This is a genomic window from Streptomyces sp. NPDC001135 (assembly GCF_053598395.1).
The window spans coordinates 27,506-84,198 of record NZ_JBSFKD010000019.1 but is presented as its reverse complement, the minus strand read 5'-3'; the positions used below and the strand labels follow the sequence as shown (position 1 = coordinate 84,198).

The following is a 56,693-nucleotide window of genomic DNA, read 5'->3' as shown; positions in this document are numbered from 1 at the left end:
GCCCGCTACGGCCTGAGGCACGCCGTCGTGGTCGAGTCCCCGGCCGAGGCCGAGGAGACCCCCGACCCCGAGAACCTCGGCGAGGTCGCCGCCGACCTGCTCGGCGAGCTCGTCAACGAGGGGGACGTGCTCGGGCTGGCCTGGGGCCGGTCCACCATTCACATGGCGGCGGCGCTCGACCGGCTGCCGCCGTGCACGGTCGTGCAGCTGACGGGCGTGTACGACGCCGGGACCTCGGAGCGGGGCTCGGTCGAGGCCGTGCGCCGCGCCGCCCAGGTGTCGGGCGGCGACGCCCACCCCATCTACGCCCCGATGCTGCTGCCGGACGCGGCCACCGCGGCGGCGCTGCGCAACCAGACCGGGATCGCCCGGGCCTACGAGTACTTCGACAAGGTCACGGTCGCCTGTGTCTCCATCGGTTCCTGGGAGCCGGGCATCTCGACGGTGCACGACATGCTCAGCGACGAGGAGCGGGCGCACTACGCCTCGCTCGGGGTCGCCGCCGAGATGGCCGCGCACCTCTTCGACGCCGAGGGGCGCCGGATCGGGCGGGACCTGGGGGAGCGGTGCATCACGGTCAAGGCCGACCAGCTGCGCCGTGTCCCGGAGGTCGTGGCGATCGCCGGCGGGCAGCGCAAGGCGGCCGCGATCGACGCGGTGCTGCGGTCCGGTCTGGTCACCAGCCTGGTCACGGACACCTCCGCCGCGGACTATCTGATGACGGCCGGGCCGACCCCGAAGCCCGCACTCAGCCGCGCGGACCCCGACGGGGCGTGACGGACGCCACGGCGGTTCAGCGGTACAGCGGGGTCACCGGGGGCTCGCGGCGAGCTGTGGCGGGCCTGGAACGGCTCGTAGCGGGCCGGGAGCGGGTTCGCTCGCCCGCGCTGGCGGGTGCCTCCCCCGAGGGGGTACCCCCAGCGCCCGCCTCGGACCCGCAGTGAGAGTGATGTCCGTGGCGCGGACAGCCGTGACAGCATCGTCGGCATGCTGCCGCGGTTCGTCCCCCACATGCTCAGACCGTCCTCCACCACGCCCCAGGAACCCGAACGCCCCCCGACACTGGCCGGTGCGCTCGCGGGCCTGCTGGCGCTCGTCCTGGCCGTCCTGCTCGCCGGATGCTCGTCCGGTGCGCACTCGGGTCCCGGGGCGAGCACGGGTGGGCGTCCCTCCGGTACCGGCGTGTCCGTCCCCGCGTGGGCGCACGGGACGGCCACGGTCAGGGAATCGCAGCTGCCGGCCGAGGCCCGTGCGACGCTCGTCCTGATCGACAAGGGCGGCCCCTTCCCCTACGCCAGGGACGGCGTCGTCTTCGGGAACTTCGAGGGCCGTCTGCCGAAGCACCAGCGCGGCTACTACCGCGAGTACACGGTCAGGACGCCCGGCTCGCGCGATCGCGGGGCCCGGCGCATCGTGACCGGGCAAGGCGGGGAGATCTACTACACCGATGATCACTACGACTCGTTCCGGGCGGTGCTGAGATGAGCGAAGACCCCACAGACCTGACAGGGCGGCTTGTCGTCACCCTGGACCTCGGCGGTGTCACCGACAAGGCCGGACTCATGGAGCGCGCCGCCCGGGCCCTGGCGCTGCCCGACTGGTTCGGCCGCAACTGGGACGCGCTCGTCGACTCCCTCTCCGACCACACCGTCTGGCCCGAGGGAGCCGTCGAACAGGGGCTGCTGGTCGTCGTCCGGGGGTGGCAGCCGTACGCCGAGGCGCAGCCGGGCGAGTGGCGGACGGCCCAGGACGTGTTCGCCGAGGCGGTGGACCGGACGCCCGCGCTCGCCGTCGTGCTGGCCCCGGGAGGATCCCCCCTTGGAGGATCCTCCTAGGTGATCGGCGCCCACCCTGGAGGTTCCGTGGGGGCGTGACCGCGGCCCCGGCATGGGAGAATGAAGTACGTGCTCTTTCCCCCTGGCGCACCCGTCCGGGGGTCACCTCTGATCGACTGGGATGTGCAGCACGTGCGTTTCCTCAATGACCTCCAGCCCGCGTACGACCTGACGTACGACGACGTGTTCATGGTGCCGAGCCGCTCCGCGGTGGGCTCGCGTCAGGGCGTGGACCTCAGCTCGCCGGACGGCACGGGCACCACCATCCCGCTCGTCGTCGCCAACATGACCGCCATCGCCGGCCGCCGCATGGCCGAGACGATGGCCCGCCGCGGCGGCCTGGTGGTCATCCCGCAGGACATCCCGATCGACGTCGTCACCGACGTCATCTCCTGGGTGAAGAGCCGCCACCTGGTGCTCGACACGCCGATCGTGCTGGCCCCGCACCAGACCGTCGCCGACGCCCTCGCCCTGCTGCCCAAGCGGGCCCACAACGCCGGCGTGGTCGTGGACGAGAACCACCGGCCGGTCGGTGTCGTCACCGACCGGGACCTGACCGGCGTCGACCGCTTCACCCAGCTCGAAGTGGTCATGTCCAAGGACCTGCTGCTGCTCGACGCGGACATCGACCCGCGCGAGGCCTTCAACACCCTGGACCAGCACAACCGCCGCTACGCCCCGGCCGTCGACAAGGACGGCAAGCTGGCCGGCATCCTGACCCGCACGGGCGCCCTGCGGGCCACGCTGTACACCCCGGCCGTGGACGCCGACGGCAAGCTGCGCATCGCCGCCGCCGTGGGCATCAACGGCGACGTGGCGGGCAAGGCCAAGCAGCTGCTCGACGCGGGCGTGGACACGCTCGTCATCGACACCGCGCACGGCCACCAGGAGTCGATGATCAACGCCATCAAGCTGGTGCGCGCCCTCGATCCGCAGGTGCCGGTCGCCGCGGGCAACATCGTCTCCGCCGAAGGCGTCAAGGACCTGATCGACGCCGGTGCGGACATCATCAAGGTCGGTGTGGGTCCCGGCGCCATGTGCACCACCCGCATGATGACCGGCGTGGGCCGGCCGCAGTTCTCCGCGGTGCTGGAGTGCGCCGCCGAGGCCAAGAAGTACGGCAAGCACGTGTGGGCCGACGGCGGTGTCCGTCACCCGCGCGACGTGGCCATGGCGCTCGCGGCCGGCGCGTCCAACGTGATGGTCGGTTCGTGGTTCGCGGGCACGTACGAGTCGCCGGGCGACCTCCAGCACGACGCCAACGGCCGTGCCTACAAGGAGTCGTTCGGCATGGCCTCCGCGCGTGCCGTGGCCAACCGCACGTCCGACGAGTCCGCGTACGACCGCGCCCGCAAGGCGCTGTTCGAGGAGGGCATCTCCACCTCCCGCATGTTCCTCGACCCGGCCCGCCCCGGCGTCGAGGACCTGATCGACTCGATCATCGCGGGCGTCCGTTCCTCCTGCACCTACGCCGGTGCCGCTTCCCTGGAGGAGTTCGCCGAGAAGGCCATAGTCGGCATCCAGAGCGCGGCCGGCTACGCCGAGGGCAAGCCGCTGCACGCCAGCTGGAGCTGACCCTTCCGCGTCCCGCACGGCCCCCGTTCCTCCCCCACCGGGAGGGGCGGGGGCCGTCGGCGTATGCGGGAGCCGGGCGTGCGGGCCGAGGGGCGGTGGGGGCGCCGTGCAACGGTCGATAGACCGCGCGCAACGATTTGGCGTTCCGGGCTGATGAACGCAATGATCATCCGGGGACGCGCAAGGTTGCTGCATTACGCCCGTGAAGGCCCGCCTCATAGGGTGCTCGTCTGTACGTGGTGTGGCGGGGACCCCGCTCGGTGGGTTTCCGCCCTCGCAGGGCTGCCACCGGTCCCCACCCGCAATGACCGCAGGATTTAAGGAGCCAGCGCGTGCTCGACCAAGGCGCACCCCCGCACGACCGCACAGCGACCGCCCCCGCAGCCCCGGGTGTCGCCGCGCGCCTCATGCGGCGCAAGCCCGTGGAACGCCTGGTCGCGGAGGGCGGCCACGGCGAGGGAGGATCGCTTCGGCGCTCCCTCGGGCTGTGGCAGCTGACCATGATCAGCATCGGTGCCACGCTCGGCACCGGCATCTTCGTCGTCCTTGGCAACGCCGTGCCCAAGGCGGGCCCGGCCGTCACCCTCTCCTTCGTGATCGCCGGTCTCACCGCGCTGTTCTCGGCCCTGTCCTACGCCGAGCTGGCCGGCACCATCCCGGTCTCCGGCTCCTCGTACTCGTACGCATACGCAACCCTGGGCGAACTGATCGCCTGGGTCTGCGGCTGGTGTCTGCTGCTGGAGTACGGCGTCTCGGTCGCCGCCGTGGCCGTCGGCTGGGGCGAGTACCTCAACGAGCTGCTGGACGGCACCATAGGCGTGACCATCCCGACGGCCCTGTCGGCGCCGCCCGGCGACGGCGGCATCTTCAACCTGCCCGCCCTGATCGTCGTGCTCCTCGCGATGGCGTTCCTGCTCGGCGGCGCCAAGGAGTCCGCGCGGGCCAACACCATCATGGTGTGCGTGAAGATCGCCGCGCTGGTCCTGTTCTGCGCGATCGGCTTCATGGGCTTCAAGTCCGGCAACTACTCCCACTTCATGCCGCTCGGCATGGCGGGCGTCAGCGGCGCCGCCGGCACGCTGTTCTTCTCGTACATCGGCTTCGACGCCGCCTCCACCGCCGGTGAGGAGGCGAAGAACGCCCAGCGCGACCTGCCCCGCGCGATCATGCTGTCGCTGGTCATCGTGACCGCCCTGTACGTCCTGGTCGCGGCCGTCGCCGTCGGTGCCAAGCCGTGGCGGCAGTTCAACGACTCCGAGGCCGCGCTCGCCCAGATCATGAAGGACGTCACCGGTCAGAGCTTCTGGGCCACCCTGCTGGCCTTCTGCGCCGTCATCGCCATCGCGAGCGTCGTCCTGACCGTGCTCTACGGCCAGACCCGCATCCTGTTCGCCATGTCCCGTGACGGCCTGGTGCCCAAGATCTTCGCCAAGGTCCACCCGAAGACCGGTTCCCCGCGCGCCAACACGGTCATCGTGTCGGTGTTCTGCGGTGTGCTCGCCGCCGCGATCCCGCTGGGCCAGCTGGCCGACGCCACCAGCATCGGCACGCTGTTCGCGTTCGCCCTCGTCAACGTGGCCGTCGTCGTGCTGCGCCGGACCCGGCCGGCCATGCGGCGCACCTTCCGCGTGCCGCTGTCGCCGCTGCTGCCCGCCCTGGGCTTCGGCTTCTGCATCTGGATGATGGGCAGCCTGTCCGCCGTCACCTGGATCGTGTTCGGTGTCTGGATGGCCGTCGGGCTCGTGTTCTACTTCGTGTACGGCTATCGCCGTTCCCGTCTCGCGACCGGTGAGGACCTCGCGGTGACGGCAGAGAAGTGACCGAACCGAAGAAGTGAACCACCCCCTGTGCTGAACGATCTCGACGAACGCATCGTGCACGCCCTCGCCGAGGACGCCCGCCGCTCCTACGCGGACATCGGGCAGATGGTCGGCCTGTCCGCGCCCGCCGTGAAGCGGCGCGTGGACAGGCTGCGGTCCACCGGAGCGATCACCGGATTCACCGTACGGGTGGATCCGGCGGCGCTCGGCTGGGAGACCGAGGGGTACATCGAGATCTACTGCCGGCGCAACACCTCCCCGGAGACCATTCAGCGTGGTCTGGAGCGCTATCAGGAGGTCGTGGCCGCGTCGACCGTCACCGGCGACGCGGACGCGATCGCGCAGGTCTTCGCGTCGGACATGCGGCACTTCGAGCGGGTGCTGGAGCGGATCGCCGGGGAGCCGTTCGTCGAGCGGACCAAGTCGGTGCTGGTGCTGTCGCCGCTGCTGCGGCGCTTCTCCTCCGGGGCGCCGGGGTAGACGGCTTCCGTCTCGGGCGCCTTCACCGTTGCCGGGTGCGCTCGTGGGCGAGAGACCACGGCGCACCCACACCCGGCAAACGGCAAGGGGCCCCGAGCCCTATTCCGCCGTCTTGCGCGCCAGCGCGTTGTTGTCCATCGAGTTGCGCACGCTGAAGCTCACCGCGTCCGAACGGTACCGGTCGTCCGACCATTCCACCGGGCGGCCCTCACGGGTCGTCGTCACGCGCCGCACCCGCAGCAGCGGACTCGTCCGGCGCACGCTCAGCAGCTCGGCGTCCCGCGCACCGGCGGCGACCGCGTCGATCACGTGCTCCCCGTACGCGAAGACCAGGCCCGTGTCCTCGTAGAGCCGTTGCGTCACCGACGGGCAGTCCGGCTCGATCGACTCGACCGCCGGGGAGATCCAGTCGGCGTACACCGTGCGCTCCAGCAGCACCGGCTCGCCGTCCAGGCCGCGTACCCGGAGCACGTGCAACACCGGTGTGCCCGCCGCCAGTTGCAGACGTACGGCATCCTCGGCCGTGGCCGGTCGGTACTCCTGGGCCACCACGTGGCCCGTGGCCTCCCGGCCCATCGCGCGGGCCCACTGGGCGAAGCTGCGCAGTTCCTCGAAGCTCTGGCTGCGGCGGCTGGCGAGCACGACGCGCCGGGCCCCCTGGCGGGAGCCGATCAGGCCCTCGGCGGTCAGGGTCGCGACGGCCTGGCGGACCGTGCCGCGCGAGACACCGTATGCCGCGGCGAGCTCCGACTCCGAGGGCAGCCGGCTGCCGACCGTGTACTCCTCGCGGTCGATCGCTCGCCGCAGCTCGTCGGCGATCTCCTCGTGTCGCGCCGTCATGCTTCCCCTCTGCTCAGGTCGCTGTGCACAGCGTGACCAGCCTAATCGAGACCTGAGCGTGATCTGCAACGGTCTGGATTGTGCAGCCGATCAGGGCCCAAAGTTTCGTTCCTGTTTACAGACAGGACACCGTGAGCGGGCGTACTGTGACGCAACTTGTTCAGACAAGTTCTCCGCAACCCTCATGCGTCCCCTGGAGAGACCGTGACCGTGTCCCTGCCGAGAAACGCCGTCCTCGGCGGCTGCATCGCCGTCGTCGCGCTTGCGCTCAGCGCCTGCGGCGCCGCCCCCGACAAGGCGTCGACCACCACCAAGGACGGCAAGAACGCCGCCACCGCCACCTCCGCGGCCGACTTCGGCGGCATGGACGCCCTGGTCAAGGCGGCCAAGAAGGAGGGCACGCTGCACATCATCGCGGTGCCCCGAGACTGGGCGAACTACGGCGCCCTGATCGACGGGTTCCAGAAGAAGTACGGCGTCAAGATCGACGACGAGAGCCCCGACGGCACCAGCCAGGACGAGATCAACGCCGTCACCTCCAGGAAGGGCCAGGACCGCGCGCCCGACGTCCTCGACCTGGGCAGTTCGTTCGCGCTGAACGCCGCACAGCAGGGCCTGCTCGCGCCGTACAAGGTGGCCTCCTTCGCCGACATCCCCGAGGCGCAGAAGGACCCGCAGGCCCGCTGGTACAACGACTACGGCGGCTACGTCTCCATCGGCTGCGACGCCAAGCGTGTCAAGCAGTGCCCGACCAGCTTCAAGGACCTCCTCAAGCCCCAGTACAAGGGCCAGGTCGCCCTCAACGGCAACCCCACCAAGTCCGGTTCGGCCTTCGGCGGCGTCTACGCGGCGGCCCTCGCGAACGGCGGCTCCTTCGACACCGTCCAGCCCGGCCTGGACTTCTTCGCCAAGCTGAAGAAGAACGGCAACTACACGCCCGTCGAGTCCACCCCGGCCACCGTCGAGAAGGGCGAGACGCCCATCTCCATCGACTGGGACTACCTGAACGCCGGCTACGCCGACGAGTTCAAGTCCAAGGGCCTCGACTGGAAGGTCGCCATCCCGAGCGACGGCCAGTACGCCCAGTACTACTCCCAGGCCATCAACAAGGACGCCCCGCACCCGGCCGCCGCCCGGCTGTGGCAGGAGTACCTCTACAGCGCCGAGGGCCAGAACCTGTGGCTCAGGGGCTACGCCCGCCCGGCCCTGATGACCGCGATGGACAAGGCCGGCACCCTCGACAAGACCGCCGCCGCCAAGCTCCCGAAGGTCACCGGTACGCCGTCGTTCCCGACCGAGGACCAGCAGAGCAAGGCCAAGACGGTCATCGCCCAGGGCTGGGGTAAGGCCGTCTCCGGATGACCGCCGCTCTCCCGCGCGCGGACGTGGCGCCCGTCGCTTCGGCGAAGCGACGGCGCCGCGCCCCCGGCTGGCTCGCCGTGCTGCCGCTGCTGGTGTTCACGGCCGTCGCCTTCGGCCTGCCGGCCGTCGCCATCGTCAACGGCGCCTTCACGGTCAAGGACGCCACCACGGGCGCCACCTCCTACACCGGCGCCAACATGACCGCCTCGCTGCAGGGCCCGTACCTCACCGCCCTGCTCGGCAGCGTCAAGCTGTCCGCGATCTCCGCCGCGCTCGGCGCCCTGCTCGGGCTGCCGCTCGCCCAGGCCGTGGTCAGTTCCCGTTCCCGCTGGCTGCGTGAGGCGGTGCTGACCGCCTCCGGCGTGCTCGCCAACTTCGGCGGGGTCCCGCTCGCCTTCGCCTTCGTCGCCACCCTCGGCAACGCGGGCGTCCTGACGGTGCACCTCGGCCTGAAGGACAGCGGCTGGGACCTCTACAGCTTCTGGGGCCTGGTCCTCGTCTACCTGTACTTCCTCATCCCGCTCATGGTCCTCACCATCACCCCGGCGCTGGACGGGCTGCGCGCCCAGTGGCGGGAGGCCGCGCTGAACAACGGCGCCACCGGTGCGCAGTACTGGCGGCACGTGGCCCTGCCCGTGCTGGCGCCCTCGCTGCTCGGCGGTCTCGTCCTGCTCTTCGGCAGTTCCTTCGCCGCCTACGCCACCGCCGCCGCCATGGTCGGCAGCGCGGTCCCGCTGGTCACCCTGCAGATCGCCGACGCCCTGTCCGGCAACGTCCTGGTCGGCCAGGAGAACGTCGCCCTCGCCCTCAGCCTCGACATGGTCCTGGTGGCGGGCCTGGTGATGGCCGTGTACCTGCCCCTTCAGCGACGGAGTGCCCGATGGCTCGACGCCTGACCCTGTGGCGGTGGGTCGTCCTCGGCCTGGCCGCCCTGTACTTCCTGGTGCCGCTGGCCGCCTCCGTGATCTTCACGGTGGACGTGCCCGGCCAGGGTGTCACCTTCGACGCCTACACCAAGATCCTCTCCACCGACGGCTTCGTCTCCAGCCTGCTGCTCTCGCTGGAGCTCGCCGTGGCCACCATCGCCGTCGTCCTGCTGCTGATGGTGCCCGCCATGGTCGCCCTGCGGCTCGGCGCGCCCCGGCTGCGGCCGGTGGTGGAGGTGGTGTGCTCGCTGCCGCTGGTCGTGCCGCCCATCGCGTTCGTCGCCGGGATCGCCACCGTCCTGAAGTGGGGCCCGGAGTATTTGTCGCGGACACCACTGTTCGAGACCTTCGTGGTGATCCAGGACGACAGTTTCCCGGTCGTGCTGGTCCTCGCGTACGTCGTGATGGCCCTGCCGTTCGTCTACCGCGCCCTGGACGCCGGACTGCGCTCCATCGACGTACGGACCCTCGTCGAGGCGGCCCGCAGTTGCGGTGCCTCCTGGCCCCAGGCCCTCGTCCGGGCCGTCCTGCCCAATCTGCGCGGGGCGCTGCTGAACGCGGCCTTCCTCACCCTCGCCCTGGTGCTCGGCGAGTTCACCGTCGCCAGCCTGCTCGGCTACCGGCCCTTCGCCGTGTGGATCTACGACGTCGGCGGCTCCCAGGCCCAGATGTCCGTCGCCGTGTCCGTGCTCAGCCTGCTCGTCACCTGGGCCCTGCTCCTCGCGCTCGCCGGTGCCGGCGGCCGCAACCGAACCGCTTCCTCCCGGGGATGACACACATGACCGCCACCCTGCCCGAGACGCTTCACAAGGCCGCCACCGTCGAATTCCGGGGGCTGCGACGCGAGTTCGGGGCCACCGTCGCCCTCGACGGACTCGACCTGACCGTCCGCCCGGGGGAGTTCCTGGCCCTCCTCGGCCCGTCCGGATGCGGCAAGACCACCGCGTTGCGCATGCTCGCCGGCTTCGAACACCCCGACTCCGGCGCGGTGCTGGTGGACGACGAGGACGTCACCCACGTCCCGGCCCACCGCCGCGACGCCGGCATGGTCTTCCAGTCGTACAGCCTCTTCCCGCATCTGAACGCCGTCGACAACGTGGCCTTCGGACTGCGGATGCGCGGCGTCCGTACCGCCGAACGGCGCGCCCGTGCCGCCGAGTTGCTGGAGCTGGTCGGCCTCGGCGACAAGGGCGAGCGCTATCCGCACCAGCTCTCCGGCGGCCAGCAGCAGCGCATCGCGCTGGCCCGCGCCCTGGCCCTGCGTCCGCGCGTGCTCCTGCTGGACGAGCCGCTGTCCGCGCTGGACGCCAAGGTCCGGCTCACCCTGCGCGAGGAGATCCGCCGGCTCCAGCAGGAACTCGGCATCACCACGCTCTTCGTCACCCACGACCAGGAGGAGGCCCTCTCGGTCGCCGACCGGGTCGCCGTCATGCGTGCCGGCCGCCTCGATCAGTGCGCCGAGCCCGCCGAGTTGTACAGCCGTCCCGCCACCGCCTTCGTCGCCGAGTTCGTCGGCACCATGAGCCGGATCCCGGGCGAGCTCGCGGACGGCACGGTCCAGGTCCTCGGACAGCGGCTGCCGGCCGACGGCGAGGTGTCCGACGGCGCGGTGGACGTGCTGGTGCGGCCCGAGGCCGTACGGGTGCGCCCGGACGAGCAGGGCGGCGCCCGGGTCGTCGCCACCGCCTTCCTCGGCGCGGTCGTCCGGGTCACCGTGCGGCTCGCCGACGGCACCGAGGTCAAGGCCGACCTGCCCGCCCACGACGCCACCGGGCTCGGCGCCGGAACCGCCGTCGGCGTGTCCCTGCCCGAGCGGCCGGTACTCGTGGCCGAACGTACCCAGAAGTGAGGAATTTCCCGACCGTGACCCCCCACACCCATCAACGCCCGCTGCAGGCCGTTCTGTTCGACATGGACGGCACGCTCGTCGACACCGAGCGACTGTGGTGGGAGGCGGTCGAGCAGGTCGCCGGACGCCCGCTGACCGACGCCGACCAGCCGGACGTGCTCGGCCGCCCGGTCGAGCACACCGCCGCCTGGCTCGCCGCGGCCACCGGCGGGCGGGCCGCCGACCTCGCGGCCGAGCTGCACCGCGAGTTCGCAGCCCGCGTCCGCACCGGCATCGTGCCCCGGCCCGGCGCGCCGGCCCTGCTGGACGAGCTGGCCGCGGCCGGCGTCCCGGCCGCCCTGGTCACCGCGTCCCCGCGCGCGATCGCCGACGTCGTCCTCGACGCCCTCGGCGCCGAGCGGTTCGCGGTCTCCGTCACCGCCGACGACACCGCCCGCACCAAGCCCGCCCCCGACCCGTACCTCGCCGCCTGCCGCGCCCTCGGCGTCGACCCCGCAGGCTGCGTGGCCGTCGAGGACACCGAGACCGGTGTGGCGTCGGCCGAGGCCGCCGGATGCGCCGTACTCGCCGTGCCGTCCCTCGCGCCGATCGGCGCGGCGCCCGGCCGGACCGTACGGGAGAGCCTCACCGGGGTCACGGTCGAGGAACTGCGGGGGATGGCCGCCCCCGGACTCCGCGTCATGAGCTGGAACCTGTGGCTGGGCGGCAGCGAGGTCGACGACCACCGCGCCAAGCAGCTCAAGGTCATCCTCGACAGCGGTGCCGACGTCGTCGGACTGCAGGAGACGGGCGGAACCGCCGCCCAGGAGCTGGCCGAGGCCCTCGGCTGGCACCACCACCGGGCCGGCGAGAACCTCGGCGTCATCAGCCGCCACCCGATCACCGCCCGCTTCGGCGACCCGGACGTCGGCTTCTACGGCGCCGCGGGCGTCCGGATCGCCCTCGCCCCCGGCCGCGAGGTCGACGTGTGGACCGCACACCTGCACTACACGCCGTACGGCCCTTACGAGTCCGTCTTCGACGGGCTGCCGGCGGCGGAGCTGATCGCCCACGAGGAGCTGCGCCTCGCACAGATGCGGGACGCGCTGCGCCGCATCGCCGAGTCCTGCGGTGAGGGCGTCCCGGTCGTCCTCGTCGGCGACTTCAACTGCCCCTCGCACCTGGACTGGCCGGATGTCGCGTGGCCGGTGACGAAGGCCGCCGAGGACGCGGGCTTCGCCGACTCCTACCGCGAGGCCCATCCGGACGCCGTCGCCGAGCCCGGCCACACCTGGTCGCCGATCCACCCGGTGCACGAGGACGGCAGCGGGCGGCCCGAGCCGCAGGACCGGATCGACTACGTCCTGCACCGGGGCCTGACGGTTCGGGAGGCACGGACCCTCGTCACCGGCAGCCCGCGGCCCTGGCCGGATGTCGCCGGCAACGACTGGCCCTCCGACCACGCCGCGGTGCTCACCACCTTCGCCGTGCCCCGGAGGTGACCCGGGGTTACCGCAGGTCACCATTGCGGTCCGGGGTGGTCGTCCCGTAGGTTGTGCCGAACTTTGTACTGACTGGTAACAGGCGGCAGGTACTTCATGCGCTGGCCTCTCGGCCGTCCCACCACCGTCCGCGCGCGGATCGTGGCGCTCGCGCTCGCCCCGGCCGTGGCGCTGATGGGGCTGTGGAGCTTCGCCATGTGGTCCATGACCGGCGAAACACGCGCGCTGATCCGGCTCCAGGGGGTGTACGAGGACTTCGGCACCCCCGTGGACACCGCGGTCGGGCAGATCCAGATCGAGCGCCGGATGTCCGCCGCCTATCTGGGGGCCCGTCTCGACACGGCCGCCGCGGGCGACCTGCTCGGGCAGCAGCGCCGCACCGACCGGGCCGTCGACGCCATGCGGCAGGCGGTGCGCGACGGCGACCGCGGCCGGCTCACGGTACGGCAGCGGCAGGCGCTGGACGCCATGGTCGCCGCCACCGGGAAGCTGGACCGCCTGCGCTCGCAGGTGCTGTCACGGCACATCACCTGGGACCGGGCCGTCGCCGAGTACAGCGCGCTCGTCGAGCCCGGTTTCGACGTGCAGTCCACCCTCACCGCCCTGCAGGCCGGACAGCTCGCCCGCGAGGCGCAGGTCGTCATCGAGCTGGTGCGGGTACGGGAGTTCGTCTCGCGGGAGGACGCGCTGGTCGCCGGGGCACGGGCGGCCGGCACGCTGACCGACCGGCAGTACGACAGTCTCACCGCGACCATCGAGGACCGGCGCGTCTTCCAGCAGACGTACGTACCGGACCTGCCCGCCGACTCGCGCGCGCTGTTCGAGCAGTTCCAGCGCGGGGACCTGTACGGCGCGCTGGCGCGCGGCGAGGACGCGCTGCTGCGGGCCGGAGCCGCCGGCGCCGGGAAGGCCGTCGCCGCGGACACCTGGCGGTCCACCACCGACCGGGCCGTGCAGCGGTACATGCAGCTGTGCACGCGGTCCGCCGAGAACTCCGCCGCACGCGGCCGAGCCTTCGCCTACCGGGAGCTGACCAAGGCGGCCGTCGTCGGAGTAATCGGACTCGGCGCCGCCGGGCTGTCCCTGTGGTTCGCGGTGCGCGGTGCCCGGCGCATCTCACGGCGCCTGGAAACCCTGCGGGACGCGGCCGACGTCCTGACGAGGGAACAGCTGCCGGACGTCATGCGCCGGTTGAGCGCGGGCGAGGAGGTGGATGCCGTGGCGGAGGCGCCTCCACTGGCCACCGACGAGGTGCGGGACGACGAGATCGGCCAGGTCGGCCGGTCCTTCAACACCGCGCGGCTCGCCGCCGTCGAGGCCGCCGTCAAGCAGGCGACCCTGCGCCGCGGCCTGTTCGCGGTGCTGCTGAACATCGCCCGCCGCAACCAGGCCCTCGTCCACCGGCAGCTGAAGCTGGTCGACACCCTGGAACGGCGCACGGACGACCCCGACGTGCTCCGCGAGCTGTTCCGCATCGACCACCTGACCACGCGGATGCGCCGGCACGCGGAGAGCCTGATCATCCTCTCCGGCGCCACGCCCGGCCGGCGCTGGCGCCGGCCCGTGCCGGTCGCGGACGTCGTCGCCTCGGCCGTCGGCGAGATCGAGGACTACGCGCGCGTGGTGGTGCCGCCGATGCCCGAGACCGGCGTCACCGCGGACGCCGTCGCGGACGTCGTCCACCTCGTCGCCGAACTCCTGGAGAACGCCGCGGTGTTCTCACCGCCGCACACCCAGGTCACCCTGCGCACCGGCCGGGTCGGAAGCGGGTTCGTGCTGGAGATCGACGACCGGGGGCTCGGCCTCGACGCCGACACCCGCGACCGGGCCCACGCCACCCTCACCGACCCCGACGCCTTCGACCCCACCCGCCACGACCGGCTCGGCCTCTATGTCGTCGGCCGCCTCGCCGCCCGGCACGGCATCGAGGTCACCCTGCGCGATTCGCCGTACGGCGGGACGACAGCGGTGGTCCTGCTGCCGGAGGGGGTGCTGGCGGAGGTGGAGCCGGTGGTGCCCGAGCCGCGGGAACAGGGAGCGGCGGTACACGAGCTGCCGGCCAGGAAGCGATCCGCCGCGCCGGCCGAGCGGCACGGCTCACCCGCGGTGGAGCCGCCGACACGCGGCCGGCTCACGTCGGTGCCGCGGTCCGGGTCCGCGCCGCAGGGGCAGCCTTCGCCTGCCCCCGCTCCGCAGGCCGTGTCCGAGTCGCCGACGGCCGCGCCCGCTCTGCCCACCCGGATCCGGCAGGCGTCTCTCGCACCGGAGCTGCGGGACGAGCCGTCGGCCGGGGAGGGCACGGCGAGGGCACCGGAGACCGACGCCGAGGAGATGCGGGCCATCTTCGGCGCGTTTCAGCGGGGCCTGGATCGCGGTCGCCGGGGTGTCCCGGCGACCAGCGGCACCCCTGCTGCGCAGCCGACGGCACCGCGGTCCCCCGGGGACGCGGGGCACCGCGCGACCAGCCCCCACGCGTCCCCACCCGACCCCGTGCCCCCACCCGACCACCCCCGCGACGCGACCACCGAAGCCGACGCCGAACCCGTGACCACCCACGCCCACGAACGGACGGACACCGACGATGCCCGGTGACGAACACAGTCAAGAGCAGCCCACCGAGCCCGGCGGAGCACCCGGTACGGACCTCGGATGGCTGCTGGACGACCTCGTGGCGCGCACCGACCACGTCCGCCAGGCCGTCCTGCTGACCGCCGACGGCCTTCCCCTCAGCAGCTCGGAGGGGATGCGCCGGCGGGACATCGAGCACCTGGCCGCCGTCTGCTCCGGCTTCCACGGCCTCGCCCGGTCCGCGGGGGAGCGGTTCGCGGCGGGCCGGGTGCGGCAGACCATGGTGATGCTCGACGACGCCTACCTCTTCATCACCCCGGCCGGACACGGCAGCCGGCTCGCCGTGCTCAGCGAGGCCCGCACCGATGTCGGCCAGCTCGCCCACGAGATGGCCCTGCTCGTCCGCCGCCTCGGCCGCCACCTGGACGCGGCCACTCGCGACCCCAGATGATCCCGCGGTGAGCGACGAGCACTGGTACGAGGACGAGACCGGGCCGATGGTGCGCCCCTACACCGTGACCCGCGGCCGCACCCGGCCCTCGGGCGCGCACGCCATCGACCTGATGTCCCGGGTGACCGCGCTGGACACCGACGGGCCGGGACCGGACGTCGACCATGCCCGGGCCGCCCTGCTCGACCTGATCCGGCGCGGCCCGCGTCCCGTCGTGGAGCTGGCCGCGGACGCCGATCTGCCGCTGACCGTCCTGCGGGTCCTGCTCGGCGATCTGGCCGAGGCGGGCCTGATCCGCATCGACGAGCCGCGCCGCCTCCCGGCCGGCGGCCCGGCCGCCGACCCGGGACTGCTGCGGGAGATCGTGCAGCGGCTGCGGGAGATCTAGGGGGGTTTCGTTTGGATCAGGTCGGACCCGGGCTGATCCAGACGAAACCCCCTGGGCGGACCGCCGTCGGTGTCCGGTGGCCGAACCTAGAGCTTCGGCTGCCAGGGCACGACGGTGAAGTCACCCGTGCCCTGCTTCACCTTCTCGAACGGCGCCGACGACACGCACGGCGGCAGGTCCTTGGTGTCCCTGGGGCTGCCGACCCCCGCCCAGCTGTAGCCCAGCCGGTCGTTCCGGCCGAGGTCGTGGACCGTGACGCCGACCCGCTTGCCCTTCGCCCCCGGCAGGTCGGACGCGGTGATCACACCGGATACGACGGCGACCTGGCCGCCGGTGACGAGACAGTCCACCTTGGCCTTGGCCCAGGCCCCCCGACCGTGCAGGTAGTGGCTGAACCCGAAGGTGCCGGTGGCCTTGCGCGGGTTCATGGTGTTCTTCCGCGCCAGATGCGCGTCGAAGGAGAAGGTGATGTCGTCCCCGGCCGATCGGTACAGCTTGGCCGTACCGGTCAGGGAGGCGGCCTCCCGCTGGGGGTGCGTCCCGCCGCCCGAGGCCAGCGCCGCCCCGGCCGTTCCGGCGGTGATCAGCAGGGCGACGGTGAGGGTGGCGGCGGCGATCTTCGTACGACGCTTCATGGCGGTCCTTTCCGCAGGTCGAGCGCGTGAACTGAACGATCACCACTCTCCCGGCGACGGGCCGCCCGCACATCGCCCCGCGGGCGGGACCCCCTCTCCGCCATCCGGCGGGGAACCCCGGCCGTGACCTGCGCCCCGGGGAGGACGGGACGCGGCCCCGAGGGCGTGCAACGAATCGCCGCCCGGCCCCGCCTCCACGCAACAAACCGCGCACAAGCGCGCAACGGCTCCTTCTTGTCCGGCCGAGCGCGCCGACCGTACCTTCTTCATGGCCCCGAAAAACCTTCCCGGCCCGCCGCCCCGGCCCCAAGAACCCGCTTCCCGGTGAGGACCCCGCATGCGCACCGCCCTGCTCCAGAGCTCCGGCCGCCCCGGCTCGATCGTCGAGAACCTCAAGGTCCTCGACGAGGCCGCGGGACGTGCCGCCGCCTCGGGCGCCGCGCTGCTCGCCGCGCCGGAGATGTTCCTGACCGGGTACGCCATCGGTGACAACATCGCCCGCCTCGCCGAGCCCGCCGACGGCGACTCCGCCGACGTGGTCGCGGAGACGGCCGCCCGGCACGGCATCGCGATCGCCTACGGCTACCCGGAGCGCGACGGCGAGACCGTCTACAACTCCGCCCAGCTGATCTCCGCCGACGGCACCCGCCTCGCGAACTACCGCAAGACCCACCTCTTCGGCTGCGCCGAGCGCGAGCACTTCACCCCGGGCGAGCAGTCGCTCGTCCAGGCCCGGCTGGGCGGCCTGACCGTCGGCATCATGATCTGCTACGACGTCGAGTTCCCGGAGAACGCGCGCGCCCACGCCCTGGCCGGCACCGACCTGCTCGTCGTGCCGACGGCGAACATGCACCCGTTCCAGTTCGTCGCCGAAGCCATGGTCCCGGTGCGTGCGTGGGAGAACCAGATGTACGTCGCGTACGTCAACCGGGTCGGCCCCGAGGGCGAGTTCGAGTTCTTCGGACTCTCCGCCCTCGCCGGGCCCGACGGCATCGCCCGCACCCGCGCCGGCCGCGGCGAGGAACTGGTGATCGCCGACGTCGACCCGGCCTTCCTGGCCGCCTCCCGTGAGGCGAACCCGTACCTGAAGGACCGCCGCCCCGGTCTGTACGGGTCCCTCGTCTGAACCCCCCAGCCTTCCCCCGAGTCACCCCCGCGCAAGGAGTCCGTACCCCATGACGTCCACGGTGCCCAACGCCGTCGAGCACACCGACGAGCAGCAGCCGCCGATCACCATGTTCGGCCCGGACTTCCCCTACGCCTACGACGACTTCCTCGCCCACCCGGCGGGCCTCGGTCAGATACCCGCGACCGAGCACGGCACCGAGGTCGCGGTCATCGGCGGCGGCCTGTCCGGCATCGTGGCCGCGTACGAGCTGATGAAGATGGGCCTCAGGCCCGTCGTCTACGAGGCCGACCAGATCGGCGGCCGGCTGCGCACGGTCGGCTTCGACGGCTGCGACGAGTCACTCACCGCCGAGATGGGCGCGATGCGCTTCCCGCCGTCCTCCACGGCGCTGCAGCACTACATCGACATGGTGGGCCTGGAGACCCGGCCCTTCCCGAACCCGCTGGCCGAGGCCACCCCCTCGACCGTCGTGGACCTCAAGGGCGAGTCGCACTACGCCGAGACCATCGACGACCTGCCCCAGGTCTACCGGGACGTCGCCGAGGCCTGGAACAAGTGCCTCGAGGACGGCGCCGACTTCTCCGACATGAACCGCGCCATGCGCGAGCGGGACGTCCCGCGCATCCGCGAGATCTGGGCCCAGCTGGTCGAGAAGCTCGACAACCAGACCTTCTACGGCTTCCTCTGCGACTCCGAGGCCTTCAAGTCCTTCCGGCACCGCGAGATCTTCGGCCAGGTCGGCTTCGGCACCGGCGGCTGGGACACCGACTTCCCGAACTCCATCCTGGAGATCCTGCGCGTCGTCTACACCGAGGCCGACGACCACCACCGCGGCATCGTCGGCGGGTCCCAGCAGCTGCCGCTGCGCCTGTGGGAGCGCGAGCCGGAGAAGATCGTCCACTGGCCGTACGGCACCTCGCTGAAGTCCCTGCACAAGGACGGCGAGCCCCGCCCGGCCGTGACCCGGCTGCACCGCACCGCGGGCAACCAGATCACCGTGACGGACGCGAACGGCGACATCCGCACCTACAAGGCGGCCATCTTCACCGCCCAGTCCTGGATGCTGCTGTCCAAGATCGCCTGCGACGACTCGCTGTTCCCGATCGACCACTGGACCGCGATCGAGCGCACCCACTACATGGAGTCCTCGAAGCTGTTCGTCCCGGTCGACCGGCCCTTCTGGCTCGACAAGGACGAGGAGACCGGCCGGGACGTCATGTCGATGACGCTCACCGACCGTATGACCCGCGGCACCTACCTGCTGGACGACGGCCCGGACAAGCCCGCGGTGATCTGCCTGTCCTACACCTGGTGCGACGACAGCCTGAAGTGGCTGCCGCTGTCCGCGAACGAGCGGATGGAGGTCATGCTGAAGTCGCTCGGCGAGATCTACCCGAAGGTCGACATCAGGAAGCACATCATCGGCAACCCGGTGACGGTCTCCTGGGAGAACGAGCCCTACTTCATGGGCGCGTTCAAGGCCAACCTGCCCGGCCACTACCGCTACCAGCGGCGCCTGTTCACGCACTTCATGCAGGACCGGCTGCCCGAGGACAAGCGGGGCATCTTCCTGGCAGGCGACGACATCTCCTGGACGGCCGGCTGGGCCGAGGGCGCGATCCAGACCGCGCTGAACGCGGTCTGGGGTGTCATGCACCACTTCGGCGGCCAGAGCGACCCGACCAACCCGGGCCCGGGTGACCTGTACGACGAGATCGCCCCCGTGGAGCTGCCCGAGGACTGACCAGAAGAGCGAGCAAGGACCAAGGCGCGGGCGGCCGGACTCAGACTCCGGCCGCCCGCGCCTTTTCAAACACCTCCGCGGCGACGTCCGCCAGCTCGCGCGCGTCCCGCGCGGTGCCCTGCAGGTCGATGAGGATCTCGTCCAGACCGATGCCGGCGTACTCCACGAGGTCCGCCACGATCTGGTCGACATCACCCTGGAAGGGCCGGCGGTCCGCGCCCTCGTACGGCCTCGCCTGCCGGCTGGTGTTCACCCGCAGCACCGTCCTGATCGGCCGCGTACGGCCCCGCTCCTCGGCCAGCTCCCGCAGCTGCCGCCACTGGGTGGCGACCTGCTCGGCGCCCATGCCCACCGGCAGCCACCCGTCGGCGTGGTCCACCAGCCGCCGCCACGCCCGCCGGTTGCCCGCCGCCAGCAGGATCGGGATCGGCCGCGCGGGCTTGGGCCCGACCACGGCGGAGGCGATCCGGGTGAGGCTTCCGTCATGGACGACCGGATCCGGGCCCCATACCTTCCGGCACACCTCGATGATCTCGTCCAGGACCGTGCCGCGCTCCTCGAAGGGCCGGACGCCCGAGGCCGCGTACTCGTCCAGGGACCAGCCGGTGCCCAGGCCCGCGACCACCCGGCCGCCACTCGCCGCGTCCAGCGTGGCCAGGGCCTTCGCGAGCTGGAAGGGAACGTGCAGCGGAGCGACCAGGACGCTGGAGCCCAGCTCCGCCCGCTCGGTGGCGGCGGCCGCCAGGGTGAGGGTGACCAGGGGGTCGGCCACGTCCCGGTACTGGTCCGGCCACGGCAGGCCCTCGATGCCGTACAGACCCTGGGTGGCGGGCTCGGGGAACAGCGCCCGCTCGAAGACCCACAGACTGTCGTAGCCGATGTCCTCCGCCGCGCGTGCCACGTCGGGGACGTCCTTGCCGATCGAGTACTGCCGCATCTGGGGAAGACCGAGACCGAGCCGGGTCGCCATACCGCCACTCCTCTGTGATCGGGTACCGCTCGCTCAACGCCCCGCAGGCGTCGGGAAGTTCCGCGGTGACAGGATCAGTCCGTGAGCGGAGTGAGCAGCATCCGCCCCGCGAACCCCACCGCCGCGTCCAGCCGTTCGGTGAACTCCTCGGTCACATCGCCGCAGTGGCGCAGCGCCCACAGGGCCCGCGCCGCCACCCAGGCCGCGTCGCGGGCCCGCTCCAGGCTCCAGGAGCCCAGCAGGTGGGTGAGCGGATCGGCGATCTGGAGCAGATCGGGACCCGGCATCAGATCCTCGCGTACGCGCTCCTCCAGCGAGACGAGGAGTTCACCCACGCGGTCGAACTCGTCCTCCAGATCGGGCGGTTCGCAGCCGAGCGTACGGCAGGCGTCCACCACGGCGAGCGCGAGGTCGTGCCCGATGTGCGCGTTGATGCCCGCAAGCGCGAACTGCAGCGGCCGTACCCCGGGATGGCGGCGGAGCTGGAACAGCGGACGCCAGCAGGCGGGTGGCCGGCGGTCCGCGGCCGCCGCGTCGACCGCCGCCAGGTACCGCTCGGCGAACCGCACGTCCAGCGCGATCGCCGCCCGTGGATCCGGGAACCCCCCGGCGTCCAGGCGCCGGTCGACCTCCTCGGTGACGGTGAGGTAGACGCGGTTGAACACGGCGACCCCGTCCCGCTCGGGCAGGGCCGCGTCCAGGGCGCGCATCCGGGAGACGACCGCGTCGACGGGAGCGGTGAGGTGTTCCAACTGCGTCATGGGGGAAGGGTCCCAGCCCTGGGCCGACGGGCGTGCCGACCGGCCCGGTGCTTCGCCGGAACGGGGGAACGGACGGCGAGCCGCGGAGGCGAGGGGGGAAACGGCACCGTGTCAGGCTTACGTACCCGGCGTCTCGCCGAGCGCCGGGCCGCCCGCAGGCGTGCCGTGCGGCGCGGGGTGATGGTCGCGGCGGCCTCGGTGGTGACCCTGGTCGGCTCGGTCACCGGGACCCTCGCGGCGCTCGACTCCGGCCACGGTTCCGGCCGGGCCCGCACCGAGGCGAGCCGCACGCCGGAACCCGTGCCGGTGGCGTCCACGCCGTCGCCGGGCGAGCCCGCCACCAGCGAGCCGCCGCCGACTCCACCGAGCACGACACCCGCCGTCACCCCGCTCCCCGCCCGCACCCCCACCCCGCTGGGGCGGAAGCAGGCGACCGGTCCCGTCACGCCGGTCCTGTACCGCCTCCCGGGCTCCCAGGTACTGGACTGGGTCCGCGCCCACCCCGGCGATCCGCGCACCGATGTCATCGCCGCCCGGATCGCCGGCCGGCCGGCCGCCGTGTGGTTCACCGACCCCGACCCGGACACGATCACCGACCGGGTGCGGGCGGTCACCGCGGACGCGGCGGCGCGGGGCCGGGTCCCGGTGCTCGTGCCGTACGCGATCCCGGACCGGGACTGCGGCGGCGCCTCCCGGGGCGGCGCGCCGGACCTCACGGCCTACGACAGCTGGATCGACGCCTTCGCGCGGGGGCTCGGCCCGGAGGAGGTGCTGATCGTCCTGGAACCGGACTCGATCGCCCAGTCCGACTGCCTGCCGGAGGCCGGCCGCGCGGCCAGGTTCGCCTCGCTGGCCCGTGCCGGGCGGGTGCTGAAGGCCGCCGATCCGAAGGCGCGGGTCTACTACGACGCGGGCCACTCCGGCTGGCACCCGCCGGCCGAGCAGGCCGCCCTGCTGCGCCGGGCGGGAGCGGCCGACGCGGACGGCGTCTTCAGCAACGTCTCCAACTTCCGCACCACGGCCGACGAGATCGCCTACGACCGCCAGGTCCTCGACGCGCTCGGCGGCCCGGCGAGCCTCGGCGCGGTGATCGACACCAGCCGCAACGGCAACGGCGCCCCGCCGGACGGCCGCTGGTGCGATCCGGCCGGCCGGAAGCTCGGCCGGGCCCCGACCCTGGACACCGGCGAGGCCCGGATCGACGCCTACCTGTGGGTCAAGCTGCCGGGGGAGTCCGACGGCTGCCGGGGCGCGGCCGGGACGTTCACCCCGTCGTACGCCTACGACTTGGCGCGCGGGGCCTCCTGAGCGTCGTAGCTGGACGTGCCCTCGTCCAGCAGGGGCTCCTGCTTCTTCAGGTGGGCCGGGGCGAAGGCGCGCAGCGCGTGGTAGCCGGTGATGACGACGAGGGTGCCCAGGGCGATGCCGCTGAGCGAGAAGTTGCTGGTGAACTTCATGCTGACGTTGCCGACGCCGATGATGATGCCCGCGGCGGCCGGCACCAGGTTCAGCGGGTTGCGCAGGTCCACCTTGGCGTTGAGCCAGATCTGCGCGCCGAGCAGGCCGATCATGCCGTAGAGGATCACGGTGATGCCGCCGAGGACCCCGCCCGGGATCGCGGCGACGACCGCGCCGAACTTCGGGCAGACACCGAAGAGCAGGGCGAAGCCGGCGGCGGCCCAGTAGGCGGCGGTGGAGTAGACGCGGGTGGCGGCCATCACGCCGATGTTCTCGGAGTAGGTGGTGTTCGGCGGCCCGCCCACCGCGGTGGACAGCATCGAGGCGACGCCGTCCGCCGAGATCGCCGTACCGAGCTGGTCGTCCAGCGGGTCGCCGGTCATCTCGCCGACCGCCTTGACGTGCCCCGCGTTCTCCGCGACCAGGGCGATCACGACCGGCAGCGCGACCAGGACGGCCGACCACTGGAAGGACGGCCCGTGGAAGTGCGGCAGGCCGATCCAGTCGGCCTTGGGGACACCGGAGAGGTCGAGGCGCCAGTGGTCGGTGACCTTGCCGCTCGGGCTCATGGAGTGGATCCTGCCGAAGATCCGGTCGAAGGCCCAGGAGATGCCGTACCCGAAGACCAGTCCGAGGAAGATCGCGATCCTGGACCAGAAGCCGCGCAGGCAGACCACGGCCAGGCCCGTGAACAGCATGACCAGCAGGGCCGTCCACTGGTCCTGCGGCCAGTAGGTGGAGGCGGTCACCGGGGCGAGGTTGAAGCCGATCAGCATGACGACCGCGCCGGTGACGATCGGCGGCATGGCCGCGTGGATGATCCGCGCGCCGAAGCGCTGCACGGCGAGGCCCACCAGGAACAGCACGGCGCCGACCACGAGGACCGCGCCGGTCACGGTGGCACTCGTACCGCCCTGGGCCCGGATGACGGCGGCCACGCCCACGAACGACAGGGAGCAGCCCAGGTAGCTCGGCACCCGGCCGCGGGTGGCGAGCAGGAAGATCGCGGTCGCCACGCCCGACATCATGATGGCCAGATTCGGGTCGAGACCCATCAGCACGGGCGCCACGAAGGACGCGCCGAACATCGCGACCACGTGCTGGGCGCCCAGACCCACCGTGCGGGGCCAGGAGAGCCGTTCATCGGGGCGTACCACCGCTCCGGGCGCGGGCGTGCGCCCGTCACCGTGCAGTTTCCAGCGCACGCCGAGGTCCATGGTGGGTTTCGCTTTCTTACGTACGTGAAGGGGTTCCGCACCATTGTCACGGGTATCCCCAGGCCCTGCGCCCCCACGGCCCGGGGGTTTCTGAGCGGTCGCTTAGTATGGACCGTCGACATTCAGCCATGTTCAGGAGCCCTTCCCGTGACCGCCGAAGCCCCGATCGCCCCCGCCCTCTCCCACGGCCGGCTGATCCCCGTCACCGTCCACTTCGACGACCTCGACGCACTGGGGCTCCTGCACAACGCCCGCTACCCGCTGATGGTCGAGCGCGCCTGGACCGAGCTGTGGAACGAGCACGGCGTCCGCTTCGACGGCGACTGGCACGCGGCCGGCGACGCCTGCAACGCCGTCCGCGAGCTGCGCATCAGCTACGAGGCGCCGGTGACCAGCCCCGGCACCTACGCCGTCCACCTCTGGCTGGAGCGGCTCGGCACCACCGGCCTGACCTACGGCTTCCGCTTCTGCTCGGCCGACGGCACCCGGACCTACGCCCGGGGCACCCGGGTCCTGGTCCGGCTGGACGCCACGACCCTGCGGCCCACGGCGTGGACGGATGCCTTCAGGGCCGTGGGCCGGGAACTGCTGCGGCCCGCCGGCTGATCTCCTTCCGGCCCCCGCGCTCGGCCGTGCGCAGCACGCCCGCACACCCGGCGAGCCCGCACGCCAGGGCCGTCACCACGCAGAACGACACCACGAGGCTGGTCGCCTGGGCCACCCCGCCGATCAGGCTCGGCGCGATCAGCCCCGAGGTGTAGGTGATCGTCGCCACGCCCGCTATGGCCTGGCTCGGGTTCGGCCCGGCGTGCCCGGCCGCCGCGAAGCACAGCGGGACGACCACCGCGATGCCGAGCCCCATCAGCGCGAACCCGCCCATCGCCACGGCCGGATGCCCGGCGACGACGATCAGCAGACCGCCCAGCACGGCCAGGACGCCGCCGGCCCGGACGGTGCGGACGGCGCCGAACCGGTTCACCACCGTGTCCCCGGCGATCCGGGCCACCGCCATCGTCAGCATGAACCCGGTCGTGCAGGCCGCCGCCACACCGGCCGAGCTGTCCAGCCGGTCCCGCAGGAACACCGCCGACCAGTCCAGGCTCGCGCCCTCCGCGAACACCGCGCAGAAGCCGACCGTACCGATCAGCAGCGCCGACCGCGGCGGCAGCGCGAACCGCGGCGGCGGCTCCTCGTCCTCGGCGGGCTGCAGATCCAGCACCCAGGCGCAGGCCGTCAGGCCGAGCACGGTGAGCACGGCGGCGGCGAGCGCGAAGTGCAGCCGGGCGTCCGAGCCGAGGTGCGCGGCGAGTGTGCCGGCCGCCGAGCCGGTCAGCGCACCCGCGCTCCACATGCCGTGCAGCCCCGACATGACCGACCTGCCGAGCAGCCGCTCGACCTCGACGCCGAGGGCGTTCATCGCCACGTCGGCCATGCCCGAACTCGCGCCGTAGGTGAACATCGCCAGGCACAGGGTGGCGAGGTTCGGCGCGAGGGACGGCAGGACGAGGGAGAGCGTCCACAGCGCGAGCAGTACGCGCAGGGCCGTACGGCTGCCGAAACGATGGCTGATCCGGCCCGCCAGCGGCATCGCGCACGAGGCGCCGAACGCCGTGAAGGCCAGCGCGAACCCCAACCGGCCCGAGCTCAGCGAGGCGTGGTCCTGGATCCACGGCACACGCGTGGCGAACGTGCCGGTCACGGCGCCGTGCACGGCGAACACGGCCGCCACGGCGGCCCGGGCCCGCCTCACCTCGTCCCGTCCGCATCCCACGTCACCCATGTTCCGGCCCTCCCCGAGAGTTCCCTGCCCCGCTCCGTCGGCACGCCCCGCAGGGACGGCCCTTCCTGGCGTCCGCCGGCCGGCCGCCCTCCTGCCGGACGTGGGCCCGGTCGTCCGCCTCCGTCCCGTCAGCCGCCGAACCGCCGCCCCAGGTACTCCTCGAACGTCGTCGTCCCCACGGCCTGTTCCGGCGTCAGCAGCCCGCCCGCGCGGGCGGCGCGATAGGTCCCGCCGAACAGCGGTACCTGTGCCACCGCCCGGCGCCGGCCGGTCGCGCGGAGGTAGGCGCGGGCCAGGGAGTCCAGGGTCCGTACCTCGGGGCCGCCCATGTCCGCCACCCGCCCGGCGGGACCGGCGAGCGCCAACCCGGCCAGCCGGTCCGCGACTTCGCCCACCTCCACCGGCTGGTCCGGCACCCCGGCCGGGACCAGCAGGACGGGCGCCTTGGCCAGCCCGCCCAGGACCGAGGCCAGCAGGTCATGGAACTGGGTCGTGCGCAGGATGGTCCAGCCGAGCCCCGACTCCTCGATCTGCCGCTCCACGGCCAGCTTGGTCCGGTAGTAGCCGAGCGGCACCCGGTCGGTCCCGACGATGGAGATGTAGACCAGATGGCCCACTCCGGCCCGCCGTGCCGCCGCGATGAGGTGCTCGGCCGCCTTCTCGTCCCCGCCCCGCTGCGTGCTCGCGCAGTGCACCACGGTCTCCACCCCGGCGAGGGCGGCGTCCAGACCGCTGCCGCCGGCCCGCAGATCGACGGCGTACGGCTGTGCGTGCCGGCTCAGCACGCGCACCTCGTGCCCGTCCGTCCGCAGCCGCCGCGTCACACACCGGCCGAGGGTGCCGGTTCCGCCGGTCACCAGGATCGTGGTCATGCTGTGTCTGTCCCTCCGGACTCCGGGCACCCCCCGTCGGGGCACCCTTCCTCGGATGAGACCGCCCGGACCCCGGTGAATGTGACATGCCCCGGCTGGTCCCGCCGGGCTGACGGCAGTGGGCGGCGATCCGGCGGCGGGCAAGGGCCGTCGTCACCGCCGCCGGACCCGTCCGCACCCTAAAAGGACTAGACCAAGACGGTCAATGGGTCCGGACCCGGCCAATCGGCCCTGCTCGCCGGGCGGTTGGGCGGGGCGACTGCGCCGCGCAAGGCCGGTGACACGCACTGTGAGGGAACCCACACCGCCCACCTGTCGGGACGGCCGTCCGGCGTGGCACACTGGCCCTGTACCAGAAGCAGCGCACTCCGGGGTCGGTGAAAGTCCGAACCGGCGGTTACAGTCCGCGACCCGGTCGCTTCCAGCGGCCGGTTGACCAGGTGAAATTCCTGGACCGACGGTTAAAGTCCGGATGGGAGGCAGTGCGCGGCGGGCGGGCATGCGTTTTTCCGTGTGCGCGCCGCCGTATCTGGACGCGTCCGCATACGGACGCGTCCGTTCCGGCGACGCCCCGGTGTGTGCTCACCCGTAGATTCTGTCGTCATCGACAGGCCCCGGAGTCCGTGCCCGAAGAGGCAGGAGGACCCGGGAAGTGTTCACCGGAATCGTCGAAGAGCTGGGTGAGGTCACCGCCGTCGAGAACCTCGGCGACGCCGCCCGCTTCCGGCTCCGTGGCCCCGTCGTGACCGAGGGCGCACAGCACGGCGACTCCATCGCCGTGAACGGGGTCTGTCTCACCGTCGTGGAGCACGAGGGCGACGAGTTCACCGCCGACGTCATGGCCGAGACCCTGAACCGCTCCAGCCTCGGCGCACTCGCCGTCGGCTCCCGCGTCAACCTCGAGCGCCCCACCGCCGTCGGCACGCGCCTCGGCGGGCACATCGTGCAGGGCCATGTCGACGGCACCGGCGAGGTGCTCGCGCGCAAGCCCTCCGAGAACTGGGAGATCGTCAAGATCTCGCTCCCGGCGGACCTCTCCCGCTACGTCGTCGAGAAGGGCTCCATCACCGTCGACGGCATCAGCCTCACCGTCGTCGAGGCCGGCCCCGACCACTTCACCGTCAGCCTCATCCCGACCACCCTCGGCCTGACCACGCTCGGCGTGAAGCAGCCCGGCGACCCGGTCAACCTCGAGGTCGACGTCATCGCCAAGTACGTCGAGCGGCTCCTCGGCGACCGCGCCCAGGGAGCCACCCAGTGAACTGGCTGAACTCCGAAGCCTTCACCCTCTTCGGCCAGCACATCATCTGGTCGGACATGGTCGGCAACATCCTCGGCCTGATCACCCTCGCCCTCGGCTGGCGCCGCTCCCTGTGGACCTGGCCCGTGCAGTTCCTCTCCGGCCTGGTCCTCTTCGTCGCCTTCTACGGCCACCTGGCCGGCAGCGCCGGCAAGCAGGCCGTCGTCATGGCCGTCGCGCTGTACGGCTGGTGGCAGTGGCAGCGCAACCGGGGCCGGTCCGCGGACGGCCACATCGCCCCCCGGTTCGCCACCTGGCGCGAGCGCGCGGCGATGCTCGGCGCGGCCGCCGCCGGCACGGTCGCCGTCGCCCTGCTCTTCACGGCCTACCCGTCCCTGTCCTGGGACCCCTGGCCCGACGCCTACATCTTCGTCGGCACCATCGTCGCCATGTACGCCCAGGCCAAGGGCATGGTCGAGTTCTGGATCGCCTGGCTGCTCGTCGACCTCGTCGGCGTACCCCTCAACTTCGCCAACGGCTACGCGTTTTCCGGCTTCGTCTACGTCATCTACGGCGCACTCGTCCTGTGGGGCATGCGCGACTGGTGGCTGCGCTCCCGCAGGAGCCCGCAGCCCGTCCTGGAAGGAGCTCCGGCATGACCTCGGCACCGCTGCTGTACGACACCGCCGACTTCGAGGAGTTCACCCTCGACCCGGTCGAGCAGGCCATCGCCGACATCGCGGCCGGCCGCCCGGTCGTCGTCGTGGACGACGAGGACCGGGAGAACGAGGGCGACCTCGTCATCGCGGCCGAACACGCGACCCCCGAGATCGTCGCGTTCATGATGAGCGAGTGCCGGGGACTCATCTGCGCCCCCATGGAGCCCGAGGAACTCGACCGGCTCCGGCTCCCGCAGATGGTCGAGGACAACACCGAGTCGATGAAGACCGCGTTCACCGTCTCCGTCGACGCCTCCGCCGCCCACGGTGTGACCACCGGCATCTCGGCCGCCGACCGCGCCACCACCCTCCAGCTGCTGGCCGGCGGCACCGCCGAACCCACCGACTTCGTCCGCCCCGGCCACGTCTTCCCGCTGCGCGCCAAGCCCGGCGGCGTCCTGGTCCGCAACGGCCACACCGAGGCCGCCGTCGACCTCGCCCGGCTCGCGGGTCTGCGCCCGGCCGGCGCCATCGTGGAGATCGCCGGTGAGGACGGCCGTATGCTGCGGCTGCCCGAGCTGGTCCCGTTCGCCCGCAAGCACGGGCTGACGATCATCTCCATCGAGGACCTGATCGCCTACCGCCGCGGCAGCGAGCCCACCGTCCGCCGCGAGGCCGAGACCCGCCTGCCCACCGCGCACGGCACCTTCACCGCCTACGGCTACCGGTCCACCGTCGACGGCGTCGAGCACGTCGCCCTCGTGCACGGCGAGATCGGCACCGGCGAGGACGTCCTGGTCCGCGTCCACTCCGAATGCCTCACCGGGGACGTCTTCGCGTCCCTGCGCTGCGACTGCGGCCCCCAGCTGGACGCCGCCCTCGAACGGATCCAGGCCGAGGGCAGGGGAGTGGTGGTCTACCTGCGCGGGCACGAAGGGCGCGGCATCGGCCTGCTCTCCAAGCTGCGGGCGTACGAACTCCAGGAGCAGGGCCGCGACACCCTCGACGCCAACCTCGAACTCGGGCTGCCCGCCGACGCCCGCGACTACGGCGCCGGCGCGCAGATCCTCGCCGACCTCGGCGTGCGCGGCGTCCGCCTGATGACCAACAACCCCGAGAAGACCGACGCGCTGCTGCGCCACGGCCTCAAGGTCAGCAGCCGCGAGCCGATGCCCGTCCAGGCGGGCGAGCACAACCTCCGCTACCTGCGCACCAAGCGGGACCGGATGGGGCACGACCTGCCCTGGCTGGACACACCTGCCGTATCCACCTGCGGCAACCAGTAAGCAAGCGAGAAAGCACTTAGGAGAGACGTGAGCGGCAAGGGTGCACCGGAACTGTCCGTACGCAACGCGAGCGACCTCAGGGTCGCCGTCATCGCGGCGCAGTGGCACGAGAAGGTGATGGACGGTCTGGTGAACGGCGCCCTGCGCGCCCTGCACGAGCTCGGCATCGACGAGCCGACCCTGATCCGGGTCCCCGGGACCTTCGAGCTCCCGGTCGCCGCCAAGGTGCTGGCGGGCCGCGGCTATGACGCGGTCGTCGCCCTCGGCGTCGTCATCCGCGGCGGCACCCCTCACTTCGACTACGTGTGCCAGGGCGTCACCCAGGGCCTCACCCAGGTCGCCGTCGAGACCGGCGTCCCCGTCGGCTTCGGCGTGCTCACCTGCGACACCGAGGAACAGGCCCTGGACCGGGCCGGCATCGAGGGCTCGAACGAGGACAAGGGGCACGAGGCGGTGACGGCCGCCGTGGCGACCGCGGCCACGCTCCGCTCAGTATCTGAACCCTGGCACTGAGGTCCCGCCCGAACCACGTAGGGTGGGACCACCATGTCCAAGAAGACGTTCGAGGAGCTCTTCACCGAGCTCCAGCACAAGGCCGCCCACGGCGATCCCGCCACCTCCCGCACCGCAGAGCTGGTCGGCAAGGGTGTCCATGCCATCGGCAAGAAGGTCGTCGAAGAGGCCGCCGAGGTCTGGATGGCCGCCGAGTACGAGGGCAAGGAGGCGGCCGCCGAGGAGATCTCGCAGCTGCTGTACCACGTCCAGGTGATGATGGTCGCCCGCGGGATCTCCCTGGACGACGTCTACGCCCACCTCTGAGCCGTACCCGCACACAGCCCCGTAGAGAACGAGCAAAGGAAGCCGACCTCATGCTGCGCATCGCCGTCCCCAACAAGGGTTCACTGTCCGGCCCTGCGGCGGAGATGCTGCATGAGGCCGGCTACCAGCAGCGCCGCGAGTCCAAGGAACTGCGGATCGTCGACCCGGAGAACGAGGTCGAGTTCTTCTACCTCCGCCCCCGCGACATCGCGATCTACGTCGCCTCCGGCCGTCTCGACCTGGGCATCACCGGCCGTGACCTGCTGATCGACTCCGGCGCCGACGCCGAGGAGATCCTGCCGCTCGGCTTCGCCCGTTCCACCTTCCGCTTCGCCGCCAAGCCGGGCACCGCGAACGGCATCGAGGACCTGAAGGGCAGGACGGTCGCCACGTCGTACGAGGGGATCGTCGCGGGGCACCTCGCGGACAGCGGTGTCGACGCCTCCGTCGTCCACCTGGACGGCGCCGTGGAGACCGCCATCGAGCTGGGTGTCGCCGAGGTCATCGCCGACGTCGTGGAGACCGGCACCAGCCTGCGCAACGCGGGCCTGGAGGTCTTCGGCGAGCCGATCATGAAGTCAGAGGCGATCGTCATCTGCCGCACCGGCACCGACGGCGAGGAGCCGAAGGTCCAGCAGTTCCTGCGCCGCCTCCAGGGCGTCCTGGTCGCCCGGACGTACGTGATGATGGACTACGACTGCCGCGTCGAGCAGCTGGAGAAGGCCGTCGCCCTCACCCCCGGCCTGGAGTCCCCGACCGTCTCCCCGCTGCACAACGAGGGCTGGGTCGCGGTCCGCGCCATGGTCCCCGCCAAGGAGGCGCAGCGGATCATGGACGACCTGTACGCCATCGGCGCCCGCGCCATCCTCACCACGGCCATCCACGCCTGCCGCCTGTAAGGGGTACGCACCGCGATGTCCGATCTTCCCTCCCTTCCCGTCACCTTCCGGCCGGGCCACACCCGGGTGATCCTGCTCACCGCCGGTGTCGCGATCTTCCTGACCATCTCCGGGGTCGCCCTGCTACTGGAGCAGCTCGGCCCGGGGGAGCGGGCCAGCTTCATCGTCACCGGGGCGCTGATCTTCTGGGTGCTGGCCCAGCTGGCCCGGGTGAAGGTCGTCGCCGACGAGTCCGGCGTCACCGTGGTGAACATCGCCAGCAGGCGGCGCCTGGCCTGGGAGGAGATCCTCCAGGTGAACCTCCGTCCGGGCGATCCGTGGGTGTTCCTCGACCTCAGCGACGGCACCAGCCTGCCCGCGCTCGGCATCCAGCCGGGCCTTGCCAAGCAGCGTGCCATCGCCGACGCACAGACCCTGCGCGCGCTCGCCGAAGCCCGCTCCACGACCCACCCGGTCGAAGATCAGGGCTGACTCGGGGGCGCCCACCCTGCCCGAGTGGCCCCTGTCTTGATTAATCTGGTGGCGGAGGCCTCTTCGCTGCGCCTCCGCCCCTGCGTGCCGCCCGGTGCACAGGGGTTCCTGCTACCCGAGGAGTGACTCCCTCCAGCGATGGACGGATCGTCCTGTAGTACCTGCGCCGCCCCGACCCGACATACCGGGAAGGCGGTGGCAGCGTGACCATCCCCCTGCTGCTCCTCGGAGCGGCTTTCCTGCTGATCCTCGCCAACGGCTTCTTCGTGGCCGCGGAGTTCGGCCTGGTGACCGTCGAGTCGACGGACGCCGAGCAGGCCGCCGCCGAGGGCGACCGACGGGCCCGTAGGGTCGCGGAGTCGCTCAAGGAGCTGTCCTTCCAGCTCTCCGGCACCCAGCTCGGCATCACCATCACCTCCCTGGTCGTCGGCATGCTCGCCGAACCGGCGCTGGCCGAGCTGCTGCACGGCCCGTTCGCCGCGCTCGGCATCCCGGGCGGCGCCGTCTCCGGTGTCGCCGTGGTCGTCGGCATGCTGCTGGCCTCCGCGGTCCAGATGGTGATCGGCGAACTCGTGCCCAAGAACTGGGCGGTGTCCAAGCCACTTCAGGTCGCGCGGTTCGTGGCCGGCCCGCAGCACCACTTCTCCCGGCTGTTCCGCCCGGTGATCGCCACACTCAACACGGTCGCCAACCGGCTGGTGCGCGCGCTCGGCGTCGAGCCCGCCGACGAACTGGCCTCCGCCCGCACCCCCGGCGAACTGGTCTCCCTGGCCCGGCACTCCGCCCAGGCCGGCGCCCTGGAACAGGACACGGCCGACCTGTTCGTGCGCACCCTGTCCCTGGGCGAGCTGACCGCGCAGCACGTCATGACCCCGCGCGTGAGGGTCAGCGCCCTGCAGGACACGGCCACCGCCGAGGACGTCGTCAACCTCACCCGGGCCACCGGCCTGTCCCGCTTCCCCGTCTACCGGGAGAAGATCGACGACGTCGTCGGCATGGCCCACCTCAAGGACGCCCTCGCGGTCCCCGCGCGCGACCGGCTGCGCACCCCCGTCAGCCGTATCGCCCGCAAGGCCCTCCTCGTCCCCGAGACCCTGCCCGTCCAGCCGCTCCTGGCGCGGCTGCGCAGCGAGCAGCCGATCGCGGTCGTCGTCGACGAGTACGGCGGCACGGCCGGCGTCGTCACCCTGGAGGACATCGTCGAGGAACTCGTCGGAGAGGTCCGCGACGAGCACGACGCCAAGGACGTGCCCGAGCTGGCGCCCGCCCCGCCGGAGGACGGGCGGCCCGCCTGGGACGTCGACGGCAGCTGCCGCGTCGACATCCTGCAGCGCATAGGCCTCGACGTGCCCGAGGGGCCGTACGAGACGGTCGCCGGACTGGTCGCCGACCTGCTCGGCCGGATCCCGGCCCCCGGCGACCGGGCCGAACTGCCCGGCTGGCGGCTCTCGGTCCGCCAGGTCGGCCACTACCGCGCCGAACGGGTCCGCCTGGTCAGGACGGTCCCGGCGGTGAACGTGATGGAGGCCGTCCGATGAGCGTCCTCCAACTGGTCTTCGCCGCGCTGCTCGTGCTCGCCAACGGCTTCTTCGTCGGCGCCGAGTTCGCGCTGGTCTCCGTCCGCCGCAGCCAGATCGAACCGCTCGGCACCGCCCGGGCCCGCCAGGTGCTGTACGGCCTGGAGAGGCTGCCGCAGATGATGGCCGCGGCCCAGTTCGGCATCACCGTCTGCTCCCTGACACTGGGCGCGGTGGCCGAGCCGACGGTGGCGCGCCTGCTGGAACCGGTGTTCGAGGCGGTGCGTCTGCCCGACGGCGTGATCCATCCGCTCGGCTATGTGATCGCGTTGGCCGCGGTGGTCTTCTTCCACCTGGTCATCGGTGAGATGGTGCCGAAGAACCTGGCGATGGCGGCCCCCGAGAAGGCGGCTCTGTGGCTGAGCCCGGGCCTGGTCTGTTTCGCCCGCCTGTGCAGGCCGATCACGGTGTCCCTGGGCACCTGCGCCCAGGCCGTCCTGCGCCTGTTCCGGGTCGAGCCCAAGGACGAGGTGGAGGCGGTGGTCACCAGCGAGCAGCTCAACCGCCTGCTGGAGGACTCCGGCCAGGCGGGCCTGCTCGACCCCGAGGAACGGGAACGCCTGGAGGACGCCCTGGAACTGGGCTCCCGCCCGGTGACGGACGTCCTGCTGCGCCGGGAGTCCCTGGTCACGGTGGACCCGGCGATCACCCCGGGACGGATCGTCGAGCTGACGGCCCGCACCGGGTACTCCCGCTTCCCGGTCGCCGCGACGGACAAGGGTCCCTTCATGGGGTACGTCCACGTCAAGGACGTCCTGGACCTGGAGGACTCGGACCGTGCGGTGCCGCAGCACGTGTGGCGCCCGATGGCGACCCTGCGGGCCGAGCTGCCGCTCGACGACGCACTGACCGTCATGCGCCGAGCGGCCACTCATCTGGCCCAGGTGGCGGATGCGAGCGGCAAGGTGCTGGGTCTGGTGGCGCTGGAGGACGTCCTGGAGATGCTGGTGGGAGAGGTGCGGGATCCGGCGCACCGGGAGGTGCCGGACATGAAGCTGACGGAGCCCAGGGTGAGCGGGGAGCCGGAGGGAGCACTCGCCTGAGAGCTCGGGCGGCGGGGAGCTGTGCGGCTGCCGGCGCGTCGTGGCCGGCCGTGCCCACGTGCCGGAGCCGCAATGTCCCCCGCAGCCCCGAGCCCCTTGGGTGGGCGCTTCACATGGCCGAGGGATCCTGCGGCCCCCTGCCCGACAGCACTTCTCCGTACGCCTGCATCAGGTCGGGCAGTCGCAGCGTCGCCAGGTCCTCCCGGGACAGGGAACCCGCGTACGTCGACAACCGCAGATCCCGGTACGCACAGCTCTTCTCGTACAGCGTCCGCAGGAACCGCCCGTTCCCCAACTCGTCGATCCACCCCTGGTCGACCACGTGCCCGGCGATCGAGCGCAGTTCCTCCAGCGCCTCGTCGTCCCACACGTCCCCGTTCTCCGCCGCGAGGACCTTGCCGATCTCGGTGAGTTCCAGCGGCCGGTAGGAGGGGAAGTCGACCCGGGTCGTGAAGCGGGACGACAGCCCGGGGTTCGCCGCCAGCAGCCGGTCCATGCCCTCCGGATAGCCGGCGAGGATCACCACCAGGTGGTCCCGGTTGTCCTCGGCGCGCTTCAGCAGCACCTGCAGGGCCTCGTCGCCGTACGCGTCGCCCTTGCCGTAACCCGAGTTGGACAGGGAGTACGCCTCGTCCACGAACAGCACCCCGCCGATCGCGGAGTCGATCAGCTCGTTGGCCTTGACGGCCGTCTGCCCGAGGTACTCCCCGACCAGATCGGCCCGCTGGGCCTCGACCAGGTGGTCACCGCCGAGCAGCCCGAGGGCGTAGAAGACCCGGCCGAGGATCCGGGCGACCGTGGTCTTCCCCGTCCCCGACGGCCCGGAGAAGACGAAGTGCCGTTTCGGCGGCTGCACCGGCAGGCCCTGCCCGGCCCGCAGCCGGGCCATGTTCAACTGCGCCGACAACGCCTTGACCTGGCGTTTCACCGGCGCCAGCCCCACCATGCGCTCCAGCTCGGCGAGCGCCTCCTCGAGCAGGGCCGGATCGGTGGGCCCGGCCGGGATCGGTGCGGACGACACACCCGTCTTCACCCGCACCGCCCGATCGGTCACCGACGGCAGGGGCCCCGTCGGCAGGTCCGGCTCCGGCAGCCGCAGGTCACGGCCCTCGGTGCCGAAGACGGGGTCGTACCCGTCCGGGCCGTCCACACTGTCCTGTCCGACACCCGTCAGGGTGATGGCGGCGAGATCGGCGCCGTCGTCGTACCCGTCGCCCTCGGCGATCGCCGCGAGCCGCGCCGAGGTGTCCATGAACGCCGGGTCCACGCGGTGCACGGCCCGGTAGAGGGGGAGCGCGGCGGCGCTGCGGCCCGTGCCCTCGTGCGCCCGGGCCAGCCAGTAGCGCAGCTCCTTGCGTTGCGGCTGCTCACTGCGGCAGCGCATCAGCGCCGCCGACAGCAGCGGTTCGGCCTGGCCGTACATCTCCAGCCGGACCCGGGCCATGCCGCCGAACAGGCCGGCCTCGATGCCGAGCATGGGGTCGTCCAGCAGCGGGTCGGTGTGCCGTACCAGCTGCTCCCAGTCCTTCACCAGATAGGAGCGGCAGGCGTGCAGGAAGCGGACCTGGGGATCGGTGTCGACCGGGGGCAGGCCGGCGAGGGCGCGGTCCAGCTCGGGCACGTGCCGGCCGTCCAGCCAGTGGGAGGCGTGCGCCAGCAGCAGGTCACGCGGGCTCTCCAGCACCGGTTGCACCCACCAGCCCAGCCAGTACCAGGAGTTGAGGGTCCGGCGGTGCCGGGCGCGCTGTTCGCCGAAGCGGTCGCGGTGCCGGAACATCCTGAGCAGCGAGGTCGTCGTGTCGACCCGGAGCGCGTGCAGCCCGAGCCAGCCGTCCGCCATCCCGGAGTCCATCCGCACCGCGGTGCGGAACTCCTCCTCCGCCTGGGGATAGGCGCCCATCGTGTAGGCGTCCACCCCTCGCAGCCAGGCCAGGTCGGCCGGGGCCTCGGGGCCCTGCGTGCCGAAGTCCATCCCGTCCCCCCACAGACCGTGCCCCCGTGGTTCACCACCGGGCAGTCGCCCGACGGACGCCGCGCATCGAACCGCCGTGCCGCGGACCGGAGTTACCAGTGCGCGAGGCAGCCGCGAAGGTCGCCCCGAGGGCATCGTACCCGCGTGAAGACCGGGTGCCGAAGGGTGCCGCGCAGGCCGTTTGACGAGGTGGGAGCAGACGGGGCGCACAGGGTTTCGTGACCGAGGGTGAGCGGATCGGTGCGCCGGGCGCCGGGAAAAACGTCCGCGGGCAGAACGAAGCCCCCGATCACGGGGGAACAACCGGGGGCTTCGCGTCTGTGAGCGGCTCCGAATGGCCGCACATTGAGAACGTAAGACCTGTACGGCCCCCGGGTCAAGCCGAGTTGAGGCCTTCGGGGAAGTTCGTCCGGTCGGGGTCTTCACCACTTCACCACAACGGGGACGGTCCATCACTCTGGGTCATGCTTTGGTCCGGTCCACGGGTTGACGCCGGCCCCGCCAGCACCTCGTACCCCTCAGGTGACTGCCGTACCAGGAGATCGGCATGGGGGCGCGAAGGGTCTTCGGCGAAGTGCGCGCGCTCCGCCGCCACCCACCCCTCCCAGAACTCCCGCTGCTCCGCCCCGTCCCGCAGCCGGCCGCGCGTCCAGGACTCCTCCCGGGGCAGCTCCATCCAGAGCAGCAGGGCCAGGTGCGGTCGTAGCGCCCGGCGCCCGGCCCCCACCCCCTCGACCAGGACCACGGGCGCCGCCGGCAGCGGGCGTGGCGCGGTGAACGTACGGGCTCGCCAGTCGTACGGCGTGTAGTGCGCGCTCTCGCCGCGGGCGAGCGGCTGGATCACCTGGGTCATGAGCCGGTCGGTCCACGCGAAGAGCCGCTCGTGGCTGGCGATGTCGTCGAGGTGCAGTACGGGAGCACCGCCGAGCGCGGCGGCCAGGTGCCCGGCGAAGGTGGACTTTCCCGAGCCGGCGTGCCCGTCGACGCCGATCAGCCGGACCGGCCCGAGGGAGGGGGGAAGCCCGCGCAGCCGGGCGGCGAGGTCGAGAATGGTGGTTCCCCGGTGTGGGTCGGTGTGGGCGGTTTTCCGGAAACAGTGTAGTAGTGGCCCATAGCGGCCGGACCAGGGCGGCCGCCGCACTCAAAACGTCGGGGTTTGAATCATCGGCTGGCAGCCAGTCAATGGCCCGGATAAACATTCGTGAATCCCCTGACCGATATGTCGAATTCGGCGTTCCGGGTGTGCCCGTAGCTGAGTAGGGTGCCTCCAGCGCAACCGGTGTGCGTCGTACGGGGACTGGCAGGGAGACATGGCCGCGGGGTTATTCGAAGGGCACTATGTGTGGCATCCGGCGGCCGACGACCGTGTCCTGGCGAGCGTATGCGTCGATGTGCGCGCCGGACGTTATCGATACGCGTACGAGGCCCTCGCCGAGACGCGTTCCGACTTCGCCCTGCGCGCCCACCGCTCGCTGGTCCTCGCCTCCGAGGCGGCCGGCACCGATCTGGTCGAGCGCTGGGTCGCCGAGGAGCCGACGCCCGAGGCGACGCTGATGTGGGCCCGGGTCGCGGTGCAGCGTGCGCTGCGGGCCGCCGACGCGCGCGACGAGCGCGCGGAGGCGCTGGAGCGGATCGCGCTGACCGCCTGCGACCGGGCCGCCGTCCTGGCCCCCGAGGACCCCACGCCCTGGGTCGCCAAGCTCGCCATGGCCCGGCTGCACCGGCTGCGCGACCCCGCCCCGCAGGGTCTGCTCACCGCCCCGCCCGGCCCCTGGCGGCTGTTCGGGCACATCCTGTCCCTGGACCCCTGGCACCGCGAGGGCCACCACCGCTTCCTGTCGTGCTTCTTCACGCGCTACGGCGGTTCGGTCAACGCGGCCTGGGACGTGGCCGCCTTCCTCAGCCAGCGGGCGCCCGCCGACTCCGCCCTCCGGCTGTTGCCGCTGGTGGCCCTGGTGGAGAGCTACAACCCCACCCAGCTGCTCGCCGACCGCGTCTGGGAACAGCCGCAGTGGCGCTCCACCGCGCTGGCCATCTACCACAACTGGCTGCCGGCGGCCGAGGGGTACCGCTTCACACCGGTGCTCGACCTGGCCTACCTCGCGCACGCGCTCGTGATGGCCCAGCGCGAGTTCGAGGCCCGGGCGGTGTTCACGGCGATGGGCCCGTACGCCTCGCGCATGCCCTGGAGCGCCTTCGGTGACCCCGCCGAACAGCTCTCCCGGGCCCGGCGCGCCTGCGGTCTGCCCGTCCCGCGACCCGACTGACCCTGTTCGTTCGTCCCTGCTCCCCATCGAGAGAAAGGCCGATCTGTGTCGGAACGGATGTCGACTCCACGGGCGAAGGCCCGTGCGGGAGAGGACCCGGTCGTGCTCGACGACGACGCGACCCTGCACGCGATGGGTTATCCGCGGAAACTCACCCGGCGCTTCCAGGCGTTCGACAATTTCGCGATCTCCTTCACCATCATCAATATCCTCTCGGGTATTTTCTCGTCCTTCGGATTCGGTATGAATGCGGGTGGCCCCCGCATTCTCGTGTTCGGCTGGATCGGTGTCTGCGTCATGGTGCTGCTCATCGGCGCGGCCATGGCGGAAGTCGCCTCGGCCTATCCGACGAGCGGCGCGCTGTATTTCTCCGCCGGTAAACTTGCAAAGCGGCACAAGGGTGCCTGGTCGTGGTACACGGGCTGGCTGAACTTCGTCGGCCAGATCGGCGGTACCGCCGCCACCGGCTATGCGGCCGCCACCTTCATCCAGGCCTTCATCCAGCTGCAGTGGCCCTCCTACCAGCCGACCACGCATCAGACAGTGCTGATCACGGCCCTGATCATCGTCGTGCAGGGCCTCGCCAACACCTACACCGTCCAGCTCGTCGCCGTACTGAACCGCATTTCCGTGTGGTGGCTGCTGATCGGACTCGTGGTGATCGTGGGCGCACTCATAGTGATACCCGGCCATCATCAGCCGGCGTCGTTCGTGACGCATTTCGAGAACAACACCGGCTTCACGAGCGGACTTTACGGAGGCATGCTCGGCCTGCTGGTCACCAGCTGGACGTTCACCGGGTTCGACGGCAGCTTCCACATGTCCGAGGAAACGGTCCGCGCGACGGTCAACGCGCCCAGGGGGATCACCCGCGCCATCGGCTATTCGGCGATCACCGGTCTCATCCTGATGCTGGCACTGGTCTACAGCATTGGCGACTACGCCAAGGTGGCCGGTTCCGCGGCGCCACCGGTCCAGATTCTCATCGACGGCCTCGGACTGGCCGCCGCCAAGGTCATGCTCCTCATCGTCATCGGCGCGATGCTCTTCTGCGGTCTCGCCAACCTCACCAGCAACACCCGGCAGATCTTCGCCTTCTCCCGGGACGGAGCCATGCCCGGCTCCCGCTGGTGGCACTCGGTCTCGCCGCGCACCCGTACGCCCGTGAAGGCGGTGTGGCTCGCGGTGGTCTGCTCGGTGGCCCTGGTCGTGCCGGGCTGGTGGTCCCACACCGCCTTCACCGCCATCGTCAGCGTCAACGTGGTCGGTCTCTTCCTCGCCTACGCCGTGCCGATCTTCCTGCGGCTGCGGCTCGGCGGCGAGTTCCAGCCGGGACCCTGGCACCTGGGCCGCTGGGGCCGGCCGGTCGGCTGGCTCGCGGTGATCTGGATCGTGCTCAGCAGCGTGCTGTTCATGCTGCCGCAGGCCTCGCCGATCACCGCCGACACCTTCAACTACGCGCCGATCGCCCTCGCGGTGGTGCTGGTCGTGGCGACGGTGTGGTGGTTCGCCACCGCCCGCCGCCGCTTCCAGGGCCCGATCAGCTACGGGCGCCCCGACGAGGTCGCGGCGATGGATCTCGTCTGACGCGAGGAGCCCACCCGGCGAGGCGCAGCGCCCGGGTGGTCGCGGGGAGCCGTGCGGGCGGCGGTGGGCCGGTCGCGCAGCTCCCCGCGCCCCTTCCGGGGCGCACCGGCACCATCCCGCACGTGCCGGCGGGGCGATCCGGCACCTTTCAGTGGCTCAGACCAATATTCCTGGCGCGGCATGCGTCGAAGTGCTGGCAGGGGCATGCCCGCTGCTCCATAGTTGGCGCACACGTGCAGATCAGCCCCGACCGCATCGCACACCTGGGGGTCATCGAGCCCATGAGCAGAGCCCGACAACCGTCCCGCAGAACCGTCCTGACCGCCGCCGTCGCCGTAGCGGTGGCCGGCGGCACGGCCCCCGCTGCCGCCGCCGCGCGGCGCCCCGCCGCCGGTACCGGCGACGCCGGCCGGCCGCAGGCCCGCCCGGTCGACTACCACGCCTGGACCACGTACCGCGAGTGGCGCCTCGGTGCCGCCCAGGGCGTCCGGACCGTCGCCGGCGCCCGCCCCGGCGTCGTGATCGGCACCCCCGCCGGCCGCAGCGACTACACCGACCCGCACACCGGCACGACCGCCACCTGGGAGTACGCCACCTGGACCGCCCCGGTCCACCGGCTCACCGTCCCCGCCACCGAGGTCGTCGCCTCCTGGAACGCGCACACCCCCGACGGCACCTGGCTCCAGGTCGAACTGCAGGGCACGTACTCCGACGGCACCGTGACCCCCTGGTACGTGATGGGCCGCTGGGCCTCCGGTGACCGGGACATCAAGCGGACCTCCGTGGACGACCAGACCGACGGCAGGAGCACCATCTGGACCGACACCTTCGCGATCAACGACGCGAGCACCGGCCTGCGCCTGGAGTCGTACCGGCTGCGCCTGACCCTGTACCGCAGGCCCGGCACACGTCTGACCCCCACCGTGTGGCGGCTCGGCGCCATGGGCTCCGACATCCCCGACCGCTTCACCGTCCCCGCCTCCACCCCCGGCCTGGCCCAGGAACTGGCCGTCCCGCGCTACTCCCAGGAGATCCACAAGGGCCAGTACCCGGAGTACGACAACGGCGGCGAGGCCTGGTGCAGCCCCACCTCCTCGCAGATGGTCGTCGAGTACTGGGGCGGCCGGCTCACGCCCGAGCAGCTGTCCTGGGTCGACCCCTCCTACGCCGATCCGCAGGTCGACCACGCCGCCCGGTTCACCTACGACTACCAGTACGAGGGCTGCGGCAACTGGCCGTTCAACGCGGCCTACGCGGCCACGTTCGAGGACCTGCAGAGTGTGGTCACGCGCCTCGCCTCGCTGACCGACCTGGAGACCCTGATCGCGGCCGGCATCCCGGCCATAACGTCGCAGTCGTTCCTGAAGACGGAGCTGACCGGCGCCGGCTACGGCACCTCCGGCCATCTGATGACCGTGATCGGGTTCACGGCGGACGGCGACGTGATCGCCAACGACCCGGCCTCGGCCAGCGACGACGCGGTACGGCGGGTCTATCTGCGCCGGGAGTTCGAGAACATCTGGCTCCGGACCAAGCGGTACAACGCCTCGGGGAAGGTCGTCCCGGGCCCCGGCGGGGTCTGCTACCTCTACTTCCCGGCCCACCCGAGCCCGCGCCAGCGCAAGGCGCTCGAGGCGGTGGGCGTGCGCTGACCCGGCCCCTGTGAGCAACGTCTCTGCCGCAAACGCCGTCGCGGGTGGCAAGGTGGACAAAAGGGTGGGGGGTTCCGCTCCGTACGTCCGACCTCTGTGAGAAACCATGACCGCACACCCGGCCACCGCCGCCCGCGTCCGCACCGGCGGCCCCCAGGAAGACGGCCCGGAGATCCTCGAGCACGTCATGGGCTGGGTCCTCGTCGCGGTGATCGCGATGCTCGTGACCCAGCTGGGCCTGCTCTGACCGAGCCGCACGCGGCCGGCATGTTCTGACATACTGCGGAGGTCCCACCGACCTCCCAGACCAGGGTCGAAATTGAATATGCCTCAGCAGCGTGCCGCCGTCCGCCCCCCGGCGAACGGTACCGAGCGCTCGGTGGCGCGTCGCGCCGAACTCATCGCCATCGGGCGGAAGTTGTTCGCCGACACGTCCTACGACGCGCTGTCCATGGATGACATCGCCCGCCAGGCGCATGTCGCCAAGGGGCTGATCTACTACTACTTCCAGTCCAAGCGCGGCTACTACCTGGCGATCATCCAGGACTCCGTCGCCGACCTGGTCACCTCGGCCGCGGGCGGCCTGGAGAGGCCCGCCGTGGACCGCGTCCACCGCACCATCGACGGCTATCTGCACTACGCCGAGCACCACCAGGCCGCCTACCGCACCATCGTCAGCGGCGGCGTCGGCTTCGACGCCGAAGTGCACGCGATCCGGGACGGGGTGCGCGAGGCCATCATCGCCACCATCGCCGAAGGGGCCTACGGCCGCAGCGACATCGCTCCGCTGGCCCGGATGGGCCTGCTCTCCTGGGTGTGCGGCGTCGAGGGCGCGACGCTGGACTGGATCGACCGCCCCGAGCTGTCCCGCGCCGCCATGCGCGAACTTCTGGTCAAGACGCTCGGCGGAGCCCTGCGCGCCGTCGAGGAGCTGGACCCCGCCTACCCGGCCCCGCAGCCGGCCCGCCGCGACGGCTGATCCGCCGGGGTGCGCACGGCGGCCGTGGGTGCCCGCCCTCCGGTGCCGCCAGGAGTTCCGGCCGGATTCTTGAAGTAAGCGGTCGTTAACTGGTGACTGGAGGTCGCTGATCGGGCATACTCACTGCGCACAGCCGCTGGTCAGCAAGCTTCCGAGACCCGGGAGCGGGCGCCCGCGGTACCACGGAACGACCAGGCGGAGCGCCCCCACCCGACGGGCCGGACCGCCGGTGCCCGAACAGGGAGGAGACCGACGCCATGTCCGACCGCGATCCGCAGCCGGTGGAGCGTCAGCTGCCGACGGAAGAGGCGCGGGACCTGCTCGCGCTCGTCCGGGACATCGCCCAGCGCGAGATCGCGCCGAAGGCGGCCGACGAGGAGGACGCGGGACGCTTCCCGCGCGAGGTCTTCACCCTGCTCTCCGAATCGGGCCTGCTCGGCCTGCCCTACGACTCCGAGTACGGCGGCGGCGACCAGCCCTACGAGGTCTACCTCCAGGTCCTGGAGGAGCTTTCCGCGGCCCGGCTCACCGTGGGCCTCGGCGTCAGCGTGCACACGCTCGCCTGCTACGGCCTCGCGACCTACGGCACCAAGCAGCAGCAGGTCGAGCACCTGCCCGCGATGCTGGGCGGCGGCCTGCTGGGCGCCTACTGCCTCTCCGAGCCGTCCGCCGGTTCCGACGCGGCGTCGCTGCGTACGAAGGCCGTCCCGGAGGGTGACGCCTGGGTGATCAACGGCACCAAGGCCTGGATCACGCACGGCGGCATCGCCGACTTCTACACCGTGATGGCCCGCACCGGCGAGGAGGGCCCCCGCGGGATCACCGCCTTCCTGGTCCCCGGGGACGCACCGGGCGTGAGCGGGGCGGTGCCCGAGAAGAAGATGGGCATGAAGGGCTCGCCCACCGCCCAGGTCCACTTCGACGGCGTCCGGGTCGGCGACGACCGCCGGATCGGCGAGGAGGGGCAGGGCTTCTCCATCGCCCTGTCCGCCCTCGACTCCGGGCGGCTCGGTATCGCCGCCTGCGCGATCGGCCTCGCCCAGTCCGCCCTGGACGAGGCGGTCGGCTACGCCACCCAGCGCCGGCAGTTCGGCCGTCCCATCGCCGACTTCCAGGGCCTGCGCTTCATGCTCGCCGACATGGCCACCCAGATCGAGGCCGGCCGCGCGCTCTACCTCGCGGCGGCCCGGCTGCGCGACGCCGGCAGGCCGTTCGCCAAGCAGGCCGCCATGGCCAAGCTGCACTGCACCGACACGGCCATGAAGGTCACCACGGACGCCGTGCAGATACTCGGGGGATACGGCTACACCGCCGACTTCCCGGCCGAGCGTTACATGCGCGAGGCCAAGGTCCTGCAGATCGTCGAGGGCACCAACCAGATCCAGCGGATGGTCATCGCCCGTCACGTGGCGGGACCCGAAGGTCGCTGAACTGGCCCGTGCGGACCGTCGGGGCCGCCAGCCTGATCCACTCCGGGTCGTGGCGGCCCGGCAGGGTGCGGCCCCGGTCGGCCCAGGTCCGCATGAGATCGCGGTAGATGGGCGGGTCCTGCGGCATGGGCGGCGGAACCGATTCCGCGGGGCGGGGCACGAAGATCCGGCGCTGACGCCCGGTGGCTGCGTACAGGAGGGTCATACCCGGGCAACGCGGCAGCGGCCGGACAGGTCACCGCCCGGCGGTATCGCGCGTCAGTTCAGGCGCGTCCGGCTCCCCCTCTGGCCACCTCAGGTCAACTGACGTACCGTCAGCCGACCATCGTTCAGGGGGTGCCCGTGGCCGACGACCGTCCCGTACCGCTCGACGAATACCCCGTGCACCAGGTGCCGTTGTCCATGAGGCACGTGGCGACCGGCGACCGCAACGCCTACGACCGCTGCATCTTCCACGTCTTCGACCACGCCGGGCGCGCCCTGCTCATCCTCGGCCTCGGCGTCTACCCCAACCTGGGCGTGACCGACGCCTACGCCACCCTGCGCACCGGGGACACCCTGCACGCCGTCCGCGCCTCCGACGCCCTGGGGGAGGACCGGATGCGGCTCGCCGTCGGTCCGCTGCGCATCGAGGTCCCGCGCCCGTTGGAGGAACTGCGCCTGATCTGCGAGGACGAGCAGCTGTCGTACGACCTCACCTGGACGGCCGCCTTCCCGGCCCTCTGGGAGCCGCACCACCTCCAGCGCCGGGGTGACCGGCTCACCCTGGAGGGCCGCCGCTTCGTCCAGGCGGGGACCGCGCGGGGCGTGATCCGCGCCGGCGCACAGGAGTTCCAGGTCACCGCCGACGACTGGACCGGCACCCGGGACCGCAGCTGGGGGGTGCGGCCGGTACCCGGCGAGGACGGCGGGCGGCTCGCCGCGGACCACCCCACCGAGGGTTTCCACTGGATCTGGTGCCCGGTCCGCTTCGAGGACCGCTTCCTGATGGTCATCACCCAGGAGGACGCCGACGGCTACCGCTGCCTGAACGACGCCACCCTCGTCCGGCCCGGCCGCCGCGACCGTCAACTGGGCTGGCCCCGGGCCGAGATCACCTACCGCCCCGGCACCCGCCATCCGCGACGGGCGGTCGTCCACCTCGGCGACGCCCGGGGACCGCAGAGGCTGGACGCCGAGATCCTGGTCTCCTCGCCGCTCGCGCTCGGCGCGGGCTATCCACCGGCGGACGACTGGCAGCACGGGACCTGGCGGGGCCCCGGCTGGACCGACCGCCGTACGTACGACATGACCCTGCCCCACCCCCTGGCCGCCTACGGCGTCACCGACCACTCCGCACGCTTCCGGCTCGACGGACACACCGGGTACGGCATCTTCGAGCACGGCTCGTTCGGCCGGCACGACCCGAGCGGCTTCACCGGCTTCGACTCGGTCGCGCCCTGAGGGAGGAACCCGCCATGGCCACGGCACCGCGTCCGCGCACCACGACCCGCGACCCCGAGGACCTCGCCCGGCGCCTCACCGCCTGGCTCGGCACCCGGCTGCCCGGTGCCAGGGCCACCGGCGTCACCGTCCCGGCCTCCAACGGCATGTCGAGCGAGACCCTGCTGTTCGCCGTCGAGCACCCCGAAGTGCCCTGCTCCGCCTGCGTGCTGAGGCTGGCGGCGGACCCGCGCGCGTACACCGTCTTCCCCGAGTACGACATGGCCCGCCAGTACCGCACCCTGCGCCTGGTGGCCCGGCACACGGACGTGCCCGTACCCCGTGTGCTGTGGCTGGAGGAGGACCCGGCTCCGCTCGGGGCGCCGTTCTTCGTCATGGAGCGGGTCGCCGGACGCGTGCCCCCGGACGTCATGCCGTACACCTACGAGGGCAGTTGGCTGCAGCGGGCGAGCGACGCCGAACGCCAGCACCTGGAGGCCGCGACCGTCGGTCTGCTGGCCCGCCTGCACGACCAGGTCCCCCTCACCGAGGCCCAGTTCCTCGCTGCGCCCGGTGCGGGAGACGCGCTGCGCCGGCACGTGACGGCCCAACGCGCCTACTACTCCTGGGTGATCGACGGCCGGCCCCGCTCGCCCCTCATCGAGTCCGCCTTCGACCGGCTGGAGGAACTGTGGCCGCGCGAACCCGGCGAACCCGTCCTCACCTGGGGCGACGCCCGCATCGGGAACATCGTCTACGACGGCTTCGACCCCGTCGCCGTCCTGGACTGGGAGATGGCGGCGCTCGCCCCGCGCGAGGTCGACCTCGGCTGGACCGTCTATCTGCACCGCTTCTTCCACGACCTCTCGGTCGCCTCCGGGCAGCGCGGACTGCCGGACCTCCTGCGCCGCGACCGCGTCGAGGCCCGTTACGCACGCCTGACCGGGCACACCCCGCAGGACATGGACTTCCACACCCTCTACGCCGCGCTGCGGCACGCGATCGTCATGCTGCGCATCGCCTACCGTCAGGCGCACTTCGGGGAGGTCGCCCTACCGGCGGACCCGGACACGCTGATCCTGCACCACGACAGCCTGCGCGCCATGGTGCAGGGCACCTACTGGATGCGGTGAGGCGGGCTCAGGCGGCCTGGCGGCGCATCGCCGGCATGCGCATCGGGCGCGAGCCCGGGCCGCCGACGTGCGAGAACGGCTGCGTCCGCCAGTTCAGACCCCGGGGGAGCGTCAGCAGCAGGGCGGTGTCCTGCTCCTGCGGCTCGACGGACTCGTCCGCGGGGCGGGCCTCGGCCGCCTTGCGGCCCGTACCCGCACAGACCGTGAGGCCGAACGGGTTCCACGGCGAGGCGCACAGCGCGTGCTCCGGCAGGACCTGCTCGTCCGCCAGCAGTGCGATCGGCTGGGCGCAGTCCGGGCAGATCACCCGGTACATCTCGAAGGTGTCGTAGGCGTCCGGTTCGTCGTCGAAGACGTCGGGTTCGACGCCCTCCGGGTCGGGCTCGACGACCGGCTGCTGCCGCTTGGACGCGGATCGACCAGGGCGATGGACACTCTGCATGGGATTCTCCCCCTAAGGCTGGGCCGTGAAGGCGCTGCGGCCTCGACCACAGCAAGCACTTCCCGTCCACCCTCGGCGGTAATCACGAGACCATCACGGAGCCCGTTCGGGGTGTGTGGCGTTCGTCACATGCCGCGTGCAGGTGCGGAGATCAAGCGCACTGTAGGTTTTGGCGCCATGGAGGAGCTGGACCGACAGATCGTGCAGCTGCTCGTCAAGGACGGGCGGATGAGCTACACAGACCTGGGCAAGGCCACGGGCCTGTCCACGTCGGCCGTGCACCAGCGGGTGCGCCGGCTGGAACAGCGTGGCGTCATCCGCGGCTATGCCGCGGTGGTCGACCCCGAGGCCGTCGGGCTGCCGCTCACCGCGTTCATCTCCGTGAAACCGTTCGACCCCAGCGCCCCCGACGACATCGCGGACCGCCTCGCCGGCGTCCCCGAGATCGAGGCCTGCCACAGCGTCGCCGGCGACGAGAACTACATCCTCAAGGTCCGGGTGGCGACTCCGCACGAACTGGAGGAACTGCTGGCCCGCCTGCGGTCCCTGGCGGGCGTCTCGACCCGTACGACGGTCGTGCTGTCCACGCCGTACGAGGCCCGGCCACCAAGAATCTGAGACGGTGGCCGGCAGGCCACCGCCGCGGGCAGTCGTTCCGCGGGGACGTGCGGCGCGATTTCGACACGCCCAGGTGCGACCTCCCCCCGGCGACAGGAGAAACTGTCCGCTATGAGTGAGCGCGTCGCCGAGCCCCCCAAGACCGTCCTCCTGCGCCGAGGAGAGGTGCACAGCCCCGCCGACCCCTTCGCCACTGCGATGGTGGTGGAACGGGGCCACGTCGCCTGGGTCGGCTCCGAGGGCGCCGCCGACGCCTTCGCCGACGGCGTGGACGAGGTGATCGACCTCGACGGTGCCCTCGTCACCCCCGCCTTCACCGACGCCCATGTGCACACCACCGCCACGGGCCTCGCCCTGACCGGACTCGACCTGTCCGACACGCCCTCCCTGGAGGCCGCCCTCGCCCTGGTCCGCGACTTCGCCGCCGCCCGCCCGGACGACCGCGTCCTGCTGGGGCACGGCTGGGACGCCGCCCGCTGGCCCGGTGGCCGCCCGCCCACGCGCGCCGAACTCGACGAGGCGACCGGCGGCCGTCCGCTCTACCTGTCCCGCATCGACGTGCACTCGGCGGTCGTCAGCACCGCCCTGCTGGATCTGATCACCGGCGACGTCCCCCGCGAGGACGCCCCGCTCACCCGGGACGCCCATCACGTCGTACGCGAGGCCGCGCTCGCCGCGATCACCCCGGCGCAGCGCGCCGAGGCCCAGCGCACCGCCCTCGCCCACGCGGCCTCCCTCGGCATCGGCTCCGTGCACGAGTGCGGCGGTCCGCAGATCTCCTCCGAGGACGACTTCACCGGCCTGCTGAAGCTCGCCGCCGAGGTGCCCGGTCCCCGTGTCGTCGGCTACTGGGCGGAGCAGAACGTCGAGCGGGTCCGTGACCTGGGCGCCGTCGGCGCCGCGGGCGACCTGTTCGCCGACGGCGCCCTCGGCTCGCACACCGCCTGTCTGCACGAGCCGTACGCCGACGCCGACCACGCCGGGACCGCCTACCTGGACGCCGAGGCCGTCGCGGCCCATGTCACCGCCTGCACCGAGGCGGGCCTGCAGGCCGGCTTCCACGCCATCGGCGACGCCGCCGTGAGCGCCGTGGTGGAGGGTGTGCGCGCCGCCGCGGAGAACCTCGGCCTCGCCCGGATCCGCGCCGCCCGCCATCGCGTCGAGCACGCCGAGATGCTCACCCCGGCGACCGTCGCCGGCTTCGCCGAGCTGGGCCTGATCGCCTCGGTCCAGCCGGCCTTCGACGCGCTGTGGGGTGGCGAGGACGGCATGTACGCGCGCCGCCTCGGCGCCGGACGGGCCCGCACCCTCAACCCCTTCGCGGCCCTGCTGCGGGCCGGTGTCCCCCTCGCCTTCGGCTCGGACAGCCCGGTCACCCCGCTCGACCCGTGGGGCGCCGTCCGCGCCGCCGCGTTCCACCACACGCCCGAGCACCGGGTCTCCGTCCGGGCCGCGTTCACCGCGCACACGCGCGGCGGCTGGCGGGCCGTGGGCCGGGACGACGCGGGCGTCCTGGTACCGGGCGCGCCCGGCGACTACGCGGTCTGGCGCACCGACGAACTGATCGTCCAGGCCCCCGACGACCGTGTGGCCCGCTGGTCGACCGACCCCCGCTCCGGCACGCCCGGCCTGCCCGACCTCACCCCGGGCCGTGACCTGCCGGTCTGTGTGCGCACCGTGGTGGGCGGACGGACGGTGTTCGTACGGCCGGGCGAGTGATCTACGGGGGTGGCGCGGCGCAGCGGCGCCGCCGCCGCCCCGCCGCCCGACCTGCGCATCCTCTGCGGCGGTCGGCCCATCCGGAGTGTCGTCGCAGGTCAGACGGCTGTTGACAGTCGACGGCCGAGGGCCGGTAGGTTCGTCCGAGTCCACCACCGGACGCCCGGCCGGGGGCGTTCACGAAACTCGTAGCAGCGCCGCTGGGTCAGGGACGGTGTGCCGTACCGGGCATCGTCGCTGGGAGCCAGGCTCAGCGCCCGCGCCGCCGAGGGAACGTTCCGGCCCGGCAAGGTGTGACCCGGGTGGGGCCCGTGCGCTCAGTAGACAACGGCTTTCGGTCGATCCGCAGCCAGCGGGTCCCAGGTCGGCCCGAAGGGCGCCGGGCCCCCATCCGCCGTGGCCAGAAGTCACCGGCAGGGTGGCTCGAAGGCGCCCAAAGGAGCATTCTTACCCCACTCTTGTGGAATCGACACTGCCGTACGTACAAGTCGGCACGTCTTACCAGCCGGCGACCACTATGGTGGATCCTTGCGTACAACCAGAAGGGGCAGCAGTGAACGACGGCGACGGGACCCTCGCGGCCAAGGCCCAGGGGAGGCAGTTCGGTCCGCTCGGCACGGCCTTGGTGATCATTCCGACCTACAACGAGGCGGAGAACATCAAGACCATCGTCGGCCGGGTACGCAAGGCCGTCCCCGAGGCGCACGTACTGATCGCGGACGACAACAGCCCCGACGGCACCGGCAAGCTCGCCGACGAACTGGCCGCCGAGGACGGCAACGTCCAGGTGATGCACCGCAAGGGCAAGGAGGGCCTCGGCGCCGCCTACCTCGCGGGCTTCCGCTGGGGCATGGAGCACGGCTACGGCGTGCTGGTCGAGATGGACGCCGACGGCTCCCACCAGCCGGAGGAGCTGCCCCGGCTGCTCACCGCCCTCAAGGGCGCCGACCTGGTGCTCGGCTCCCGCTGGGTGCCCGGCGGCCGGGTGGTGAACTGGCCCAAGTCCCGCGAGTTCATCTCCCGTGGCGGCAGCCTCTACTCCCGGCTCGCCCTCGATCTGCCGCTGCGCGACATCACCGGCGGCTACCGCGCGTTCCGCCGCGAGACCCTTGAGGGGCTGGGCCTGGAGGAGGTCGCCTCGCAGGGCTACTGCTTCCAGGTCGACCTGGCCCGCCGCGCGGTCAAGGCCGGCTACCACGTGGTCGAGGTCCCGATCACCTTCGTCGAGCGTGAACTCGGCGACTCCAAGATGAGCAAGGACATCCTGATCGAGGCGCTGTGGCGGGTCACCGCCTGGGGTGCGTCGGAACGGTTCGCCAAGCTCACCGGCAAGAACAAGCGGACCTCGTAGCCTCCCGTCGGCTCCGGCTCCGGCTCCGGCTCCGGCTCCGGCTCCGGCTCCGGCTCCGGCTCCGGCTCCGGCTCCTGCGCCGGCTCCGGTCGATCATCCCCTTATCCCGCGCTGAGGCGCCGCCAGGCACACTGGGAGCATGACGACTGGCGCTCCGACCTCTCCGTACACCACCACCCGGCCCCGGACCTCCCGGCTGCGCAGGTATCTGCCGCTCGGGGTCGCCGCCTGGCTGGTGCTGGAGATCTGGCTGCTGACCGTGGTCGCGGGCGCGGCCAACGGGCTTGCCGTGTTCCTGCTGCTCGTCGCGGGCTTCGTGGCCGGTTCCGTGGTCATCAAGCGGGCGGGCCGCCGCGCGTTCCAGAGTCTCAACGAGGCTCTGCAGCGCGGTGGTTCGCCGGAGCGCGGCGGTGGCAACGGCCTGATGATGCTCGGCGGTCTGCTGCTGATGATCCCCGGCCTGATCTCCGATGCGGCCGGCCTGCTCCTGCTGCTCCCGCCGGTGCAGAAGGCCGTGAGCCGGTACGCCGAGAAGGCTCTGGACAAGAGGCTGCGCACGGCCGCCCCGGGCGGGTTCGGCGACGCCTTCCAGCAGGCCCGCATCCACCGCCCCGACGGCAAGGTGGTGCAGGGCGAGGTCATCAGGGAGGACCGGCCCGAGCCGGGGCAGCAGCAGTGGCCGCCGCTGTCGCGCTGAGCCGGCCGGCGGACAGACGAAAACCGCGGGCGCCGTACGATGCGTACGGCGCCCGCGGTTTTCGCGTGTGCTGTGTCTCCGCCCAGCCCGGAGGGACTAGGCCGACTTACGGCTGTCGCGGGGGTGAACCGCGATGTTCATCGCCCCCGAGCGCAGAACCGCCAGGCGCTCCTCAAGGACCTCTTCGAGTTCCTCACGGGTGCGCCGCTCCATCAGCATGTCCCAGTGGGTACGCGCGGGCTTGGCCTTCTTCTCCTCAGGGCCGTCGCCGTCGACGAGGAGTGCCTGGGCCCCGCAGACCTTGCACTCCCACTCCGGCGGGATCTCCGCCTCGACCGAGAAGGGCATCTCGAAGCGGTGCCCCTTCTCACATGCGTACTCCACGGCCTGGCGCGGGGCCAGGTCGATACCGCGGTCCGTCTCGTAGCTGGTCACCACGAGGCGCGTACCGCGAAGAGCTCGCTCACTCATGAATCGTGCCTCCCGGGCTTGTCGCCCACAGGACAGGTGTCGCTGTCGTCGTCATCCGGTCAACGTCCGGTCGGCGGTAAAGATTCCCGTTCCGTGTCCCGTTCCGGGTCATGCGTCGCCGTCGTAGCCGCCCCTTGTTGTACCCACCAGCGCCCGGTTTGTCACATCTGCAAGCAGATGTCACCCAGCGTTTCGGCATCTTTGACGCGCAGTAACGGTACGCCTGGCAGGCCAAAGGCGTACACTACCGCCCTTTTGTGTTGAGCGCTAAATCGAGGCTAAATCTTCTCCGGAACCGGATTGCCCGCCTCGCCGATGGCCCGGCGCACCGGCACGCGCGCCAGAAGGGCGAATCCGATGACGAAGAAGGCCACCAGCGAGACGATCGCGGACCGATAGCTTCCGGTCAGCTGGTAGGTCAGGCCGAACAGCAGCGGCCCGAGCCAGCTCATCCCGCGGTCGCTCACCTCGTACGCCGAGAAGTACTCGGCCTCCTTGCCGGGCGGCACGAGATGCGAGAACAGCGACCGGGACAGGGCCTGGCTGCCGCCGAGGACCAGTCCGATCCCGGCGGCCAGCACGAAGAAGAACACCGGGGCCTTCGCGGGCAGGAAGTAACCGGCCGCCAGCGTGACCGTCCAGGCCACCAGCGAGCCGAGGATCGTCCGCTGGGCGCCGTACGTCCGCGCCAGCCGCCCCATCCCCAGCGCGCCGGCCACGGCCAGCACCTGCACCAGCAGCACGGCGACGATGAGGGTCGACTGGCCCAGCCCCAGTTCCTGCGACCCGTAGACGGAGGCCTGGGAGATCACCGTCTGGATGCCGTCGTTGTAGACGAGGTACGCCAGCAGGAAGGCGAGCGTCAGCGGGTGCCGGCGCATGTCCCGGACCGTCGCCGCGAGCTGCCTGAGCCCGGTCGCGGTAGCGCGCTCCACGCGCGCGTGCTGCCGGTCGCGCAGGCTGCGCAGCGGTATGAGCGTGAAGGCGCCCCACCACAGGCCCGCCGAGGCCAGGCACACGCGGACCGCGGCCGTCTCGGTCAGGCCGAAGGAGTCGTGCGCCGAGTACAGGACGAGGTTGGCGACGAGGACCGTGGAGCCCGCCGCGTACCCGAAGGCCCAGCCGCGCGAGGAGACCGCGTCGCGCTCCGCGGGCGGGGCGATCTGCGGCAGATAGGAGTTGTAGAGCATCATCCCGACGGACTGCGCCGCGTTGGCCACCACCAGCAGCACCCCGCCGAGCAGGTACCGGTCGCCGTCCAGGAAGAACATGCCCGTGGTCGCGGCGGCCCCGGTGTACGCCGCCGCCGCGAGCAGCGGCTTCTTGCGGCCGGTGCGGTCGGCCGCGCTGCCCACGAGGGGCATCACCACGACGGCGAGGATCACCGACAGGGACACCGTGTAGGCGAAGAAGGAGCCCGCCCGGACGGGGACGCCCAGCGGATGCACATAGCCGTCGGCGTCCGCGGCCCGCTCGGCGACCGCGGTGAGGTAGGGCCCGAGGAAGACCGTCACCACGCTGGTCGAATAGACCGAGCAGGCCCAGTCGTAGAAGTACCAGCCGCGCTGCTCGCGCCGCAGCCCGGCGGAGTCGTCCGCCGTCTGCGTCCGCACGGTGTCGATTTCCACCCGTGCCCTCGCTTCCCCGCTTGAACTGCGAAGGCTCAGGTCCCGGCGGCCGGGTCGTCAGACCCAGACGCCGCGGTCCTCCATGACCTTGCGCAACGTGTCGATGTGATCGGTCATGATGCCATCGACACCCAGGTCCAGGAGCCGGTGCATGCGCTCCGGTTCGTTGACCGTCCACACGTGCACCTGCAGCCCGCGCGCGTGGGCGGCGCGGACGAAACGGTGGTCGACCACCGGGACGCCCGACTGGGCCTCGGGCACCTGCGCGGCGACGGCGGACCGGCGCACGGCGGCCGGCAGGCCCCATGAGCGCAGCCGCAGACTCAGCACCCCGCGCGTGCCGAACGAGGTGGCCAGCCGTGGCCCGGCCAGCCGCTGGGCGCGCAGCACCCGGGCCTCGGAGAACGAGCCCACACAGACCCGCTCCCAGGCGTCCGTGCGCTCGATCAGCTCCAGCAGGGGGCGCAGCGCGGGCTCCGCCTTGACGTCGACGTTCCAGCGGACCTCGGGGAAGGTCTCCAGCAACTCCTCGAACAGCGGCACCGGTTCCCGTCCGCCCACGCGCGCCTGCCGTACGTCCTCCCACGGCAGGTCGGCGATGCGTCCCGCACCGTCGGTCACCCGGTCCAGCGTCGAGTCGTGGAAGGCGACGAGCCGGCCGTCGGCCGTGGCGTGCACATCGGTCTCGACATAGCGGTAGCCCAGCTCCACCGCGCGCCGGAACTGCGCCACGGTGTTCTCCAGCCCGTCGGCGGCCCCGCCCCGGTGGGCGAAGGGGATCGGACCCGGGTGGTCCAGGTAGGGGTGGCGTATCGGCGGTGTCGTGAGGGTCACGGTCGCAGTATGACCTGCCTCGGTGTCGCGGCGGCAACCACCGCGCTGCCGCCCGATGCCGCCGGGACGGCGAACACCCGCAGGAACAGCTGCGCCAGCGGTCCGATGGACACGGCGTACAGCACGGTGCCGGCCCCGACGGTGCCGCCCAGCAGGAACCCGGTGACCACGACCGCCACCTCGATCCCCGTCCGGATCAGCCGGATCGAGCGCCCGGAGCGCCGGTGCAGACCCGTCATCAGCCCGTCGCGCGGACCGGGGCCGAAGCGCGCCGAGATGTACAGGCCGGTCGCCACGCCGTTCAGCAGGATCCCCGCCGCCAGGAGCGGCACGCGTATGACCAGGGAGTGCGCGTCCGGGACCAGTGCGAGCGTGCCGTCCATCGCGAGGCCGACGGCGAAGACGTTCGAGACGGTACCGAGCCCCGGGCGCTGCCGCAGCGGGATCCACAGCAGCAGCACCGCCGCCCCCACGACGATCGACACCACCCCGATGGTCAGCCCGGTCAGCTTCGCGAGCCCCTGGTGCAGTACGCCCCAGGGTTCCATGCCCAGGCCCGCCCGGAGGAGCAGCGCGGCACTCGCGCCATAGAGCGCGAGCCCGGCGTACAGCTGGATCAACCGTCGTCCGAGACGGCGCCGAGTGGACATGGGATACCCCCTGGGTGGTGGCGGTGGCCTGACGCATGTCACTCTGTGGCTTGGGAAGAATCCCCATCCATGGCCAATTCGGGGAAGGTGGACTGATCTTCATGGCGCAGTGGACCTCTGCCATGGGGGCCGCGCAGCTCGCCCGGCTTCTCAACTCCCAGCAGGAGCGTCCGGCGGGCCCCGGCACCCGCCGTCCGCCCGCCTACCGTGCCCTCGCCGACGGCATCCGGCTCCTGGTGCTCGAAGGGCGTGTCCCCGTGGCCGCCCGCCTCCCCGCGGAACGGGAGCTCGCCCTCGCCCTGTCCGTGAGCCGTACGACCGTCGCCGCCGCCTACGAGGCGCTGCGCACCGAGGGCTTCCTGGAGTCCCGGCGGGGCGCCGGCAGCTGGACGGCCGTACCGGCGGGCAACCCGCTGCCCGCCCGCGGCCTGGAACCCCTGCCCCCCGAGGCCCTGGGCTCGGTGATCGACCTCGGCTGTGCCTCGCTCCCGGCGCCGGAACCGTGGCTCACCCGCGCCGTGCAGGGCGCCCTGGAGGAACTGCCGCCGTACGCCCACACGCACGGCGACTACCCGGCCGGACTGCCCGCGCTGCGCGCGATGATCGCCGAGCGGTACACCGCGTGCGGGATCCCCACCATGCCCGAGCAGATCATGGTGACGACCGGTGCGATGGGCGCCATCGACGCGATCTGCCACCTCTTCGCGGGCCGCGGTGAACGCATCGCGGTCGAGTCCCCGTCCTACGCCAACATCCTCCAGTTGATGCGTGAGGCCGGTGCCCGTCTCGTCCCCGTCTCGATGGCCGAGGGGCTGTCCGGCTGGGACATGGACCGCTGGCGCCAGGTCCTGCGCGAGGCGGCGCCCCGGCTCGCCTATGTCGTCGCCGACTTCCACAACCCCACGGGGGCGCTCGCCGACGAGGACCAGCGCCGCCGTCTGGTGGACGCGGCACGTTCGGCCGGTACGGTGCTCGTCGCCGACGAGACGATGACCGAGCTGTGGCTGGACGAGGAGTTCGCGGGCGGCGGGATGCCGCGCCGGATCTGCGCCTTCGACCCGGCCGGTTCGACCGTCATCACCGTCGGCTCGGCCAGCAAGGCCTTCTGGGCGGGGATGCGCATCGGCTGGGTGCGGGCGGCTCCGGACGTCATCCGCAGCCTGGTCGCCGCACGGGCCTACGCCGACCTGGGCACCCCTGTGCTCGAACAGCTCGCCGTCAACTGGCTGTTCAGTACGGGGGGTTGGGAGCAGGCGGTGGAGCTGCGCCGGGCCCAGGCCCGGGAGAACCGGGACGCGCTGGTGACGGCGCTGCGCCGGGAACTGCCGGAGTGGGAGTTCAACGTGCCCAAGGGCGGTCTGACCCTCTGGGTCCGCGCCGGCGGCCTGTCCGGCTCCCGGCTCGCCGAAGCGGGGGAGCGGACCGGGGTCCGCGTCCCTTCCGGCCCTCGCTTCGGCGTGGACGGCGCCTTCGAGGGCTACGTGCGGCTTCCGTTCACCGTCGGGGGAGCGGTGGCGGAGGAGGCGGCGGTTCGGCTGGCCGCCGCGGCTCGACTGGTGGAGAACGGGGGCACACAGGGTTCGGAGGCTCCGCGTACCTTCGTCGCCTGACGCCTGACGCCTGACGCCTGACGCCTGACGCCTGACGCCTGACGCCTGACGCCTGACGCCTGACGCCTGACGCCTGACGCCTGACGCCTGACGCCT

At 72.0% G+C, this 56,693-nt stretch carries 54 protein-coding genes and 1 riboswitch (1 of these 55 cut by a window edge); of the genes, 40 read left to right on the top strand and 14 right to left on the bottom strand.

The annotated features are described in order from the left end of the window. From ACWC94_RS23155 to ACWC94_RS23130, 6 genes are all read left to right on the top strand, one after another. Window positions 1-777 carry the 3' portion of a sugar-binding transcriptional regulator gene (locus ACWC94_RS23155; RefSeq protein WP_450798800.1) on the top strand. Its footprint begins 267 nt before the window's first position, so the window shows 777 of its 1,044 coding nt (coding positions 268-1,044); its start codon lies off the left edge, out of view; the stop codon is at window positions 775-777. A 210-nt stretch (window positions 778-987) separates the two neighbouring features. Beyond that, the gene (locus ACWC94_RS23150; protein WP_450798799.1) at window positions 988-1,485 is read left to right on the top strand and encodes a ribonuclease domain-containing protein; all 498 of its coding nucleotides are present in this window, start codon (window positions 988-990) and stop codon (window positions 1,483-1,485) included. Next, the gene (locus tag ACWC94_RS23145; RefSeq protein WP_450798798.1) at window positions 1,482-1,835 is read left to right on the top strand and encodes a barstar family protein; all 354 of its coding nucleotides are present in this window, start codon (window positions 1,482-1,484) and stop codon (window positions 1,833-1,835) included. The genes ACWC94_RS23150 and ACWC94_RS23145 overlap by 4 nt, the downstream gene beginning before the upstream one ends. Before the next feature lie 132 nt (window positions 1,836-1,967). Further along, window positions 1,968-3,410 (top strand): GuaB1 family IMP dehydrogenase-related protein, encoded by a 1,443-nt coding sequence (locus tag ACWC94_RS23140; RefSeq protein WP_450798797.1) that lies wholly within the window; start codon window positions 1,968-1,970, stop codon window positions 3,408-3,410. A 332-nt stretch (window positions 3,411-3,742) separates the two neighbouring features. After that, window positions 3,743-5,230: an amino acid permease gene (locus ACWC94_RS23135; RefSeq protein ID WP_450798796.1), complete on the top strand. Its 1,488-nt coding sequence runs from the start codon at window positions 3,743-3,745 to the stop codon at window positions 5,228-5,230. 27 nt (window positions 5,231-5,257) lie between these two features. Next, complete coding sequence (locus tag ACWC94_RS23130; RefSeq protein ID WP_450798795.1) at window positions 5,258-5,710, top strand: Lrp/AsnC family transcriptional regulator; 453 nt, start codon at window positions 5,258-5,260, stop codon at window positions 5,708-5,710. Between the two features lie 99 nt (window positions 5,711-5,809). On the opposite strand, the gene ACWC94_RS23125 is transcribed toward ACWC94_RS23130, so the two are convergent. Then, window positions 5,810-6,550, bottom strand: coding sequence for a GntR family transcriptional regulator (locus tag ACWC94_RS23125; RefSeq protein ID WP_450798794.1), 741 nt, complete (start codon window positions 6,548-6,550; stop codon window positions 5,810-5,812). 204 nt (window positions 6,551-6,754) lie between these two features. Here ACWC94_RS23125 and ACWC94_RS23120 point away from each other — a divergent pair, with 204 nt between their 5' ends. From ACWC94_RS23120 to ACWC94_RS23085, 8 genes are all read left to right on the top strand, one after another. Then, window positions 6,755-7,912 carry an ABC transporter substrate-binding protein gene (locus ACWC94_RS23120; protein ID WP_450798793.1) on the top strand — a complete coding sequence of 386 codons (1,158 nt, stop codon included), beginning with the start codon at window positions 6,755-6,757 and terminating at the stop codon, window positions 7,910-7,912. Continuing rightward, window positions 7,909-8,808 (top strand): ABC transporter permease, encoded by a 900-nt coding sequence (locus tag ACWC94_RS23115; protein ID WP_450798792.1) that lies wholly within the window; start codon window positions 7,909-7,911, stop codon window positions 8,806-8,808. The genes ACWC94_RS23120 and ACWC94_RS23115 overlap by 4 nt, the downstream gene beginning before the upstream one ends. Further along, window positions 8,793-9,611, top strand: coding sequence for an ABC transporter permease (locus ACWC94_RS23110; protein WP_450798791.1), 819 nt, complete (start codon window positions 8,793-8,795; stop codon window positions 9,609-9,611). Before ACWC94_RS23115 ends, ACWC94_RS23110 begins: the two co-directional genes overlap by 16 nt. 5 nt (window positions 9,612-9,616) lie before the next feature. Beyond that, window positions 9,617-10,687 (top strand): ABC transporter ATP-binding protein, encoded by a 1,071-nt coding sequence (locus ACWC94_RS23105; RefSeq protein WP_450798790.1) that lies wholly within the window; start codon window positions 9,617-9,619, stop codon window positions 10,685-10,687. A gap of 14 nt (window positions 10,688-10,701) precedes the next feature. Then, window positions 10,702-12,168 carry an HAD-IA family hydrolase gene (locus ACWC94_RS23100; protein WP_450798789.1) on the top strand — a complete coding sequence of 489 codons (1,467 nt, stop codon included), beginning with the start codon at window positions 10,702-10,704 and terminating at the stop codon, window positions 12,166-12,168. A 96-nt stretch (window positions 12,169-12,264) separates the two neighbouring features. Beyond that, the gene (locus ACWC94_RS23095; protein ID WP_450798788.1) at window positions 12,265-14,760 is read left to right on the top strand and encodes a sensor histidine kinase; all 2,496 of its coding nucleotides are present in this window, start codon (window positions 12,265-12,267) and stop codon (window positions 14,758-14,760) included. Beyond that, window positions 14,750-15,187 (top strand): roadblock/LC7 domain-containing protein, encoded by a 438-nt coding sequence (locus ACWC94_RS23090; RefSeq protein ID WP_450798787.1) that lies wholly within the window; start codon window positions 14,750-14,752, stop codon window positions 15,185-15,187. Before ACWC94_RS23095 ends, ACWC94_RS23090 begins: the two co-directional genes overlap by 11 nt. 7 nt (window positions 15,188-15,194) lie before the next feature. After that, complete coding sequence (locus tag ACWC94_RS23085) at window positions 15,195-15,575, top strand: DUF742 domain-containing protein (RefSeq protein WP_450798786.1); 381 nt, start codon at window positions 15,195-15,197, stop codon at window positions 15,573-15,575. Window positions 15,576-15,661: 86 nt separating this feature from the next. On the opposite strand, the gene ACWC94_RS23080 is transcribed toward ACWC94_RS23085, so the two are convergent. Next, window positions 15,662-16,210: a Repetin gene (locus ACWC94_RS23080; RefSeq protein WP_450798785.1), complete on the bottom strand. Its 549-nt coding sequence runs from the start codon at window positions 16,208-16,210 to the stop codon at window positions 15,662-15,664. A 337-nt stretch (window positions 16,211-16,547) separates the two neighbouring features. Between ACWC94_RS23080 and ACWC94_RS23075 the strand changes: the two genes are divergently transcribed. Both ACWC94_RS23075 and ACWC94_RS23070 read left to right on the top strand, forming a co-directional pair. Continuing rightward, the gene (locus ACWC94_RS23075) at window positions 16,548-17,336 is read left to right on the top strand and encodes a carbon-nitrogen hydrolase family protein (protein WP_450798784.1); all 789 of its coding nucleotides are present in this window, start codon (window positions 16,548-16,550) and stop codon (window positions 17,334-17,336) included. A 49-nt stretch (window positions 17,337-17,385) separates the two neighbouring features. Then, entirely contained in the window at window positions 17,386-19,083 is a 1,698-nt protein-coding gene (locus ACWC94_RS23070) for a flavin monoamine oxidase family protein (RefSeq protein ID WP_450798782.1), read from the top strand. A gap of 40 nt (window positions 19,084-19,123) precedes the next feature. Here ACWC94_RS23070 and ACWC94_RS23065 read toward each other — a convergent pair whose 3' ends face one another. Together ACWC94_RS23065 and ACWC94_RS23060 are read right to left on the bottom strand one after the other, a co-directional pair. Then, window positions 19,124-20,053, bottom strand: a complete 930-nt coding sequence (locus ACWC94_RS23065) for an LLM class F420-dependent oxidoreductase (protein WP_450798781.1) — start codon at window positions 20,051-20,053, stop codon at window positions 19,124-19,126. A gap of 74 nt (window positions 20,054-20,127) precedes the next feature. Beyond that, a complete protein-coding gene (locus ACWC94_RS23060; RefSeq protein ID WP_450798780.1) occupies window positions 20,128-20,814 on the bottom strand; it encodes a DUF5995 family protein in 687 nt (228 codons plus the stop codon). 180 nt (window positions 20,815-20,994) lie between these two features. Here ACWC94_RS23060 and ACWC94_RS23055 point away from each other — a divergent pair, with 180 nt between their 5' ends. Continuing rightward, window positions 20,995-22,122, top strand: a complete 1,128-nt coding sequence (locus ACWC94_RS23055; RefSeq protein WP_450798869.1) for a glycoside hydrolase family 6 protein — start codon at window positions 20,995-20,997, stop codon at window positions 22,120-22,122. On the opposite strand, the gene ACWC94_RS23050 is transcribed toward ACWC94_RS23055, so the two are convergent. Then, window positions 22,095-23,489, bottom strand: a complete 1,395-nt coding sequence (locus ACWC94_RS23050) for a uracil-xanthine permease family protein (protein WP_450798779.1) — start codon at window positions 23,487-23,489, stop codon at window positions 22,095-22,097. The two genes, ACWC94_RS23055 and ACWC94_RS23050, sit on opposite strands and share 28 nt — an antisense overlap. Before the next feature lie 147 nt (window positions 23,490-23,636). Between ACWC94_RS23050 and ACWC94_RS23045 the strand changes: the two genes are divergently transcribed. Then, a complete protein-coding gene (locus ACWC94_RS23045) occupies window positions 23,637-24,095 on the top strand; it encodes an acyl-CoA thioesterase (protein WP_450798778.1) in 459 nt (152 codons plus the stop codon). Here the strand turns inward: ACWC94_RS23045 and ACWC94_RS23040 are convergent. Together ACWC94_RS23040 and ACWC94_RS23035 are read right to left on the bottom strand one after the other, a co-directional pair. Next, a complete protein-coding gene (locus tag ACWC94_RS23040; RefSeq protein ID WP_450798777.1) occupies window positions 24,055-25,269 on the bottom strand; it encodes an MFS transporter in 1,215 nt (404 codons plus the stop codon). The genes ACWC94_RS23045 and ACWC94_RS23040 overlap by 41 nt on opposite strands. 128 nt (window positions 25,270-25,397) lie before the next feature. Next, the gene (locus tag ACWC94_RS23035) at window positions 25,398-26,141 is read right to left on the bottom strand and encodes an SDR family oxidoreductase (protein ID WP_450798776.1); all 744 of its coding nucleotides are present in this window, start codon (window positions 26,139-26,141) and stop codon (window positions 25,398-25,400) included. Window positions 26,142-26,500: 359 nt separating this feature from the next. Next, window positions 26,501-26,631: riboswitch (FMN riboswitch) on the top strand. Between the two features lie 162 nt (window positions 26,632-26,793). Here ACWC94_RS23035 and ACWC94_RS23030 point away from each other — a divergent pair. From ACWC94_RS23030 to ACWC94_RS22990, 9 genes are all read left to right on the top strand, one after another. After that, window positions 26,794-27,402 (top strand): riboflavin synthase, encoded by a 609-nt coding sequence (locus ACWC94_RS23030; RefSeq protein WP_450798775.1) that lies wholly within the window; start codon window positions 26,794-26,796, stop codon window positions 27,400-27,402. Then, window positions 27,399-28,040: a nicotinamide mononucleotide transporter family protein gene (locus ACWC94_RS23025; protein WP_450798774.1), complete on the top strand. Its 642-nt coding sequence runs from the start codon at window positions 27,399-27,401 to the stop codon at window positions 28,038-28,040. The genes ACWC94_RS23030 and ACWC94_RS23025 overlap by 4 nt, the downstream gene beginning before the upstream one ends. Next, on the top strand, window positions 28,037-29,326 hold the full coding sequence (locus tag ACWC94_RS23020; RefSeq protein WP_450798773.1) for a bifunctional 3,4-dihydroxy-2-butanone-4-phosphate synthase/GTP cyclohydrolase II: 1,290 nt from the start codon (window positions 28,037-28,039) through the stop codon (window positions 29,324-29,326). The genes ACWC94_RS23025 and ACWC94_RS23020 overlap by 4 nt, the downstream gene beginning before the upstream one ends. A gap of 27 nt (window positions 29,327-29,353) precedes the next feature. After that, complete coding sequence (gene ribH / locus ACWC94_RS23015) at window positions 29,354-29,839, top strand: 6,7-dimethyl-8-ribityllumazine synthase (protein WP_450798772.1); 486 nt, start codon at window positions 29,354-29,356, stop codon at window positions 29,837-29,839. Between the two features lie 33 nt (window positions 29,840-29,872). Further along, window positions 29,873-30,145 carry a phosphoribosyl-ATP diphosphatase gene (locus tag ACWC94_RS23010; protein ID WP_007491392.1) on the top strand — a complete coding sequence of 91 codons (273 nt, stop codon included), beginning with the start codon at window positions 29,873-29,875 and terminating at the stop codon, window positions 30,143-30,145. 50 nt (window positions 30,146-30,195) lie between these two features. Next, on the top strand, window positions 30,196-31,044 hold the full coding sequence (hisG, locus tag ACWC94_RS23005; protein WP_450798771.1) for an ATP phosphoribosyltransferase: 849 nt from the start codon (window positions 30,196-30,198) through the stop codon (window positions 31,042-31,044). Window positions 31,045-31,059: 15 nt separating this feature from the next. Further along, window positions 31,060-31,515: a PH domain-containing protein gene (locus ACWC94_RS23000; protein ID WP_450798769.1), complete on the top strand. Its 456-nt coding sequence runs from the start codon at window positions 31,060-31,062 to the stop codon at window positions 31,513-31,515. Between the two features lie 203 nt (window positions 31,516-31,718). Then, window positions 31,719-33,053 (top strand): hemolysin family protein, encoded by a 1,335-nt coding sequence (locus tag ACWC94_RS22995; RefSeq protein ID WP_450798768.1) that lies wholly within the window; start codon window positions 31,719-31,721, stop codon window positions 33,051-33,053. Then, window positions 33,050-34,135: a hemolysin family protein gene (locus tag ACWC94_RS22990; RefSeq protein ID WP_450798767.1), complete on the top strand. Its 1,086-nt coding sequence runs from the start codon at window positions 33,050-33,052 to the stop codon at window positions 34,133-34,135. The genes ACWC94_RS22995 and ACWC94_RS22990 overlap by 4 nt, the downstream gene beginning before the upstream one ends. A gap of 109 nt (window positions 34,136-34,244) precedes the next feature. Here ACWC94_RS22990 and ACWC94_RS22985 read toward each other — a convergent pair whose 3' ends face one another. Then, on the bottom strand, window positions 34,245-36,107 hold the full coding sequence (locus ACWC94_RS22985; protein ID WP_450798766.1) for an AAA family ATPase: 1,863 nt from the start codon (window positions 36,105-36,107) through the stop codon (window positions 34,245-34,247). 430 nt (window positions 36,108-36,537) lie between these two features. Then, window positions 36,538-37,158, bottom strand: a complete 621-nt coding sequence (locus ACWC94_RS22980; protein ID WP_450798868.1) for a uridine kinase family protein — start codon at window positions 37,156-37,158, stop codon at window positions 36,538-36,540. A 259-nt stretch (window positions 37,159-37,417) separates the two neighbouring features. Here ACWC94_RS22980 and ACWC94_RS22975 point away from each other — a divergent pair, with 259 nt between their 5' ends. From ACWC94_RS22975 to ACWC94_RS22940, 8 genes are all read left to right on the top strand, one after another. Next, on the top strand, window positions 37,418-38,374 hold the full coding sequence (locus ACWC94_RS22975) for a hypothetical protein (RefSeq protein ID WP_450798765.1): 957 nt from the start codon (window positions 37,418-37,420) through the stop codon (window positions 38,372-38,374). Between the two features lie 45 nt (window positions 38,375-38,419). Further along, window positions 38,420-39,961 carry an amino acid permease gene (locus tag ACWC94_RS22970; RefSeq protein WP_450798764.1) on the top strand — a complete coding sequence of 514 codons (1,542 nt, stop codon included), beginning with the start codon at window positions 38,420-38,422 and terminating at the stop codon, window positions 39,959-39,961. A gap of 281 nt (window positions 39,962-40,242) precedes the next feature. Continuing rightward, entirely contained in the window at window positions 40,243-41,613 is a 1,371-nt protein-coding gene (locus ACWC94_RS22965; protein ID WP_450798763.1) for a peptidase C39 family protein, read from the top strand. A gap of 106 nt (window positions 41,614-41,719) precedes the next feature. Further along, on the top strand, window positions 41,720-41,860 hold the full coding sequence (locus tag ACWC94_RS22960) for an SCO1431 family membrane protein (protein ID WP_450798762.1): 141 nt from the start codon (window positions 41,720-41,722) through the stop codon (window positions 41,858-41,860). 78 nt (window positions 41,861-41,938) lie between these two features. After that, on the top strand, window positions 41,939-42,592 hold the full coding sequence (locus ACWC94_RS22955) for a TetR/AcrR family transcriptional regulator (protein WP_450798761.1): 654 nt from the start codon (window positions 41,939-41,941) through the stop codon (window positions 42,590-42,592). 257 nt (window positions 42,593-42,849) lie between these two features. Beyond that, the gene (locus ACWC94_RS22950; protein ID WP_450798760.1) at window positions 42,850-44,022 is read left to right on the top strand and encodes an acyl-CoA dehydrogenase family protein; all 1,173 of its coding nucleotides are present in this window, start codon (window positions 42,850-42,852) and stop codon (window positions 44,020-44,022) included. A gap of 342 nt (window positions 44,023-44,364) precedes the next feature. Further along, complete coding sequence (locus ACWC94_RS22945) at window positions 44,365-45,465, top strand: hypothetical protein (RefSeq protein WP_450798759.1); 1,101 nt, start codon at window positions 44,365-44,367, stop codon at window positions 45,463-45,465. Window positions 45,466-45,479: 14 nt separating this feature from the next. Then, complete coding sequence (locus ACWC94_RS22940; protein WP_450798758.1) at window positions 45,480-46,577, top strand: phosphotransferase family protein; 1,098 nt, start codon at window positions 45,480-45,482, stop codon at window positions 46,575-46,577. Between the two features lie 7 nt (window positions 46,578-46,584). Here ACWC94_RS22940 and ACWC94_RS22935 read toward each other — a convergent pair whose 3' ends face one another. Further along, window positions 46,585-47,019, bottom strand: a complete 435-nt coding sequence (locus tag ACWC94_RS22935) for a hypothetical protein (RefSeq protein ID WP_450798757.1) — start codon at window positions 47,017-47,019, stop codon at window positions 46,585-46,587. A 177-nt stretch (window positions 47,020-47,196) separates the two neighbouring features. On the opposite strand from ACWC94_RS22935, the gene ACWC94_RS22930 reads away from it, so the two are divergent. The 4 genes from ACWC94_RS22930 to fxsA all read left to right on the top strand — a co-directional run bounded on the left by ACWC94_RS22930 (window position 47,197) and on the right by fxsA (window position 51,404). Then, window positions 47,197-47,637, top strand: a complete 441-nt coding sequence (locus ACWC94_RS22930) for an Lrp/AsnC family transcriptional regulator (protein WP_018548954.1) — start codon at window positions 47,197-47,199, stop codon at window positions 47,635-47,637. Between the two features lie 111 nt (window positions 47,638-47,748). Next, window positions 47,749-49,356, top strand: coding sequence for an amidohydrolase (locus ACWC94_RS22925; RefSeq protein WP_450798756.1), 1,608 nt, complete (start codon window positions 47,749-47,751; stop codon window positions 49,354-49,356). 553 nt (window positions 49,357-49,909) lie between these two features. Next, on the top strand, window positions 49,910-50,707 hold the full coding sequence (locus tag ACWC94_RS22920) for a polyprenol monophosphomannose synthase (protein WP_450798755.1): 798 nt from the start codon (window positions 49,910-49,912) through the stop codon (window positions 50,705-50,707). A gap of 139 nt (window positions 50,708-50,846) precedes the next feature. Next, complete coding sequence (gene fxsA / locus ACWC94_RS22915) at window positions 50,847-51,404, top strand: FxsA family membrane protein (RefSeq protein ID WP_450798754.1); 558 nt, start codon at window positions 50,847-50,849, stop codon at window positions 51,402-51,404. Between the two features lie 96 nt (window positions 51,405-51,500). On the opposite strand, the gene ACWC94_RS22910 is transcribed toward fxsA, so the two are convergent. From ACWC94_RS22910 to yczE, 4 genes are all read right to left on the bottom strand, one after another. Then, window positions 51,501-51,875, bottom strand: a complete 375-nt coding sequence (locus ACWC94_RS22910) for an RNA polymerase-binding protein RbpA (protein WP_003977404.1) — start codon at window positions 51,873-51,875, stop codon at window positions 51,501-51,503. A 278-nt stretch (window positions 51,876-52,153) separates the two neighbouring features. Then, the gene (locus tag ACWC94_RS22905) at window positions 52,154-53,503 is read right to left on the bottom strand and encodes an MFS transporter (protein ID WP_450798753.1); all 1,350 of its coding nucleotides are present in this window, start codon (window positions 53,501-53,503) and stop codon (window positions 52,154-52,156) included. 57 nt (window positions 53,504-53,560) lie between these two features. Further along, the gene (locus ACWC94_RS22900; RefSeq protein WP_450798752.1) at window positions 53,561-54,337 is read right to left on the bottom strand and encodes a glycerophosphodiester phosphodiesterase; all 777 of its coding nucleotides are present in this window, start codon (window positions 54,335-54,337) and stop codon (window positions 53,561-53,563) included. Beyond that, window positions 54,334-54,987: a membrane protein YczE gene (gene yczE / locus ACWC94_RS22895; protein WP_450798751.1), complete on the bottom strand. Its 654-nt coding sequence runs from the start codon at window positions 54,985-54,987 to the stop codon at window positions 54,334-54,336. Before yczE ends, ACWC94_RS22900 begins: the two co-directional genes overlap by 4 nt. Before the next feature lie 101 nt (window positions 54,988-55,088). Here yczE and ACWC94_RS22890 point away from each other — a divergent pair, with 101 nt between their 5' ends. Beyond that, window positions 55,089-56,597, top strand: a complete 1,509-nt coding sequence (locus ACWC94_RS22890) for an SCO1417 family MocR-like transcription factor (RefSeq protein ID WP_450798750.1) — start codon at window positions 55,089-55,091, stop codon at window positions 56,595-56,597. Window positions 56,598-56,693: the final 96 nt, after the last annotated feature.

Bases quoted from the DNA above. Each gene is read 5' to 3' on its own strand.
- ACWC94_RS23150 (WP_450798799.1), top strand. From the start codon at position 988: ATGCTGCCGCGGTTCGTCCCCCACATGCTCAGACCGTCCTCCACCACG.
- ACWC94_RS23000 (WP_450798769.1), top strand. From the start codon at position 31,060: ATGTCCGATCTTCCCTCCCTTCCCGTCACCTTCCGGCCGGGCCACACC.
- ACWC94_RS23055 (WP_450798869.1), top strand. From the start codon at position 20,995: ATGGTCGCGGCGGCCTCGGTGGTGACCCTGGTCGGCTCGGTCACCGGG.
- ACWC94_RS23125 (WP_450798794.1), bottom strand. From the start codon at position 6,550: ATGACGGCGCGACACGAGGAGATCGCCGACGAGCTGCGGCGAGCGATC.
- ACWC94_RS23080 (WP_450798785.1), bottom strand. From the start codon at position 16,210: ATGAAGCGTCGTACGAAGATCGCCGCCGCCACCCTCACCGTCGCCCTG.
- ACWC94_RS23145 (WP_450798798.1), top strand. From the start codon at position 1,482: ATGAGCGAAGACCCCACAGACCTGACAGGGCGGCTTGTCGTCACCCTG.
- ACWC94_RS23075 (WP_450798784.1), top strand. From the start codon at position 16,548: ATGCGCACCGCCCTGCTCCAGAGCTCCGGCCGCCCCGGCTCGATCGTC.
- ACWC94_RS23020 (WP_450798773.1), top strand. From the start codon at position 28,037: ATGACCTCGGCACCGCTGCTGTACGACACCGCCGACTTCGAGGAGTTC.
- fxsA (WP_450798754.1), top strand. From the start codon at position 50,847: ATGACGACTGGCGCTCCGACCTCTCCGTACACCACCACCCGGCCCCGG.
- ACWC94_RS23050 (WP_450798779.1), bottom strand. From the start codon at position 23,489: ATGGACCTCGGCGTGCGCTGGAAACTGCACGGTGACGGGCGCACGCCC.
- ACWC94_RS23105 (WP_450798790.1), top strand. From the start codon at position 9,617: ATGACCGCCACCCTGCCCGAGACGCTTCACAAGGCCGCCACCGTCGAA.
- ACWC94_RS22955 (WP_450798761.1), top strand. From the start codon at position 41,939: ATGCCTCAGCAGCGTGCCGCCGTCCGCCCCCCGGCGAACGGTACCGAG.
- ACWC94_RS23110 (WP_450798791.1), top strand. From the start codon at position 8,793: ATGGCTCGACGCCTGACCCTGTGGCGGTGGGTCGTCCTCGGCCTGGCC.
- ACWC94_RS23040 (WP_450798777.1), bottom strand. From the start codon at position 25,269: ATGGGTGACGTGGGATGCGGACGGGACGAGGTGAGGCGGGCCCGGGCC.
- yczE (WP_450798751.1), bottom strand. From the start codon at position 54,987: ATGTCCACTCGGCGCCGTCTCGGACGACGGTTGATCCAGCTGTACGCC.
- ACWC94_RS23115 (WP_450798792.1), top strand. From the start codon at position 7,909: ATGACCGCCGCTCTCCCGCGCGCGGACGTGGCGCCCGTCGCTTCGGCG.
- ACWC94_RS22925 (WP_450798756.1), top strand. From the start codon at position 47,749: ATGAGTGAGCGCGTCGCCGAGCCCCCCAAGACCGTCCTCCTGCGCCGA.
- ACWC94_RS22950 (WP_450798760.1), top strand. From the start codon at position 42,850: ATGTCCGACCGCGATCCGCAGCCGGTGGAGCGTCAGCTGCCGACGGAA.
- ACWC94_RS22990 (WP_450798767.1), top strand. From the start codon at position 33,050: ATGAGCGTCCTCCAACTGGTCTTCGCCGCGCTGCTCGTGCTCGCCAAC.
- ACWC94_RS23035 (WP_450798776.1), bottom strand. From the start codon at position 26,141: ATGACCACGATCCTGGTGACCGGCGGAACCGGCACCCTCGGCCGGTGT.
- ACWC94_RS22910 (WP_003977404.1), bottom strand. From the start codon at position 51,875: ATGAGTGAGCGAGCTCTTCGCGGTACGCGCCTCGTGGTGACCAGCTAC.
- ACWC94_RS22940 (WP_450798758.1), top strand. From the start codon at position 45,480: ATGGCCACGGCACCGCGTCCGCGCACCACGACCCGCGACCCCGAGGAC.
- ACWC94_RS23065 (WP_450798781.1), bottom strand. From the start codon at position 20,053: ATGGCGACCCGGCTCGGTCTCGGTCTTCCCCAGATGCGGCAGTACTCG.
- ACWC94_RS23010 (WP_007491392.1), top strand. From the start codon at position 29,873: ATGTCCAAGAAGACGTTCGAGGAGCTCTTCACCGAGCTCCAGCACAAG.
- ACWC94_RS22960 (WP_450798762.1), top strand. From the start codon at position 41,720: ATGACCGCACACCCGGCCACCGCCGCCCGCGTCCGCACCGGCGGCCCC.
- ACWC94_RS22985 (WP_450798766.1), bottom strand. From the start codon at position 36,107: ATGGACTTCGGCACGCAGGGCCCCGAGGCCCCGGCCGACCTGGCCTGG.
- ACWC94_RS22930 (WP_018548954.1), top strand. From the start codon at position 47,197: ATGGAGGAGCTGGACCGACAGATCGTGCAGCTGCTCGTCAAGGACGGG.
- ACWC94_RS22935 (WP_450798757.1), bottom strand. From the start codon at position 47,019: ATGCAGAGTGTCCATCGCCCTGGTCGATCCGCGTCCAAGCGGCAGCAG.
- ACWC94_RS23070 (WP_450798782.1), top strand. From the start codon at position 17,386: ATGACGTCCACGGTGCCCAACGCCGTCGAGCACACCGACGAGCAGCAG.
- ACWC94_RS22965 (WP_450798763.1), top strand. From the start codon at position 40,243: ATGAGCAGAGCCCGACAACCGTCCCGCAGAACCGTCCTGACCGCCGCC.
- ACWC94_RS23090 (WP_450798787.1), top strand. From the start codon at position 14,750: ATGCCCGGTGACGAACACAGTCAAGAGCAGCCCACCGAGCCCGGCGGA.
- ACWC94_RS22890 (WP_450798750.1), top strand. From the start codon at position 55,089: ATGGCGCAGTGGACCTCTGCCATGGGGGCCGCGCAGCTCGCCCGGCTT.
- ACWC94_RS23060 (WP_450798780.1), bottom strand. From the start codon at position 20,814: ATGACGCAGTTGGAACACCTCACCGCTCCCGTCGACGCGGTCGTCTCC.
- ACWC94_RS23095 (WP_450798788.1), top strand. From the start codon at position 12,265: ATGCGCTGGCCTCTCGGCCGTCCCACCACCGTCCGCGCGCGGATCGTG.
- hisG (WP_450798771.1), top strand. From the start codon at position 30,196: ATGCTGCGCATCGCCGTCCCCAACAAGGGTTCACTGTCCGGCCCTGCG.
- ACWC94_RS22975 (WP_450798765.1), top strand. From the start codon at position 37,418: ATGGCCGCGGGGTTATTCGAAGGGCACTATGTGTGGCATCCGGCGGCC.